The organism is Paenibacillus sp. Y301, assembly GCF_059445505.1.
The window spans coordinates 1-57,671 of record NZ_JCAIUL010000014.1 but is presented as its reverse complement, the minus strand read 5'-3'; the positions used below and the strand labels follow the sequence as shown (position 1 = coordinate 57,671).

Annotated in this window: 42 protein-coding genes, 1 rRNA gene and 2 pseudogenes (1 of these 45 running past the window's edge); 33 read left to right on the top strand and 12 right to left on the bottom strand. The window is 40.9% G+C overall.

Annotated features, from left to right (window positions below):
* The 5 genes from AC1D69_RS19990 to AC1D69_RS19970 form a co-directional block, all read left to right on the top strand.
* Nucleotides 1–580 carry the final stretch of an FAD-binding protein gene (locus AC1D69_RS19990; RefSeq protein ID WP_495457902.1) on the top strand. The gene continues 1,058 nt to the left of window position 1, outside the view, so the window shows 580 of its 1,638 coding nt (coding positions 1,059–1,638); its start codon lies beyond the left edge, outside the window; the stop codon is at nucleotides 578–580.
* Between the two features lie 35 nt (nucleotides 581–615).
* Entirely contained in the window at nucleotides 616–1,071 is a 456-nt protein-coding gene (locus AC1D69_RS19985; RefSeq protein ID WP_495457901.1) for an SRPBCC family protein, read from the top strand.
* Between the two features lie 312 nt (nucleotides 1,072–1,383).
* A complete protein-coding gene (locus AC1D69_RS19980) occupies nucleotides 1,384–3,795 on the top strand; it encodes a 5'-nucleotidase C-terminal domain-containing protein (protein ID WP_495457900.1) in 2,412 nt (803 codons plus the stop codon).
* Nucleotides 3,796–3,980: 185 nt separating this feature from the next.
* The gene (locus AC1D69_RS19975) at nucleotides 3,981–9,062 is read left to right on the top strand and encodes an AAA family ATPase (protein ID WP_495457899.1); all 5,082 of its coding nucleotides are present in this window, start codon (nucleotides 3,981–3,983) and stop codon (nucleotides 9,060–9,062) included.
* On the top strand, nucleotides 9,059–9,718 hold the full coding sequence (locus AC1D69_RS19970) for a response regulator (protein WP_495457898.1): 660 nt from the start codon (nucleotides 9,059–9,061) through the stop codon (nucleotides 9,716–9,718). Before AC1D69_RS19975 ends, AC1D69_RS19970 begins: the two co-directional genes overlap by 4 nt.
* A gap of 75 nt (nucleotides 9,719–9,793) precedes the next feature.
* On the opposite strand, the gene AC1D69_RS19965 is transcribed toward AC1D69_RS19970, so the two are convergent.
* Nucleotides 9,794–10,090, bottom strand: coding sequence for a putative quinol monooxygenase (locus AC1D69_RS19965; protein WP_495457897.1), 297 nt, complete (start codon nucleotides 10,088–10,090; stop codon nucleotides 9,794–9,796).
* A 152-nt stretch (nucleotides 10,091–10,242) separates the two neighbouring features.
* On the opposite strand from AC1D69_RS19965, the gene AC1D69_RS19960 reads away from it, so the two are divergent.
* The gene (locus tag AC1D69_RS19960) at nucleotides 10,243–10,872 is read left to right on the top strand and encodes a peptide-methionine (S)-S-oxide reductase MsrA (protein WP_495457896.1); all 630 of its coding nucleotides are present in this window, start codon (nucleotides 10,243–10,245) and stop codon (nucleotides 10,870–10,872) included.
* Between the two features lie 259 nt (nucleotides 10,873–11,131).
* On the opposite strand, the gene udk is transcribed toward AC1D69_RS19960, so the two are convergent.
* Complete coding sequence (gene udk / locus AC1D69_RS19955; protein WP_495457895.1) at nucleotides 11,132–11,770, bottom strand: uridine kinase; 639 nt, start codon at nucleotides 11,768–11,770, stop codon at nucleotides 11,132–11,134.
* A gap of 322 nt (nucleotides 11,771–12,092) precedes the next feature.
* Between udk and AC1D69_RS19950 the strand changes: the two genes are divergently transcribed.
* From AC1D69_RS19950 to AC1D69_RS19920, 7 genes are all read left to right on the top strand, one after another.
* On the top strand, nucleotides 12,093–12,326 hold the full coding sequence (locus tag AC1D69_RS19950) for an RNA polymerase sigma factor (RefSeq protein ID WP_495457894.1): 234 nt from the start codon (nucleotides 12,093–12,095) through the stop codon (nucleotides 12,324–12,326).
* A complete protein-coding gene (locus AC1D69_RS19945) occupies nucleotides 12,323–13,612 on the top strand; it encodes a DUF4179 domain-containing protein (protein WP_495457893.1) in 1,290 nt (429 codons plus the stop codon). Before AC1D69_RS19950 ends, AC1D69_RS19945 begins: the two co-directional genes overlap by 4 nt.
* 153 nt (nucleotides 13,613–13,765) lie before the next feature.
* The gene (locus AC1D69_RS19940; RefSeq protein ID WP_495457892.1) at nucleotides 13,766–14,101 is read left to right on the top strand and encodes a PadR family transcriptional regulator; all 336 of its coding nucleotides are present in this window, start codon (nucleotides 13,766–13,768) and stop codon (nucleotides 14,099–14,101) included.
* Entirely contained in the window at nucleotides 14,098–15,426 is a 1,329-nt protein-coding gene (locus AC1D69_RS19935; protein ID WP_495457891.1) for an FtsW/RodA/SpoVE family cell cycle protein, read from the top strand. The genes AC1D69_RS19940 and AC1D69_RS19935 overlap by 4 nt, the downstream gene beginning before the upstream one ends.
* A gap of 212 nt (nucleotides 15,427–15,638) precedes the next feature.
* Nucleotides 15,639–16,730, top strand: a complete 1,092-nt coding sequence (locus AC1D69_RS19930) for a threonine aldolase family protein (protein ID WP_495457890.1) — start codon at nucleotides 15,639–15,641, stop codon at nucleotides 16,728–16,730.
* Nucleotides 16,731–17,197: 467 nt separating this feature from the next.
* Nucleotides 17,198–17,743 carry a 50S ribosomal protein L25 gene (locus tag AC1D69_RS19925; protein ID WP_495457889.1) on the top strand — a complete coding sequence of 182 codons (546 nt, stop codon included), beginning with the start codon at nucleotides 17,198–17,200 and terminating at the stop codon, nucleotides 17,741–17,743.
* A gap of 163 nt (nucleotides 17,744–17,906) precedes the next feature.
* Nucleotides 17,907–18,743: a protein-glutamine gamma-glutamyltransferase gene (locus AC1D69_RS19920; protein ID WP_495457888.1), complete on the top strand. Its 837-nt coding sequence runs from the start codon at nucleotides 17,907–17,909 to the stop codon at nucleotides 18,741–18,743.
* Nucleotides 18,744–18,778: 35 nt separating this feature from the next.
* Here AC1D69_RS19920 and AC1D69_RS19915 read toward each other — a convergent pair whose 3' ends face one another.
* Nucleotides 18,779–19,633 (bottom strand): SDR family oxidoreductase, encoded by an 855-nt coding sequence (locus AC1D69_RS19915; RefSeq protein ID WP_495457887.1) that lies wholly within the window; start codon nucleotides 19,631–19,633, stop codon nucleotides 18,779–18,781.
* Nucleotides 19,634–19,854: 221 nt separating this feature from the next.
* Entirely contained in the window at nucleotides 19,855–20,814 is a 960-nt protein-coding gene (locus AC1D69_RS19910) for a hypothetical protein (protein ID WP_495457886.1), read from the bottom strand.
* A gap of 363 nt (nucleotides 20,815–21,177) precedes the next feature.
* On the opposite strand from AC1D69_RS19910, the gene AC1D69_RS19905 reads away from it, so the two are divergent.
* The 3 genes from AC1D69_RS19905 (at nucleotide 21,178) to kdgT (ending at nucleotide 25,840) form a co-directional block, all read left to right on the top strand.
* Nucleotides 21,178–23,493, top strand: a complete 2,316-nt coding sequence (locus AC1D69_RS19905; RefSeq protein WP_495457885.1) for a helix-turn-helix domain-containing protein — start codon at nucleotides 21,178–21,180, stop codon at nucleotides 23,491–23,493.
* Between the two features lie 225 nt (nucleotides 23,494–23,718).
* On the top strand, nucleotides 23,719–24,669 hold the full coding sequence (locus AC1D69_RS19900) for a tripartite tricarboxylate transporter substrate binding protein (RefSeq protein ID WP_495457964.1): 951 nt from the start codon (nucleotides 23,719–23,721) through the stop codon (nucleotides 24,667–24,669).
* Between the two features lie 178 nt (nucleotides 24,670–24,847).
* A complete protein-coding gene (kdgT, locus tag AC1D69_RS19895) occupies nucleotides 24,848–25,840 on the top strand; it encodes a 2-keto-3-deoxygluconate transporter (protein ID WP_495457884.1) in 993 nt (330 codons plus the stop codon).
* Nucleotides 25,841–25,941: 101 nt separating this feature from the next.
* Here the strand turns inward: kdgT and AC1D69_RS19890 are convergent, their stop codons facing one another.
* The gene (locus AC1D69_RS19890; RefSeq protein ID WP_495457883.1) at nucleotides 25,942–28,887 is read right to left on the bottom strand and encodes a DEAD/DEAH box helicase; all 2,946 of its coding nucleotides are present in this window, start codon (nucleotides 28,885–28,887) and stop codon (nucleotides 25,942–25,944) included.
* Entirely contained in the window at nucleotides 28,884–30,533 is a 1,650-nt protein-coding gene (locus tag AC1D69_RS19885; RefSeq protein ID WP_495457882.1) for an SWIM zinc finger family protein, read from the bottom strand. The genes AC1D69_RS19890 and AC1D69_RS19885 overlap by 4 nt, the downstream gene beginning before the upstream one ends.
* Before the next feature lie 236 nt (nucleotides 30,534–30,769).
* Between AC1D69_RS19885 and AC1D69_RS19880 the strand changes: the two genes are divergently transcribed.
* The 9 genes from AC1D69_RS19880 (at nucleotide 30,770) to AC1D69_RS19840 (ending at nucleotide 40,421) form a co-directional block, all read left to right on the top strand.
* Nucleotides 30,770–31,216: a V4R domain-containing protein gene (locus tag AC1D69_RS19880; protein WP_495457881.1), complete on the top strand. Its 447-nt coding sequence runs from the start codon at nucleotides 30,770–30,772 to the stop codon at nucleotides 31,214–31,216.
* A gap of 161 nt (nucleotides 31,217–31,377) precedes the next feature.
* Nucleotides 31,378–32,742 carry a transcriptional regulator gene (locus AC1D69_RS19875; protein WP_495457880.1) on the top strand — a complete coding sequence of 455 codons (1,365 nt, stop codon included), beginning with the start codon at nucleotides 31,378–31,380 and terminating at the stop codon, nucleotides 32,740–32,742.
* Nucleotide 32,743: 1 nt separating this feature from the next.
* Nucleotides 32,744–32,869 (top strand): hypothetical protein, encoded by a 126-nt coding sequence (locus tag AC1D69_RS19870; RefSeq protein WP_495457879.1) that lies wholly within the window; start codon nucleotides 32,744–32,746, stop codon nucleotides 32,867–32,869.
* Nucleotides 32,870–33,168: 299 nt separating this feature from the next.
* Nucleotides 33,169–34,521 carry an extracellular solute-binding protein gene (locus tag AC1D69_RS19865; RefSeq protein ID WP_495457878.1) on the top strand — a complete coding sequence of 451 codons (1,353 nt, stop codon included), beginning with the start codon at nucleotides 33,169–33,171 and terminating at the stop codon, nucleotides 34,519–34,521.
* A gap of 79 nt (nucleotides 34,522–34,600) precedes the next feature.
* On the top strand, nucleotides 34,601–35,491 hold the full coding sequence (locus AC1D69_RS19860) for a carbohydrate ABC transporter permease (RefSeq protein WP_495457877.1): 891 nt from the start codon (nucleotides 34,601–34,603) through the stop codon (nucleotides 35,489–35,491).
* 15 nt (nucleotides 35,492–35,506) lie between these two features.
* Complete coding sequence (locus AC1D69_RS19855) at nucleotides 35,507–36,388, top strand: carbohydrate ABC transporter permease (RefSeq protein ID WP_495457876.1); 882 nt, start codon at nucleotides 35,507–35,509, stop codon at nucleotides 36,386–36,388.
* Between the two features lie 61 nt (nucleotides 36,389–36,449).
* Nucleotides 36,450–38,264, top strand: a complete 1,815-nt coding sequence (locus tag AC1D69_RS19850; protein ID WP_495457875.1) for a sensor histidine kinase — start codon at nucleotides 36,450–36,452, stop codon at nucleotides 38,262–38,264.
* On the top strand, nucleotides 38,242–39,429 hold the full coding sequence (locus AC1D69_RS19845; protein WP_495457963.1) for a response regulator: 1,188 nt from the start codon (nucleotides 38,242–38,244) through the stop codon (nucleotides 39,427–39,429). The genes AC1D69_RS19850 and AC1D69_RS19845 overlap by 23 nt, the downstream gene beginning before the upstream one ends.
* Nucleotides 39,430–39,587: 158 nt before the next feature.
* Nucleotides 39,588–40,421 carry a hypothetical protein gene (locus AC1D69_RS19840; RefSeq protein ID WP_495457874.1) on the top strand — a complete coding sequence of 278 codons (834 nt, stop codon included), beginning with the start codon at nucleotides 39,588–39,590 and terminating at the stop codon, nucleotides 40,419–40,421.
* A gap of 228 nt (nucleotides 40,422–40,649) precedes the next feature.
* Here the strand turns inward: AC1D69_RS19840 and AC1D69_RS19835 are convergent, their stop codons facing one another.
* Nucleotides 40,650–41,660, bottom strand: coding sequence for a GtrA family protein (locus tag AC1D69_RS19835; protein ID WP_495457873.1), 1,011 nt, complete (start codon nucleotides 41,658–41,660; stop codon nucleotides 40,650–40,652).
* Nucleotide 41,661: 1 nt separating this feature from the next.
* Entirely contained in the window at nucleotides 41,662–42,606 is a 945-nt protein-coding gene (locus AC1D69_RS19830; protein WP_495457872.1) for a phosphodiester glycosidase family protein, read from the bottom strand.
* A gap of 263 nt (nucleotides 42,607–42,869) precedes the next feature.
* Here AC1D69_RS19830 and AC1D69_RS19825 point away from each other — a divergent pair.
* The 4 genes and pseudogenes from AC1D69_RS19825 to AC1D69_RS19810 form a co-directional block, all read left to right on the top strand.
* A pseudogene (locus AC1D69_RS19825) lies at nucleotides 42,870–43,652 on the top strand (class I SAM-dependent methyltransferase).
* Nucleotides 43,653–43,841: 189 nt separating this feature from the next.
* A complete protein-coding gene (locus AC1D69_RS19820; RefSeq protein ID WP_495457871.1) occupies nucleotides 43,842–44,624 on the top strand; it encodes an alpha/beta fold hydrolase in 783 nt (260 codons plus the stop codon).
* Nucleotides 44,625–44,778: 154 nt separating this feature from the next.
* Nucleotides 44,779–48,018: a DEAD/DEAH box helicase gene (locus AC1D69_RS19815; protein ID WP_495457870.1), complete on the top strand. Its 3,240-nt coding sequence runs from the start codon at nucleotides 44,779–44,781 to the stop codon at nucleotides 48,016–48,018.
* Nucleotides 48,019–48,267: 249 nt separating this feature from the next.
* A pseudogene (locus tag AC1D69_RS19810) lies at nucleotides 48,268–50,358 on the top strand (alpha-amylase family glycosyl hydrolase); the annotation flags it as partial.
* Between the two features lie 18 nt (nucleotides 50,359–50,376).
* On the opposite strand, the gene AC1D69_RS19805 reads toward AC1D69_RS19810, so the two are convergent.
* On the bottom strand, nucleotides 50,377–50,682 hold the full coding sequence (locus tag AC1D69_RS19805; RefSeq protein WP_495457869.1) for an MGMT family protein: 306 nt from the start codon (nucleotides 50,680–50,682) through the stop codon (nucleotides 50,377–50,379).
* A 240-nt stretch (nucleotides 50,683–50,922) separates the two neighbouring features.
* Between AC1D69_RS19805 and AC1D69_RS19800 the strand changes: the two genes are divergently transcribed.
* Nucleotides 50,923–52,515 carry an ATP-binding protein gene (locus AC1D69_RS19800; protein WP_495457868.1) on the top strand — a complete coding sequence of 531 codons (1,593 nt, stop codon included), beginning with the start codon at nucleotides 50,923–50,925 and terminating at the stop codon, nucleotides 52,513–52,515.
* Between the two features lie 105 nt (nucleotides 52,516–52,620).
* Here AC1D69_RS19800 and AC1D69_RS19795 read toward each other — a convergent pair whose 3' ends face one another.
* Nucleotides 52,621–53,313: a DUF421 domain-containing protein gene (locus AC1D69_RS19795; RefSeq protein ID WP_495457867.1), complete on the bottom strand. Its 693-nt coding sequence runs from the start codon at nucleotides 53,311–53,313 to the stop codon at nucleotides 52,621–52,623.
* A gap of 165 nt (nucleotides 53,314–53,478) precedes the next feature.
* On the opposite strand from AC1D69_RS19795, the gene rnhA reads away from it, so the two are divergent.
* Nucleotides 53,479–54,135 carry a ribonuclease H gene (gene rnhA, locus AC1D69_RS19790; protein WP_495457866.1) on the top strand — a complete coding sequence of 219 codons (657 nt, stop codon included), beginning with the start codon at nucleotides 53,479–53,481 and terminating at the stop codon, nucleotides 54,133–54,135.
* A 68-nt stretch (nucleotides 54,136–54,203) separates the two neighbouring features.
* On the opposite strand, the gene AC1D69_RS19785 is transcribed toward rnhA, so the two are convergent.
* Nucleotides 54,204–54,578: a hypothetical protein gene (locus tag AC1D69_RS19785; RefSeq protein ID WP_495457865.1), complete on the bottom strand. Its 375-nt coding sequence runs from the start codon at nucleotides 54,576–54,578 to the stop codon at nucleotides 54,204–54,206.
* 312 nt (nucleotides 54,579–54,890) lie between these two features.
* Between AC1D69_RS19785 and AC1D69_RS19780 the strand changes: the two genes are divergently transcribed.
* Complete coding sequence (locus AC1D69_RS19780) at nucleotides 54,891–55,880, top strand: copper amine oxidase N-terminal domain-containing protein (protein ID WP_495457864.1); 990 nt, start codon at nucleotides 54,891–54,893, stop codon at nucleotides 55,878–55,880.
* Between the two features lie 130 nt (nucleotides 55,881–56,010).
* Here the strand turns inward: AC1D69_RS19780 and AC1D69_RS19775 are convergent, their stop codons facing one another.
* Nucleotides 56,011–56,883, bottom strand: a complete 873-nt coding sequence (locus tag AC1D69_RS19775) for a cation diffusion facilitator family transporter (protein WP_495457962.1) — start codon at nucleotides 56,881–56,883, stop codon at nucleotides 56,011–56,013.
* A gap of 664 nt (nucleotides 56,884–57,547) precedes the next feature.
* On the opposite strand from AC1D69_RS19775, the gene AC1D69_RS19770 reads away from it, so the two are divergent.
* Nucleotides 57,548–57,671, top strand: a 16S ribosomal RNA gene (locus tag AC1D69_RS19770); the annotation flags it as partial.

The window sequence follows — 57,671 nt, the reverse complement described above, 5'->3', positions numbered from 1 at the left end:
AGCATTTTATCAATATGACCCTGTAGCGCTTGAGTGGCCGAATGAACCTCCAGTATGGATGATCTTTGACCAACAATTAAAGGATAGCACAATGATTATTACGATGATGCCAGGAGAAGATACGCCAGAGTGGGTCGATCAAGCTGATAACATTAGAGACTTGGCTGAGAAAATTGGTGTAGATGCTGATGGTCTTGAAGCAACGGTACAACGTTGGAATGAGAATTCCAAGAAGGGTATCGATCCCGATTTCCACCGTGGAGAAACCTTCTTTGAGAATCTAAATGGCGGAGGTGGAAATGCCGCTGCTAATATTGGACCAATCGAAAAGGGACCTTTCTACGCATTACCAATCTATTTCGGTGCACTTGGCACGAGCGGTGGACCTAGAATTAATGCGGATGGTCAAGTGATCAACCTTCGTGGCCAAACCATTTCTGGTCTGTATGCCGCTGGTAATGCAGCTATGGGAATCATGGGACAAACGTATGCTAGCGCGGGCGGAACGATTGGTCCAGCAATGACATTCGGTTATCTTGCAGGAATGGCAGTTGGTAAATTGGAGCCGAAAGACATCTAAGACAACTATAAAACAATAAAGGAAGAGTGACTAATATGCCGAACGGTTCACATCATGTGGAACTTCCAGTTCCTATTCAGAATATATGGAATTTCGTAAGTGACATGGATAAATGGGCTCCACTTGTACCAGGATATATCGAACATGAAATATTAAATGAACGCCAATCCACTTGGAGCTTCAAAGGCGATCTTGGTTTTATGAAAAAGACAGTTAAGCTGAAAATTGATATTACGAATTGGATTGAACCGACTAAGGTGACCTTTGACTTGAAAGGGCTTTCAGATAATTTCGTCGGGGACGGTTACTTCGAGGCGAAGGTCATTGACGATAACAACACTAGCATGACTGGATACCTTGATATCACAGCGAAAGGTGCTATGGGACCTATGATCAATACTATTTTAAAAAGCTTCGTACCAAAAACAGCTGAGGATCTTACAATAGCAATCTCTGATAAAATCATTGAAATTGAGAATGTCAGCGTATAACCTGAGTTCCGTACTAACGAGGACACCCTTCAGGGTGTCTTTTTTTCAATGAGTGTAATTAATTATAGTAATACTATTGGTGAAAATATGAAATAGGGACTATGAGTGGATAGAATTAGGACTAGATGAGGTTGTTTTTGCTACTTACATGACTTTACATGTTATTTCGGGTGTTATTTTGACATAATACCCTTTTATATGACATTAAACATAACATATATATTAATAATGACTATTTAAATCTAGTAATACTTAACTCTACTTGTATGATATACTATCATTGATCTTATAAATGATAGGGAGGATTAATACATGTCGAGTTGGAAGTTACAATGGAATAAGAGGGTCTCTTCTGTAGTAGTGGCTACTCTACTCTCTGTGCAAGTGTTGGGCGGAGTTGTTATGGGTTCAGTTTGGGGTGGGAACAAGGTAGAGGCTGCTAGCCTATCTGCCACAGATGTTGAGGTCCATTTAATTGGAATTAATGATTTCCATGGACAGTTGGATACGGTTTCTACCGTAACATACAACGCAACATCCATGCCTGTAGGAACAGCGGCGATTCTAGCTACTTATCTGAAAGAGGCTCGTGCAAAATATACCAATTCACTACTCTTCCATAATGGTGATTCTGTTGGGGCGTCGGCTCCTGTGTCTTCACTAGAGCGTGATGAACCAACACATGAGTGGATGAACCTGATGAAATTCGATGTGGGTTCGTTAGGAAACCATGAATTTGATCAAGGTGTAGAGGCATTAATGACACAACTTAACGGTGGAGTGGATCCTAAAAATAGTAGTGTTACCCACGCTGGCTCGGATTTCAAATATGTTAACGCCAATGCTGTAGATAGTACAACTGGCACTCCTATTATTGATCCTTATGTTATTAAAGAAGTGGGTGGCGTAAAGATTGGATTCATAGGTCTAGTAACCAAGTCCACGCCAGCTAAAGTAGCTCCTTCAGGTACGGTGGGTGTTCGTTTCCTATCTCCTGCGGAAGAAGTTCTAGCGGTTGAGGGTTATGCTAAGGAGCTTCAGGCTCAAGGCGTTGAAACAATCATAGTGCTTGCACATGATCCTGCGACGACCAAGACTGGTGTCACAACTGGAGAAGCGGCAGATCTAGCTAATGCACTTCCAGCAAATTCTCCTGTTGACGTTATCGTTGCTGGTGATAATCACGCGCTAGCTAATGGCGTTGTAAATGGTAAACTAATTGTACAAGCTTACTCATATGGTACGGCGTTCGAAGATATTAAACTGATTATCGACCCTATATCAGGTGATGTTAAGGAGAAGTCGGCGGAGGTTATTAATACTTTCCATGAGGGTGTAACACCTGACCCAGAGACCGTCGCTCTAGTCGATAAGTATTTGGCAAAACATCCGGAGTTGACTAAGCCTGTAGGTACGACAGATGGTACCGTTACTCGTACAGATACATACACCAAAGAGTCGTCTCTTGGTAACTTGATCGCTGATGCGATGCGTAGCGCAGACTTCGGTGATGGTGAAGGGGTTGCGGATTTTGCCTTTATGAACCCGGGTGGCATCCGCGCGGATCTTCCTACTGGTGATGTTACGTTCGGTGACTTAGCCAAAATTCAACCGTTTGGTAATACATTGGTGAAGCTGACACTTACGGGTGCACAGATTAAGGAACTCTTGCAGCAGCAATGGAATGTAAAAGCGGATGGAACAGTCGATGTTAAAACGCTACAAATCTCCGGTCTGAAGTATACAGCAAATATGTATCTTCCTGTAACGGAACGTATTGCTAGCCTTACATTAGCTGACGGTAAGCTAATTAATCCAAGTCAAAGTTATACGGCTGTTGTTAACAACTTCATGGCAGCGGGCGGAGATAATTACAAAGTTTTGATGGATGCTAGTACATCTGTTCCTGGACCTATCGATCTGGATGTGTTCTATGATTACATCGTGAAGACATTCAAGGGTGGCGCTATCACGGCTCCAATTGAAGGACGTATAATCAATAATCTGACGGCTCCGTCTACGACGAACCCTCCTGCAACTTCAGGACCTTCGCCATCGACGCCGTCGACATCTAGTCCTTCTACGACGCCGAGTCCAACACCAACACCAACACCAACACCAACACCAACACCAACACCAACTCCTGTGGTACCTGTACCTACAACGGAGCCTGTACCTCAGTTTAAAGATTTAGGTCAAGTTCCATGGGCTAAGGTAGAAATTGAGTCTTTGGCGGCAAAAGGGATTTTAAAGGGTATGGACTTGAACACATTCGCACCAACCAAAAGTGTGACTCGGGCAGAGTTCGTCACTATGTTGGTTCGTGCTCTGAAGCTGACAGACACTGGATCAGTAAAAACATTTAAGGATGTAAAAGAAAATGCCTGGTATTCAGACTCTATCGCAATTGCGGTTAACCTTGGCATTGTAAAAGGTTCTGGAAACGGGAATTTTGAACCAAATCGTGAAATTACCCGCGAAGAAATGGCCATTATAGTCGCAAATGCTTTGAGCAAAACGCTTAAAGCAACGGACAAGGATGTGGCGCTCAACAAGTTTACGGATAAGTCTAATATTGCCGAATACGCACAGGAAGCTGTAGCGCAGTTGGCTAGTGTAGGAATTATCACTAGTATAAATGGTAAGGAGTTTGCACCTAAGGCTATAGCAAACCGTTCCCAAGCGGCAGTTATTATCTTCCGTATGTTGGGGCAAGCGTCTTAATCATTAATAAGAACGCAAATTAAAGTTAAACAAAAAGGTAGTTGTCGCAGAGTATTCTCTGTGGGAGCTACCTTTTTTTATTTATCGTATCAAGTTTAAGTGTAGGTTTTACGGAAACAGATGTTATAATTGTTATTATTTGTCGATGCGTGTAGATACATATATGAAATTGGGAGTGCGGCGTCATGATCGAGTTATCAGGATATCAAACGGTAGATATCATAAGCAATAATGGAGAAATAGAGTTATACAGACTTTTACGTCAAGAAGATAACATAAGTATCATTGCAATGACGACGTGCGACGAATATCCTGGACCCGCTATAATTGATGCTTTTCGATACGAGTATGACATTCTTACGAGATTGAATGGTACAGGAACGCTAGAAGTGTATAGCCTGGAGATCATGCCGAAGCGGCCTATTCTACTTTTACTAGATATCGGGGGAGGAACTCTCGATTGGGTATTGCGTACACGTGCCAATAGGTTAGAGCTTTCGGAGCTACTCCGTATTGCTATAAATACTGTCGATAGTCTTATGCAATTACATCGTAAGAATATCATTCTAAATGAATTAACTCCTTTCCATTTCTTTGTCAATCCTGACACATTTGAAGTAAGGTTTATCGATATTCGCATGTGCACAACCGATTCTGAGAAGAGTCCACTACCACTGCCTAGTGACCGTCCGGATTGGGTATTACCTTACATATCACCAGAGCAGACAGGTAGAACGGAGATGACTCCGGATTATCGCTCCGATTTCTATTCGCTTGGAGTCATGTTATATGAGTGGTTCTCAGGGAGCCTTCCTTTTGAATTTAAAAATGCATTGGATATCGTATATCATCATCTTGCTAGTACGCCTGAATCTCTTGATCATCGATTCTTCAATATACCTAAATCGATCTCCGACATTATCGCAAAATCCATGGAGAAGATGCCTGAAGCGAGATATGAAAGCGCATTCGGGATGAAGTCGGACCTAGAGGAGTGTCTGGCCCGGTGTCAGGTCTCAGGGGAGATGGATTCCTTTGTACTCGCTAGCCACGATATTTCGGAGCGTTGGGTTGTACCCTCTCATATGTATGGACGACAAGCTGAGCAAGAAATATTGAGAGAAGCGTTACAGCGAGCGACAAATGGAACCACGGAGATGGTCTGGGTCAGCGGTAGAGATGGAGTAGGGAAAACGTTCTTCGTGAAGGAAACACTTCGAAAAACGGTTACCTTCGAAGGATTCCTCGCTATAAGCAAAATTGACTCTCATTATACTGCCTATCCTTACGATATATGGATTCAAGTGATAGATCAATTAGTTGGCCAACTGTTGATGGAAGACAATATACAAGTGGAAGTTTGGAAATTACGTATTATCAATGCGGTAGACAGTTATGGACAATTGCTAATCGAACTGGTTCCTAAGTTGGAATTACTCATTGGTCAACAGCCAGCTGTACTACCACTACCGCCAATTGAAGCACAGCGACGGTTACACATTCTTATGAACCGATTTATCCAGTTGTTTCTTCATCGTAATTATCCATTGGTACTGGTTATCGATGATCTTCAATGGGTAGATGAAGCTTCGCTTCAATACCTTTCGTATCTTGTGGAGGATCGGGAGACGAAACATTTACTCGTAACCTTGTTGTGTCGAGATGGAGAGATTACGCCTGAACATCCGCTAAGTCGTTGGAAGAAACATTTTGGAGATCGTGGCACCTCATGGAGTAATATTTATTTGAAGCCCCTTGAAGTTGCCGATCTACATAAGTTGCTAACTGAGGCGAAGCATGACGATGTAGAAGATATGGATATGCTGGCAACAGTGTTATTTCAAAAAACAGAAGGGATTCCTTTATTTCTCAACCGATTTATCCAGGATTTGATTGATAATAAACTAGTCACCTTCAATGAGTTAGATCGATGTTGGAAATGGAACTTACAGCTTATAAAGAAAATGAGTGTCCCTGATCATGCCGTTGATTACCTAACGGATAAATTGAAGCTTCTTCCGGACCAAATGATGGTTGCACTTAGTAGGGCTGCGGTTCTGGGTAGAAGCTTTGATCTAGACACGCTGTTCTTTATCACTGGAATTCGTCTGGAGCTACTATCAGAATTACTAAGTATGGCTGTACGAGAGCATTTACTTCAGCCCGTAAATAGTGGGAATGACAAGCAGTATAGATTTCAGCATGACCGTATTCAGCAATTTGCTTATTCTCTAGTTCCTGAGGAAGAGCGTCCCGACTTGCATTTGAAGATCGGTTCGCTTTTGGTCCATCGTTTGAACTGCAAAGAAGAGGTCAATATATTTGAAGCCGTTAATCATCTGAATCAGGCATGGGAACGTATAGACTATACGAAACAGAGGTTGGAAGTGGCTGTACTCAATCTACAGGTGGGACTAAAGGCGAAACAATCGACCGCATACGAGACGTCATTGAAATATTTACGCTATGCTACGGAACTCTTGGGAGAAAATTATTGGGATAGAAATTATACTTTGACATTCCGTTCTTTCCTAGAGCGAGCGGAGGTGGAGTATTTATGTTCCCATTTCGAACATGCTAATGAATTGTTTGATGTACTGATGAGTAAAGCGAAGACTAATTTAGATAAAGCACTTGTATGCAACGTTAAAATTAAATTGGAGTCAGCCCAAGATAACTATGAAGAAGTCATTTCCTTAGGTCGTAAGACGATGCAATTATTAAATGTTAGCCATAATTTCGATCCAAGTTCAGTTGCGTTAACTCAACAATGGGTGCGATTAAGTCGTAAAATTCGGAAGCATCCGATTGAGACGCTAAGTCATCTGCCGCCTATGACAGATGAAGCGCGTAAAGTTGCGATGTCCGCATTGGTTGAAACGGGCAATGCTTGTTTTTTTGTAAACGAGAAGGCTTGGCTTGCATTGACTTTCACAATGGTCGAAATGACACTGGACTACGGCATGACACCTGAGGCTTCTATCGGATTTGTAGGATATGCCATGTTTCTAAGTTTCCACTCTCGAAATGATAAAGAGGCATGTAAGTGGGGCACGCTTGCTTATAGTTTATCAAAACCGTATCCCAAGCTTCATGTGAAGACACTTAGTTCATTCTCTATGTGTTATGACAGTTGGCGGCAATATGACCCGCAGTTCATTGACACATTTACTGAGTATGCTGGCAAAGTAGGATTGGAATCAGGAGATCTGTGGCATGGCAATCAGAGTGTTCTGATCAATTGTGGGCTGCTCCTGCAATATGGATACCCACTAGGGAGGATCTATGATCGGTTAATTGCACATTCGGGAGATTTCCTTCGTCATAATAATAGTCTTCATTGGAAACAAGCAACAGTTACTGTGGCTCTTCTTGTCCGATTAACAGGATATCGTGCACCTGATGATCCATTTGATATTGATCATATAAGCAGCGAGGACTTCGCTGCATCGGTTCACGGGGACGAGTTCAATGTGATCCAAGAGCTCGTCTGCACGCTTCAGTATTTACCTGGTTATTTGTTTGGTCAATATCGAGAAGCGAATGAGGCTTTAAAGAAGGCTGCAGCTATTCTGGAATCGCGCAATAATGGCTTCGATAATTCTGTTCAGTATACATATGAATCACTAGTACGGGCACAGCTTTATGAAGAGGCTACTTATCAGGAGAAAAAGGAACTTAGGGTAAGTATGCATAAACGCTTGAAGCAATTAAAGCTATTGGCTGAACGTTGCCCGAACAACTATTTGCATAAATATTTGCTCATCAAAGCTGAATTTACCCGACTGGCGCAAAAGAATCGCCAAGCAGAAGAGCTTTACGAACAATCAATTGAGGCTGCACGTAAATATGGTCTTATTCACGATCTAGCTATTGCCGCTGAGTGCTACGGTAAATATGGTCTTAGTCAAGGTAAGCAGCAGCTTGCGAAGATCTATATGACGGAAGCATATGAATCTTATCTTCAATGGGGAGCAGCGGCGAAAGCGGACGATCTGGAACAAAGGTATGGTCATTTAATACATGCGAGACGAGAGTCAGGAATGGAGAACGTTGATTCTCTTTCCGTTATCATGTCAGCACAGGCCTTGTCGGGCGAAATGGAAATGAATCGTTTGTTGGGGACATTGATGCGTATTATGCTCCACAATGCCGGAGCAGAATACGGAGCAATCATTTTCGACAATGAAGGCAGGTGGACCGTCGAGGCTTACGGAACAGCGGAGGAGCAACACATCGAATCTGTTCCACTTCAGGCGGAGTCAGAATTGGTTCCAGCAGCTATTATTGGATACGCTGCGAGAACGCAAGAGGAAATCGTGCTACATAACGCGGTTAGCGAAGGAATGTTTATGTATATCCCGTATGTTAGGAACAATGGGTTGAAATCGGTCCTCTGCTTTCCGATCTTGTATCATAATAAGTTGGTATGTGTGCTTTATATGGAGAATAGGCTATCACCTGGTGTGTTCACACCACAGCGGCTTGATGTGATAAAACTGCTTGGTTCTCAGTGCGCGATCTCCATCGCCAATGCCAAGCTTTACTCAAGGGTTCAATATCTTAAGGATAACTTGGAGGATCAAGTTGAAGAAAGGACTCGTAGCCTCGAACGTTCGATGCGTGAGACGTCCGCTGCTCTAGCTGATGCTTCTGTTTATGAAGAGCGAAATCGTATTGCTCATGAAATTCATGATATTGTTGGGCATACACTCACATCGACACTTCTTCAAATAGAAGCGGGAAAGAGGTTGATTCACAGAGATACAGAAGGAGCCACTGAGCGCTTAAAAGAAGCTCAGGATCTTGTCCGACATAGCCTGAATGAAATCCGTGGATCCATCCATATGTTGAAAGAGGATAAATATGCTGATCTTGCACTCATATTGAATCAACTGATTCGAGATACGGAACGGAATATGGGCGTTGAAATACATGCTGTCTTTTACGATGTTCCTGAGTTGCCGATAGTCTATAAGAAGACAATTTATCATGCGCTACAGGAAGGATTGACGAATGGCATACGGCATGGAGAGAGTAAAGAGTTCCACTTCAGTCTGGAACTTGTAGGCTCGATTTTGCAATTTAGACTTGAAGATCGTGGCATAGGTAGTAGTCATATTGTAATGGGGTTTGGATTGAAGGCGATGAAAGATCGTGTAGAACAAACGGGTGGCAGCTTATCAATCGATTCACGGCTTAACCAAGGATGTCTACTGAGAATCGAATTGCCTTATCCAATGTTACGGATGGGGGATAGAGAATGAGGAAGATAACGGTTGTGATCGCAGATGATCAGATGCTGACACGAGAAGGACTTCGAACCATTCTAGATTTGGAGGATGATCTCGATGTGGTTGGTGTAGCTAAGAACGGAGTAGAGGCTTGTGAGATGGTAAAAGTGCTACATCCGGATCTGGTGTTGTTGGATATTCAAATGCCTCTTATGAACGGAATTAGTGCATTAAAGAGAATAAAACGGGATTTTCCACAAACATTTATCTTGATTCTAACTACTTTCATAGATGCAGACTACATCGTAGAAGGAATGGCGTATGGAGCAAGCGGCTATATGTTAAAGGATATGGATTCAGATAAAATGATCGCATCAATCCGGGATACGGTGTCTGGTCAATTCATTCTACCAGCTGCCGTCGCTGCTAAGATAGCAGAGCGGATTAGTCATTTTACGGAAGATTATGAACATAGGCAGAAGAGTTTGGATCGAATCATGCTGACAGAGCGGGAAGAGGAAGTGGCCAAGCTTATTATCCAAGGATTAAACAACCGTGAAATTGCCGATGCGCTTCACATAGCTGAAGGTACAACTCGTAATTATATCAGTAATCTCTATGGGAAATTACAGGTTGTTGACCGAGCGCAAGCCATAGTTCGCCTTCAAACATTAATCTATACCTTTTGAAAATATAGATAATCCCTACTTCAGCCGTTCCGCTGGGTAGGGATTATTTTGCCTATTATATTCAAAGATCTTATTCTACTTTTGTACCGGTTGGCCATTAAATAATTGTACATCTAATGGAGCTGTAAGGAAGTTCTCGGCTTTAGCAACGAAAGAAGTGAAGGGCTCACTTGCATTATGAATTTCAACAGCCTTTTCGTCGTTCCACACTTCAACCATTGTAAATAAATTCTCTTGTTCAGTATGTTTGTATAGATTGTAGGAAATGTTACCCTCTTCTAATCTAGAGGCAACGATTAAGGGTTGAATCTCTTGCACAAATGCTTGATGTTTTGCTGAATCTACAGTGAAATTAGCATGAATAATAATCATTTAAATACTCAGCTCCTTGTTTAGTGGTATAGAGAAACAGTTTATGTAACCATATTAGATAGGTCAACTATTATATCATTAATATATCCATAAAACCACAAAGGAAGTTAGTCTGAACGGATTTTAAATTTGTATTTGAGGAGTGATATAACGTGAATCAAGAATCGATAACACTTGGGATAGGCTGTTTTTGGAGTCCAGATGCCTTGTTTGGGCATTTGCCAGGCGTGATTAGAACGCGTGTAGGATATGCAGGGGGGACCACTAATAATCCTACCTATCGCCAGATGGGAGATCATACGGAAACGGTAGAAATGGATTTCGATCCGGACATTATATCTGTAGAAGACATCCTGAATGTGTTCTGGAACCATCATAATCCGGTGAATATTAATGATTATAGAGGACGGCAATACATGTCAATTCTACTGTATCATGATGCGAAGCAAAGAGAGCAAATGTATAAGGTGATCGAGAAGAGAAAGCGTGAGGATAATAAGGGAGAAACATTAACATTAATCGCACCTTATGAAGGATTACACCTTGCGGAAGATAACCATCAAAAATATTCTTTGAAGCGACACCCTGATGCGTTCGGAAAGCTTAATATACTCTATCCTGATCACAATGATCTAGTAAACTCTACATTAGCTGCCCGATTGAACGGACTGGCGAAAGGTTATACGAATCTAGAACGCATTACGAATGAAATTCAGCAATGGAGAACCAACGTAACGAATCAGAGAATCATGATAGATGGAATCCGCAACATGCGTTGGTAGGCATTAAATGGGTAATTTTGATGGGAAGGTGACATTATAACTATAACGGGAGCAGGAAATGGAATTGGGCAAGAGGTGGCTTCTTACTTCCATATAAAAAAATAAACTGTCGAGATTCCTCGACAGCCTTAGGTAGACCTATGGGGTCTGCCTATTTCATTGTACTTACGAGCATTCCGTTCCATATATTGCATCTCCGGAACTGCCTAACAATCATTCGAACGACAGGGACAACCTGAATGAGCAAATCTATTGCTATTTAAGAGTCCGCTAGCGCCCGATGATCACCTGTTAGGTATTTCTCAGTCAGAATGGAGAGCATTTGAATACCAACCTCATTGTGTCCGCCTTGAGGAATAATGAGGTCGGCATATTTTTTGGATGGTTCGATAAACGCCTCATGCATTGGTTTTACCGTGTTCAAATATTGATTATGGATTGAGCGAATCGTCCGACCCCGTTCTTCAATATCGCGAACTACGCGACGAAGGATACGCACATCTGGGTCGGTATCGACAAATACCTTGATATCCAGCTCATTTCTGAGGTTCTCATCGGACAATAGATGGAGGCCTTCGAGAATGGCAATATTGTTCGGTTTTAGTTCAACTGTGTCGACAACTGAACGAGCATGAACTGTGAAATCATATACGGGAGCTTGAGCGACTTGTCCTTTCTTTAGACAATTGAGGTGCTCAATGAGCAATTCGTTGTCAAAAGCGAGCGGATGATCATAATTAATCAATTCGCGTTCAGCCAAGCTTAGATGTGTATGGTCTTTGTAGTAGTTATCTTGAGATATGAACGTTACTTTATCTGATCCAAGACGGTCAATAACGGAACGAGCCACTGTTGTTTTTCCGGAGCCGGTGCCGCCGGCGATACCAATAATGAGCATGGCGTTAGAATAAACCTCCCTTAATAATTGCCTTTGCAATTCCAATATTGTAGCATAGCGGCAACATTTTTTCACCTGGGTTCGACAATTGAAGTACGGTAATGTTTAAAATTCGACAATATTAAGAATAAAGGTGACTTCTAGAGAAGGATTATCAGTGTAATGGAGAGTTTGGATGACTATTAAGAATATTTACATAGTATTTTATAAATGGTTATTAACTATGTAACATTTATGTAAAACTGTTTGGCATGTTATTGAGTCTAATAGTTATAGATGCAAAGTGGGCAGGGGAGGAATCGAATGAATAACGAAACGGTTATTGCTCGAATCGGTTGTTAATGAGCTAGATGTCAACTATCTGAAAGTAATTCAGCTTAAATATTATCACGATATGACGATTACTGAAATTGCGAGAACGTTAAAGAAGCCTGAAGGCACGATTAAAACATGGTTGCATAAAGCCCTCGGAGGGCTGCGGCAGCGCTTGAAGGTGAACAAGGTGGATGAGAAGTACCAATATAACGAGCGTGAATTGCCAGAGTTGGAGGGATGAAGGGACATATTGAGCAGCTTGTGGTCCCTGCCGGAATCAATGAGGCGGTTCGAAGCGGCATGTATCTCGGACGAAAACGCAGAAGGCACCACATGATGACGAGAATGGTTTCCTTCACTGCGTGTCTGTTATTTCTGGTAACGATAGCTTCAATCCGATTCTCCCCTGTAGTGGCCGTATATGTGAGCGATATACCCGGTCTTCGATCGTTCGTCCAGCTTATCAGTTACGATAAGGGTCTGCAGTTAGCGCTCGAAAGCGACTTCATGCAGCCGGTTGGACTGTCTGATGAGCATGATGGTATCCAGTTAACAGTGGATGGAATTCTCGCAGACGAATCGAGAATCGTCGTATTCTATACGTTAAATAATCTAGATGGGCGTAAGCGTGTCATAAATCTTGTAGATGTAAAATTGGTCGATAACAAGGATATATCCCTCTCGTATGGGTCTTTCAATTTCAACGAAGATTGGGAGAGCAAACAAGGAACGGTTGAACTGAATTTGCACGATGGGGTCGAGATCCCAAATACCCTGGATCTACGACTTAAGGTGGGGAAGGAGAAGATAGAGGACGGTCCAGTCTGGCAGATTGTAGTCCCTGTTGATAAAGAGAAATGTGAAGGTCTGAAGGAAACATATGATATTAATCAGACGGTCATCGTTGAAGGCCAGCGGATACATTTTGGAACAATGACCGTCTATCCAACTCGGATTGGGTTAGAGATCGATTATGATTCATCTAATACGAAGAAACTATTTTATTTTGATGATATCCGAATTGAAGATGAACAAGGCGAAACATTTGGTACAATCACCAATGGCATATCCGGTTCGACCATTGACGAGAATCGACAGGGGCTCTATTTCCAGAGCAACTATTTCCACAAGCCGAATCAACTCTATTTGCGGGCTAGTAGCATTCGAGCACTCGATAAAAGCAAACTGGAAGTGCTCGTGGACCTCGATAATATGCAACTGCTCTCTCGCCCGGTTAACATGCTCACACTCGATCCTGCGAGTGACAGTGAAGAAAAGAGCCGGAAAGCTCTCGTCCTTCACCTGAAGAGTGATGATCCGATGGATGAGAACCGTGGGTTCAGTTTGTTCGAGAACAAATACATGGATAGAACGGGTCAATTATTCGCATTCAACCGGACAGAGGGACATTCCTCCGGGGAGTTATACTATTATCTTGAGAAGGCGGACTATATAAGCCCGCTAAAACTCACAATCTCCGATTATCCATCCCGCATTCGGGGTGACATCAACCTTAGAATCAAATAAGCGACAACGAAAGGGCTAATCCGCTAATGGAGTAGCCCGTTCATTTTTTTTTGTGGCTTATAGACAAAACAGAACTATTCCTGTAATCTAATACCTATATTACATATGCATAGATATACTAGGTATTATGCGCGAGAGGAGTAAAAAATACTAATGAACAGTATTCCTAAGGAATTACTCAAAGGTAGCACAGGTACATTGGTACTTACCTTATTAGCTCGTCAAGATTTGTATGGGTATGAGCTGATTAAGGAGTTGGAACGTTGTTCCGACGGGGTGTTCCTACTGAAAGAAGGAACTTTATATCCGATTCTCCATGCGATGGAGACTGAACAATGGGTGGAGGCTTATTGGTCCCAAGTTGAAGGGCGGAAGCGTAAATATTACCGACTCACGGAATCAGGTAAAGGACAGCTAACGAAAAAAAAGCAAGAGTGGGCACAATTTCGGAATGCGGTCGATAACGTCCTCGGGGAGGGAAGTATATGATTCGGGATCACGAAGGAATTCAGCGTTACTTAGATGAAGTATGTTCCCGTGTCCGCTCAAAAGGATCACATCGTGATATTCGACATGAATTAGAGAGTCATCTGGAAGAGCTCGTATTGGAACGAGAATCGACAGGTGTGGAGCGAGACGATGCTGTACTCTGGGCTATTGACCAGATGGGCAATCCTATAGATGTGGGAGATGGGCTACATTCGGTACATCGTCCGAAGACGCATTGGGGTCTTTTAGCAGGAGTAATGATATTCGTCGTTTTCGGGATTCTAGCGATGGTTGCAGTAGAAGGATCCATTGGAACAGGAAATGATGATATGTATATACAGTTTGTGTATTCAAAAGCAATGGCCGTCATTATTGGTATGGTATTTATGGCTTTCTTTTATTTTTTCAATTATCAGAAGATAAGATCGTATTCCTTCGGATTATACGCAGTTATTATCATGGGCACGATAGTAACTTTACTCACCGGGGTTACAGTGAACGGATCAGGTCATTTCTTTCGTTTACCTTTTATCACGTTAGATTGGTTTGGCATTACCCCCTATTTGTTGATGATTGCAGCACCGGGCATGATCATGAGTTGGAAGAACCATAAATGGTTCTGGATGTTAACAACGATAGCTTTTCTAGTTGTCCCGACGCTTTTATTTTTTACATTTTCTACGATGAGTTATTTATTGCTCTATACAGTCGGGTACGTTCTGTTACTCATATTCATGACAAGAAGCTGGTGGGCAGTAGGGATACACGGAATAGTGATGGGTTTGGTTATATTGCTAGGTGTATTGCAAAGGGATTATCGATTAGAAAGAATAGCTTCGTTCTTCAATCCCGATAAAGATCCTCAAGGTGCAGGGTATATACATGGTGTGTTGGAATCAAGTATTCATTCCGCAGGTTGGTGGGGTCATGGGTTGAAGGGTGAAATGACGCAGCAAATTCCATATATATGGAGTGATAATATTGGTACCTTTTTGATCTATAGTTTTGGATGGTGGATCGGAATTGTCATTGTGATTAGCATCGTATTCTTTATTGGACGTCTCCTTCAATCTAATCGAGCTGTGAGGGAACCCTATGGGCGTGCTCTTGGGATGGGTCTAGCCGGAATGCTTAGCTTCCAAATGGTCTATAGTGTGCTCATGTCATTTGGTCTAGTGCCCACTATTGGAATACCCTTTCCATTCCTGAGTTATGGAGGTAGTCATGTTATGATTGAAATGGCTATATTGGGTCTGATCTTAGGCATCTACCGAAGAAAAGATGTGGTGGGAAGTAACGACGAATTATATGCTCAACGATTATAATATGAACTAACATAAGGGGAAGGAGATATGGATTTACAACGCATAGCTTATATTCCCTAACTATATCAGAAGACGGATATCAACCTTTAAGAGGACGGTATCCGTCTTTATTTGTGTCTGATTAGGAGAGGGTTAAATCTGATGAGACAGCCTATGGAGAAAGAGGTATACTTTTTATATGAAGAATTGAAACGACAAGGAGTGGACTCTATATGAACAATAAGAAGGCATTATCAGATGGATCTAACGAGAGAACTTATGACCTTGGAGGCCATAGCAAGCGAAACGTTCAGGTATTATTAGAAGCTCTGAAAGATATCGATGGAGATCAGATGAGTGATATATATGGAAAAGGTGCAGTAATCGAAGATTTCCAAGATAAGATGGCGCAATATTTGGGAAAGGAATCGGCAGTTTTTTTCCCGAGCGGAACGATGGCACAGCAAATTGCTTTAAGAATATGGTGTGATCAAAAAGGCGGGAAACGTGTTGCATATCACCCTTTATGTCATTTAGAGATTCATGAACAAGATGGTTTAAAAGAATTGCACCATATCGAACCGGTCTTACTTGCAGATAAGGATAGCTTAATTACGCTAGAAGACGTTCAGAATATGCCGAAGGATATTGCGTGTCTATTACTTGAATTACCTCAGCGGGAGATTGGGGGTCAATTGCCTGATTACGCAGAGCTTGAAGCTATTTCTGCTTATTGTCGAGAACAAGGGATTAAGCTACATCTGGATGGTGCCAGACTTTTTGAAATCTTACCGTATTATCAAAAATCAGCTGAAGAAGTTTGCGCACTCTTTGATAGTGTATATGTATCCTTTTACAAGGGGATTGGTGGGATCGCAGGAGCGATTCTCGCTGGCGGTAAAGATTTCACGAATGAATCTAAGGTATGGAAAAGACGTCATGGCGGAGATTTAATTAGCTTATATCCTTATATCATCAGCTCGGAGTATTATTTCAATCAGCGCGTGGATAAGATGGGACAATATTATCAGGAAGCCAAAGAAGTGGCTGCATTATTTAACCAGTGCCAGGGTGTTGCGACAATACCAGCTGTACCGGTATCAAATATGTTCCATGTTCATTTTGATATGCCGAAAGATCAACTTGAGCCGATCATGAGTCGAGTTTATGAGGTAACAGGTGTGAGCTTATTGCCTTATTTCCGTGATGCTAGTGAACTAACCTGCTACAGCGAAATAAGTATTGGAGATCGTTATGCTGAAATACCGAAGGATAAGGTAACGGAAGCATTTCAACGGTTGGATGAAGAGATGCGAGAATCGTAATATTATTTCGATATAGAATTGCTAAGCTACGGCGCATACTGTTATTAGAAGAACCTGCTATATAGCGGGTTCTTTGAGATGTCAAAGTTAAATTACAGAATAGAGAGAGGATCATATGTCACCTATTACACGCTTCGAAGTCGATTCTTTTTATAAAAATCGCCAGTCGGTTAGGCTTGTCTTATCTGAGCTAGATTACCATCACTAATTCGTCTAACTCTGAAAGACCTGTTCGACAAGGGTATGTTTCTATGATATGGTATGAGGAACCTATGGGCATTCCACTCTTTCGAGTGGGGTGCCTTAGTGTATATCTATAGGTTTTTTACATTAAATGTCTTTAGGGCATAATTGAAAATACTTGGAGGTAGTGATGCTATGTTTCTCTCTGTATCCCTAGTCGGGGAAAGATCCAGCGACTAATAATAGAGCGCAAAGATCATATATTGAAGAGGAGCGAATAGATCATGACAACATTATTTCAAGCAGAGGAACGCACACATCTGAATACATCGGGGCTTAGGAATCTACGCCAAGAGGGACGTCTTCCTGGCATCGTTTTCGGTCGAAATACGAAGAATGAGATGATCCATATTTCAACAATAGAATTTCAGAAATGGTTAAAGCGTGGTGCAGTTGGTTTTATTGAGTTGCAGCTTGAAGGAAAAGAGTCTTTATCCGTATTAATGGAGGAACTACAGCGTGATCCAGTAACACGGGATTTGCTGCATGTTGATTTCCAGCAAGTACAAACAAACGTGATCATACGCACAAAATTAGCATTGAAGATCACGGGTACACCAATCGGTACAAAGCAAGGAGGAGTTGTACAAATTCAGAGTGAGTTCGTTGAAGTAGAAGCCTTACCTAGACATTTACCGAATGTAATAGAGTGTGATATTGGTGGTATGAATATCGGGGAATCATTGCTTGTAAGTGACTTGGATTTGCCAACAGAAGTGACAGTTATTTCTGGAGGAAATGAGCTTCTCCTATCCGTCGTAAAACCTTAATTCAATACTTGTGAGCCATTATAACTAAACTTTTAATACGCTTAGAAAAGTACCGTAGCTGCAATCACTTGCAACTACGGTATTTTATTGTTCTGCACAAACATCCAATCTGACACGTACAATAACCTATACTCCGAAAAATACGGCATGGGGGGGAACTAGGATGATCGTGATCTCAGGTCTGAATGAAGAACTAATCGATACGTTACCGTTAACTGACTTAGAGAAGAAAATTGTGAATCAAAAGAGAAATAGTCCAACTGTCTATCGATATGACTCTCTGGAGGCTTTGCAATTCGAGTTAAAGATGAGAACGAATATTGTGGAGGCGGCTAAAGCTCTAGAAACTAGTGATGCAAGTTTTGCAACGTTCGATAATTCCAGATGTAATAAAGAATTGTGGACACGGACAAATAATGGCGGGTTTAGACTGAATAGCGGCATTCTGCCTTCGGATGGGATCAATGATATTTATAGAAATGGGCATTTGTATGCGTTTGAGTGTGCAACCGCTATGGTCATTACTCTGTACAAGGCGACACTCGATGTACTAGGTAAGGAAGTATTTGATCGATATTTTCAAGATTTGTACTTAAGGGATTGGAATTATGACAGTGACTTACAGTTGAAAATCATAGAACACAAGGGCGACGCTTACGCAGGCGACATCGTATATTTTAAAAATCCAGACCATAATCCTATATCGCCGGAGTGGCAGGGTGAGAATGCTGTCGTATTAGGAAGAGACTTATATTATGGCCATGGCATAGGGATAAGATCGGCAGAGGAAATCATAGCATCCCTTAATAGAAGAAGAATACCTGGTAGTAAGATATCTGCGTATATGTCTGATGAGGTTGTTCATCCGGATTTTGAATATCTGCGTAAATTATCGATAAGATTAACTCAGACTCATCGAGCGAGAGCAAATCAACATCATAGAGGTGACATTGTTGCAAGGGTAGGATCACACATCTATACTCTCCATAATAAAAGGTAAGAGATTTCCGATTTCCTAATTAAATTAGTTAGCTGCTATTTGCCTTGGCGAGTTTTCTCAGCGAGAACATTCCATTGTTCTTCAGTAATCTCAAGAAGATCGTTGAATTCGCCTGCTCCTTGAAGCCACTCTCCTCCATCGATCGTAACGACCTCTCCATTAATATAACCGGCATAGTCTGAGATTAGATAAGCTGCTAAATGAGCAAGTTCTTCTTGATTACCTACACGGCGTAGAGGAATCCGATTAATCATCTTTTCTTCTATGTCAGGCGTGGGCATGAGTCTAGACGTTGCACCATCCGTTGGAAACGGGCCTGGGGCAATAGCAACTTGGCGTATTCCGTGACGTGCCCACTCCACGGCAAGGGAGCGGGTTAGTGCTAATACGCCCGCTTTAGCCGCAGCGGAGGGTACAACAAAGGCTGATCCTGTAGAAGCATAGGTGGTCACAATGTTCAGCATGGTACCCGGATGACGTTGTTCAATCCACCTTTTACCGACTTCCAACGTCGTATACATGGTTCCATGTAATACAATATTTAAGATTGCATCTACCGCTCGGGGAGAGAGGCGTTCAGTTGGACTTATAAAGTTACCAGCGGCATTATTAACCAACACATCGATTCGCCCAAATTGCTGTTCGACGGCCTCCACAAGGTCATGAATTTGGACAGGATCTCGCACATCGGTGACTTTGTAGAATACGTTATTCCCGTTTACACTTAATTCTTCTGCTGTTTTTTTTAATGTTTCTTCGCGTCGACTTGCAATGGCTAGTTTGGCTCCAAGATTCAGGAATTGTGTACCCATGGCTCGTCCTAATCCAGTAGCTCCACCTGTGATGAGAACGACCTTGTCTTTTAATAAATCTTTTGAAAAAGGTCCCATAATTCACTCTCCTTTGACTCTGATCATCGTTATTGGTCGTGTCAATTAGATTATGCTGTAAGGATAGCGAAGATGCTATAGAAAAGATAAGATGAACGGAACATATTTTTTCTGGGAGTCGTTAAGTGTGGGATAACTCTTGGTGTTAAAATGTAGAGTTTTGGCTTCACCTATTCGTTAGAACAGGCTACCGATCATTGGTAGCCTGTTTATTTATAATGTTATTTAGATTCCTTTAATTCCTCTAGTTGTTCCTTAGATTCCTTTAGTTCCTTATCTTTGCCACCTAATTTAATACCAATCTGACCGTCATGGCTGCCTACATGCCCACCAATTCCGAGTTCGACACCTTGACCTCCACCTAACTGTCCCTTCGCATGGGCGCCTAATCCACTCTGACCTCCAAGCTGAGCACCAGTAGTAAAGCCAATGCCTTGGTTAATTCCCATGTGACCATCTGCATGAGCACCTAGTCCACTCTGACCACCGAGTTGAGCACCAGTAGTAAACCCTGCACCTTGTTTGAGTCCTAGGTGTCCCTTGGCTTGAGCACCAAGCCCATGTTGACCACCGAGTTGAGCACCGGTTGTAAACCCTAGCCCTTGACCACCGCCTACTTGGCCTTGCGCTTGAGCACCAAGCCCGTATTTGCCGCCTACCTGTGCTTCCGTATTAAATCCTACTCCTTGGCTCTTTCCGAGATGACCGGTGGCTTGAGCATCGATAATATGTTTGTCTCCGACCTGACCACCTGTTGTGACTTGGAGACCTTCGTTAGTACTTAGGTCAGCTCCGCCATGTACGTTAATCCCGTATGGCTCTCCGAGATGGCCGCTCGCATGCGTACCGATACTATGGCTAGTTAAATGCCCATCAGCTGTAAATCCAACGCCGTGCTTACCACCTATTTCCCCAGCGGTATCAATACTAATTCCCTTACCCTTACCTACAGATCCGATAATATGGCCATTTACGCTCTCTTGTCTATCCGCATCACTGTCAGATTGATTCTCAATAGGCCCTATGCGTGAGGAGGAGAAATGATAGTAATGTGAGTAAGGAAAGGGCTGAGACCGGAAGGAATGATCAGGACGTTGAGCATTCGCAAATGTTGGCTGGGATTGATAGGAATAGAATGATTGGGGATCATAGTTGTTCTGATCTCCATTTCTAATGTTCATTTAGAAAACCTCCAATAGGAATATGATGATATAGCCTATTCACACAGCGTTTGAAATGTCACCCATATACAGAGGATGGTTGAATATTGTTGTGTATTTACGATGAATTTGTAACTCGTTCTATGTGAAAAGTCCTTGCAGTTCATGTAACAAACATAATATGATCAAAAGAAAGCGGATACAAGTAATCTCTTTTAAAAGTAATAAGAGAAGGTATCTACTGAATAGAAGGTGAAGGTAATATCTTATATTTACAATTTAAGATATTTATTACATTAAACAAAAGCCATTTTAAAATTAGGTAGATTCTCATCTGATCTAACGATGTTAGGACATAAGAGATGGAAGGATGATGATACTCCCATGCTACGATACAAATTGAAATACGTGTTACAAAACAAACAAACGAGACTGATTATGATGCTTACGATCGTTATTTCGTTGTTAATTACGAGCATTGGTCTGTTTTCTTATCATGAATATAGAGAGGCACTCGATACAGAGCTGAACACACCGAATGTGGAGCTACTGCAGATTAATCAGGATGTAACGAACCGGGTATTCAGCGAATCTGATAATAAGGCAGTAGATTTGTCTTTCCACCCTGCAACCATCCAATTCATCGAGGGAGCCCCCGATAGTGCAGCAATGACGGACGAACTGATCCAATATATGAGAACCCTGGCAACAGGGTCAAATATCCATTCGATTAGTGTGATCCAATTCAAAGACCATTCTGTCCTATCGAGTGAATATGGATACGAGTCTGTGTGGCAGAATGCTCCAGATGATGCATGGAGTTCATGGATTTATGAAATTAAGGAGAAACCTCTACTTATTAAGAGAAGGTTGTATAGCGGTAATAACGCGAAACTAGAAGGTACCGAATTACTATCTTTAGCACGGCCTGTTGTTCTCAAGGGAGAGATTGTTGGTGCAGTCCTAGTTGATCTTGATTATGATTGGCTGTTCTCCCAGATGTACACGCATTTGTCGAGTTATCAATTTGTGTACAACCTGGATGGGGAGTTAATTTATCCGAAATTAAACGTACCCTTTTCACCGCCAGAAATGAAGAAAGTCCTGTCTCAAATCGACGTAAGTCCGTTTGCTCATGTGAATATAGAGGGCCAGGATTATATGGCTAATCAGACTTTTTCTAATGTGACGGGTTGGAGGATGCTTTCATTTGTTCCTATGGAGGAATTGCTAAGGAATGTAAAGATTGCACGTAATATGATGCTTTTGTTGTCGTTTATTTCTATTTTTGTAGGTTGCTCTGCGATCTACTATTATAATTTTGCAGCTTTTCGACCATTAAAGAGGATTAATAAGCTGTTAAGTTCTGAACAGACACCTGTTGGTCAGGGTAATTTATATGATTTGGAACCTGTGATTGGAAAGCTTGTTGGTGATTTCCACAGCAAATCCCTTGTAGCTGAATGGAGCTTACCTGAGCTGCGTTCTAAATTTGTGCAGGATTTAATTACACGGAGTATGGGAACCCAAGAGACACATACGAAGTGGGAGCATTATTATCAGGGTTGGGAAGAAGGACCCTTTGAAGTAATGATGGTCTCCATCGATCGATATTGGCCATGGGCCTCTTCCTATAAGGAAGAGGATCAAATGTTGCTTAAGTTCGCTATGAATAACATTATTATTGAGCATTTGGAACCCATGTGGCGAACGGTAACGACGGTACACAAGAAAGATAGTGTCATTGTTCTGTTACAACCTAAGGGATTAGGAGAGAAGTATCTGAGAGATGATGCGGATAAACTTATAGAGATGCTACATGATCTGTTAAAAATATCAGTATCCGTTGGTTTAGGTTCTACAGCATCAGATATTCTACATGTGGCAAGGTCTTATACAGAAGCCAAGCTTGCATTATCCTACCGTCTTTATGATGGATATGGACATGTTCGGGACTATTCATCTATTGAAGCTAAACATGATGAGGGTGCCCAAGTTGTGGATGATACTTGGAGTGTGGAAGTGATTCAATCTCTGAAATCATCGGATAGTCATACATCAATCCAATGGATAAGAAAATGGACAGCAGAGGTTCGGAAAAAAGCGATTCAGCCACAGAAGGTTTATCGTATGGTGGATGACCTAATCGATGAAATCCTAGCTATTGCCATTATGGGAGGACACTCCTTTCCTGCTGAGCTTGCAGATTACACGTGGCAACAAGTGGAGACGATGAATTTATCTGAAATTGAAGAGATATTATGCGGTGTAGTCATTCATCTGTCTAATGAACTCGGACAACACAGACAATCGAAGGAGTACCAACTTGTTCAGGCGATGATTCAATACATGGAGAATCAACTGCACCTTAATATTGGATTACAGGATATTGCCTCCCATGTAAATATGGGGGTGTCTTCTGTCAGTAATATTTTTAAGGAAGAGACAGGTACGACCGTATACGATTATTTAACGAATTTGAGAGTAGATAAAGCTTGCGAACTATTAAAGGATAGTAGTATGAAAATTGCCAATATTGCTCAACTTGTTGGATATCAGAATGAGAACAGCTTTATCCGTGTATTTCGGAAGAACAAATCGATTACACCAGGTAAATTTCGAGAGGCCATCAAATATGCCAAGGCATATGCAGATCAGCCAAAACCGCACCAAATCAGCGTTTCTGAAGACTCAGAGTAAGATTAAATGATTGTTGAGAATCCTCCATGTGCGGTATATTTTGTTTGAGAAATAAATCACAAAATAATGAATAGACACTTGGAGGTGTAGCAAAAGGTGAGGATAGGAGGAGGAATTATTCTCCAATTATATGCCTAACAATCGATAACTCAGGGAAGAGGGATCTCATTGAAATGGATAACTAGAAGAGGGGTTTGGATACCATCTGGATTAGCTATTGTACTCATAATTTGGATCGGATATCAGTATTCTAACAATTTCAATTCAGGCGATGCAGATGTGGACTTTCCTATAAAGCCCATTACTCTGATTGTCCCTTATGCAGCTGGAGGGGGTACAGATATAACAGCGCGGGCTATAGCCGCAGCGGCAGAAAAACACCTCAGCCAGCCGATCGTGGTTGTGAACCGCACAGGCGGTGGGGGATCTGTGGGATTGATGGAAGGTGCCAATGCCAAGGGTGATGGGTACACACTTACCTATCTACCGGTAGAATTGACAACCTTACCCCATATGGGATTGCTACCGATTACCTATGAAGCGTTCAAACCGATCGCGCAAACCAATTTTGATCCTTCCGCCATTACCGTAAGAGCCGAAGCGCCATGGCAAACCGTGAATGAATTTCTTGATTTTGCTAAAACGCATCCCGGTGAAGTGAAAATGGGGAATGCAGGAACGGGTAGTATTTGGCATTTAGCAGCCGTAACACTGGAACGGGAAACAGGTGTGGCGTTTGAACATATACCTTTTGAAGGTGGAGGGCCTGCCGTTTCTGCACTAATGAGTGGATTTGTTGATGCAGTACCTGTAAGTCCTGCCGAAGTAAAGAAGTATGTGGAGGAAGGAAAGCTACGAACGCTTGCGATTACAGCGGATCAACCTTCGGAGGCGTTGCCTGGTGTTCCTACGTTAGAGGAACAGACGGGTCTTCACGTAAACTTTACAGGAACATGGAGAGGGCTTGCTGTGCCTAAAGAAACCCCCGATGAGATTGCAGAACAGCTTGCCATTGCCTTTATTAAAGGAACTGAAGATGTAGAGTTTAGACAATACATGAAGTTAAATGGACTTGGGTTACTTGTCAAAGACGGCGCAGGTTTTACTCAACAAATGAAAGAAAGTCATGATTTATTCGGGAAGATCATTCCGGAGCTAGGTTTGAGTCGTCATTGAGTTGATCTCGCAAGTGAAATGAAAGCGCACACATAATATGATTTCTTAGGAGAATCCATTCTATTTTTTAAAATGACATCTTCTGAGGTTAGTTCAGTGCGCCCTTATTTAGGAAGAATATTGAATATTTGATTAAAAAAACAATATTTCAACTTCACAAGAAGGGTATGAAAATAATATGAAAATTAAAAAAGTAATAGATAAGATTCCTGGAGGCATGATGTTGGTTCCTTTGTTCTTAGGAGCCTTAATTCACACTTTCACACCTAATGCAGGCACCTATTTCGGTGGATTTACAAACGGGCTAATGACGGGTACTGTACCGATTCTAGCTGTCTGGTTCTTCTGCATGGGAGCTGCTATTGATGTAAGAGCTACAGGAAGCGTACTGCGTAAATCGGGTACTCTGGTATTAACCAAAATTGCTGTAGCTTGGGTCGTAGCGATGATCGCGATACAGTTCCTACCGGAAGGTGGAGTTCAGACTGGTTTCTTTGCCGGATTATCTGTTCTTGCCATCGTTTCCGCAATGGATATGACTAACGGTGGATTGTATGCCTCCATTATGCAGCAGTATGGTACAAAAGAAGAGTCAGGTGCCTTTGTTCTAATGTCGCTTGAATCGGGTCCACTAGTGACTATGTTAATCTTAGGAAGTACGGGTTTAGCTGTGTTTGAACCACATACATTCGTAGGAGCAGTGCTTCCTTTCTTAGTTGGTTTTATTCTAGGTAACTTGGATCATGACCTTCGTTCTTATTTTGGAAAGGCTACACAGGCACTCATTCCATTCTTTGGTTTTGCACTAGGTTGTTCTATTGATTTAGGTGTTATTCTAGATACTGGATTGCTAGGAATCTTATTGGGCTTAGTAGTTATCGTTATTACAGGTATTCCGTTGATTCTGGCTGATAAGTTCGTCGGTGGTGGAAATGGTACGGCTGGTATTGCCGCATCGAGTACGGCTGGAGCAGCCGTGGCCAATCCTATGTTGATTGCAAACATGAAGCCGGAATTCTTACCCGCTGCTGAAGCAGCTACCGCATTAGTGGCTGCATCTATTATCGTAACCTCGATTCTGGTTCCGATACTGACAGCATATTATTCGGGGTATATGAAGAAAAGGAAAGCAGCCAGTGAGGTTCATCCCGTACAGGAAGTTACGTTATAATCCTTAGAATGATTTAAAAAATAGACAAAAGGGACACCGATGTAGGGTGTCCCCTTTTGTTGATATATGACGATCCGAGGAAGGCGAGTCAACTACAAGGTTTAACTCGTCCAGTCCCGTCGTAAGGTAAAGAGATCTTGTAACTCGTCTGTCGATAACTCGGTAATCCAACCTTCGGTACTTGAAATCACGTTATCGCTAAGTTGCTGTTTGTTCTCTAGCATTTCATCGATACGTTCTTCTAATGTGCCCAGGGAGATGAACTTGTGTACCTGTACATCTTTGGTCTGACCCATACGGTAAGCTCGATCTGTAGCCTGATTCTCAACCGCAGGATTCCACCAGCGGTCGAAGTGAAAGACATGATTGGCGGCTGTAAGGTTGAGACCTACCCCCCCTGCCTTGATCGAAAGAATGAATACAGAGGGTTGTTCCGCAGGTGATAGGGTATGTGATTGAAATTGGTCAATCATACGGTCACGTGCGGTTTTGGACGTACTGCCATTCAAGTAAAGTACAGGCTCCTGAAGTTCTTGTTCGAGTACCCTTTGCAGGATTTGACCCATGCCAATGTACTGCGTAAAAATAAGGCATCTCTCGCCATCTTCTCTTAGTTCCTTCACCATAGCAAGAAGCCGCTCCAATTTTGCGGATCTGTTGATCCATGTGTCGCTATCCGTTACGCCATCAATACTTGTAGATGCCTCTGGAATAGCTTCCTTCGTTAGAAGCATCGGATGGTCACAGAGCTGTTTAAGATGAGTTAACGTAGCTAGAATAGCTCCTTTACGCTCAATACCCTCAAGCTTCTGCATGCGTTCCATGAGGTTAGTGACGGTATGATCATAAAGGGCACCTTGCTCAGCCGTAAGATGAATATATGTTTTTATCTCGTTCTTATCAGGTAAATCAAGCTGAATAGCGGGATCCTTCTTTTTACGGCGAAGCATAAAGGGCTTAACTAGCTTCTGTAAATCGATCGTACGTTGTTCATTATGCTCCTTCTCAATGGCATTAATGAACCGATTATTAAAGGCACGCGAACTACCTAAATATCCCGGGTTAATGAAATCGTAGAGAGACCAAAGTTCAGAGAGGCGATTCTCAATAGGTGTTCCAGTTAGTGCAATTCGATGTCTGGCCGGGAAACTCCGGACCGCAGTGGATTGCTTCGTCTGGGCATTCTTAATATTCTGTGCTTCGTCTAAACAAATAGATGCCCAAGTGAATTCTTTAAGCAGCTCTTGATCAAGAGTTGCCGTAGCATAGGATGTTAGAATGATATCTGCTTGAAGAGCCTCTTTCAGAAAGGACTCACTATTATAACGGTTTGATCCATAATGGAGCATAACTTTCAAAGTTGGAGCAAAGCGAGCCAATTCTTTCTGCCAGTTGCCAAGAACCGAAGTAGGGCAAATCAAGAGAGAAGGGAACCACGGATCTGTATTCACAGTAGTTTCTTTCAGATGTAATAGATAGGCAATGAATTGCACTGTTTTACCTAGTCCCATGTCATCTGCTAGACAAGCTCCGAGTCCACAACGTCTCAAAAAGGCTAACCAAGCAAATCCATCTTGTTGGTAGGAACGTAAGTCTGCTTGAAGATCCTTGGGTACAGCAAGTGTTGGCCATTCTGTCTGTTGTCTAAGTTGACTCATGATCTTCATGAGATGTTCATTCAGCTCAACTTCCAACTCAATACGCTCTGAACCCTTCTGTTGTTGATCCGCTGAGTCGGTATCAGGTTCATCACTGTTACCCAATAGATGAAGTTGAAGGATATCTTGAAATGTCAGTCCTTGCTCTTTGTCCACACCTGCCATTGCTTGGCGAATCTGTGCTAGTAACGCTGGATCAAGTGGAATCCATTGTCCTCTAAATCGGACTAGTCGTTCATTGCGGGCAACTAGCTCAGCAAATTCACTCTCCGTGAGATGAGACTCGCCAATCGCAATACGCCAATCGAAGTTAACAAGAGAGTCCAGTCCAAATAGTGAGCCACCGGTACTACCTTCACTGGAGCGTACCTTAGCTCGGAGCTTCGGTTTCTTTCGACTCGCTGCTTCCCACCAAGCGGGAAGCAGTACTTGCCAGCCAGCTTCAAGCAGACGGTGACTGTCTGACGTCAAGAATTCCCAAGCAGCGGAATCCGTCAAAGGACTGCTTAATATATCTTCATTACTGTGGGTGAATCGCTCCTTAGGAAGTGTTGCGCGTAAACGTTCTAACCAGCTAGCAGACCGCTCACGTATATGATTCGACCATGCCTCTGGCCATAATCCAGAGGTATAGCCATCGTCGGAAAGCTTAATAGGTATAAGTACCGTTGGATCAAGCTTATCTTGCAGAACAAGTTGAATGTGCCAAGTTGGTTCATCATCCATAGGTTCTAGTAGTTGGAGAAGCGGTCGAAATGGAGCCGTGTCTGCTTTCCAGCCGAGAGTAATAAGCCATGATTGCTCATCTAGACCCGTTGCAGTCATTCCGTTGTTCGTAAAGAGTATTGGATATTCCCTTCTTAGATCTGATGCTGACGCTTCAGTTCCGTAGTAACGTTGGAATACCGTAGCTGAGAAGGCAGAACGTAAACCCTCAATAAGATCGGAATCGAACCCTATTTGTTCTATAAGTTCTCTATCTTGCGAATCCAATACGACTTGATCCCAGCTCCATTTCAATTTACCGGCTTGGAAAGCTGAGTAACTAGGGATAAATTTCTTCTCATCTATATAAGTGGCCAATCTAGGCACGAGTTGAATCCATTGTGCGACATCTTCACTCCATGCCCATTCAATATGTGCAAGAAACTTTTGCTCTGCAAAGAATGGAATGACTTGCTCAGAAGGTAGAACTACAAGTTCGATATCTTGAACCATTTGAACCTCTAATTCCGTACCATAAAAGGACTCTTCATGCCACGCGAATAAACGGTGTTTCAAGTGTTGCCCTGATACGTAATTATACGTATTGGTAGAGCCATAGATAAGGGCATCGCCATAAGCGGTTAAGGTGATGTGAAGAGTGACGGTCTCTGTATATTGACTCATGGGATCAGCTTTCCTTTCCTAAGCTCCTCTTGGAGTGCGCGTAGTCGGCTATAGCGATTGCTAAATGAGGTTATAAATACTTCCCAGCGCGCCTCTTGCTTCAATTTCTTATATAGCTTCGACAGGCGTTTTAGTAATTTTACTGCTTGTTTATAGCTATCTCTATTTTTCTGAACAATATATCTCTCGACAGACTGATGATAGAAGGGGAGCATTAATTCAGGAGCATTCTTCTCAATGGGCTGAAATACGCTCACACGATAGTCCATAGGTTCTTTACCTGTACTTAATTGATAGTCCATCCATTGCTGCCACTTACCGTGGATCAGTAACTTTTCCTCATAGATCTTCTCGGAATAAGGTAGCATGCGAACAAGCGTTGACCACATGGATGTCTCAGCTTCGGGAAGTTGTTGAATCGTCTTCTCCCAGTAGATCCAATAATCGTTCAGGTTATTATTCCGGTGGGTGCTGAATAGGGGGCCAATTTCAATCAACCAATCCTGCAATCGTGACCATTGTTCCGTTCTATATAGATAATTTAAGAAAGGAAGCACATGATCGGGGTGAACGATGAATGCCGTATCTGCCGCTTTTAACTGGCTCCATGCCTGCTGATCTTCGGAGAGATAGAAGTGCATCCAACTCTGAGATAACATCCATGGAAGTCGTGAAAGTGAGCTCCCGAGTTCCTTCTCTGCTAATTGTAATTGTTGTAATTCTTCCAAGTACATCTCTTGGTCGTTAAGGTTGGGAACAATCCAATTCAACCAGAACTGAATATAGACATCTAGGAAATAATTCAGATTCTTAGGCTCTGTCAGCATGATGGTACGTAAATGTGTTAACGTCTCAGCAATATGGTGCCGTTGTTCAGGCTCGGTATGCAGCGGGAATTCTTTTGTAAAACTACACATAACTGCTTGTTGAATATCATCGGCCGCAACTTGTGTCTGAAAACCCATATAGAAATTAGTGTGTTGCCCATGTTGTGATGGCTTCACTATTTTTGTGAGTACAAATAGATGAGCATGAAATGTAAATAGTAGCTCTAATATCGGTGAAAGCTGAGGACGCATGCTATTAATAGATGCCAAAGCACTCTGAGCGTATTGAGCATTGGGAATGTTCTTTCCTAATGGTGCAATACATTGTTCAAATAAATCATACCATTCGGGTATGGGCAATGTAGATAGAAGACGTGCTTGTCCCTTTAATTTAGCGGAGGCTTCCGCTTGTCTTTCTGCTGTCTGAACGGCTGAGCGATTAGACGTGCTATGTGGAGACGCATGCTTTGCAACTTGATTGAACATAGCTGCTGAATGTGCATTCACGAGTGAATGAACGGATCGCTCATGTAGGTTGGCATATTCAAGCAGAGTAGCAATCATGTGCTTACAGTTAGCTGGAACGGGGCAATTGCAATGGTTCCCCGAAAAGGAATCTAGATTGATGTGAACGGAGTAATTCTCAGTACCTTTGACAACGGCCTCAATCTGTCCGGTTACAGGTATCGTTAACTGATGTACACGGCCCTGTTTGAAATACTGGAATCCGCGTTTTATGGTAAGGTCATTGAAATATTCTGCGACATTCTGAATAAGCATATGCCATTGCATATCATCCATAATATAGGTTGGTTTCATGATATATGAGTCTCCTGAGAGAGTATAGTCTTGAGTATAATCTAATCAATCATATCACTTAATTGAAATCATTTGTTGTAGGGGATTCCTTTTGATCAAGTCTAGACATAAGGAATTGTTTAAATGATATAGTATTTCATGTGACTAAAATCACAAGTCGGATTATGTGCGAGCTTATAATCAACATATCGAGAATCCATCATAAGACGGTTGAATTACAACAGGGGGCGAGTTCATTGGATCATTTTACATTTTCAGATATGAAGCAAATAAAGCGAGAGAAATTAGGAGACGTAGTACCGTTAGAGTTATTCAGAACGATCAGATTAATTGGTTTATATCAGGGGTTACCTATGAATGGTAAAAGCACGACGTTAACCATAGGAAGAAAGATTGGGGAAGAGTTAGGTGTTACTACCGTAGATGAACTATTTGAGTTATTTGAACATTTAAAAATAGGGATTCCTAAGATAATAAGGGAAGATGAGAAGTCGATGACTGTAGTCGTATATGATTGCTTCTGTGAAGGGTTACCGATCATGGAAGGCAAAATGGTATGTGATATGGAAGGAGCAATTATGGAAGGGGCTCTTTCTCAAATTCGGGGTAAACGCGTCTCCGTTCGGGAAGTAAAGTGTAATGTTCATGGGGATGAGTATTGTGAATATGAAGTAAGGTATTGATTGTTAAATATTATAGGACAAGACAGTGAGCTGTGGTTATGACCATGGGTTGCTGTTTTTTTTCAAAAGTTTTGTTTATTGACCATCGTATGAATTACATATATAATTCAATAATAGAAATTTATGGATTTTAATATGCGACATATGATGGGGTGATCTAGTTGATATCAACCACCACGATCCGTTCAGAAATAGAAGATTACATAAGAAGAAATGAAATGAATTTACAAGGGTTATCATTTGCAGCTGGTATGAACAAGGGAATATTAAGTGCCATTATCAATCGTAATCCACCTAAGCCTATTGCTGTAAAACAACTGGATCTTATTACAGCGGGAATGGAGCTTCCAGAGGGAGCGTTATATGATCTATATGTGGATGAGTGTTTCGTTACGAATGCACCTAATTGGAGAAGGTTAAGACCTTTCTTGCAACGATGTGCAGAACTCAAAAAGTACGATTGTATGGAGAGCATCTTAAATCGTCTTACGGAAGACCTCTCATATCTTCCAGGCATATTTGACACAGCAGAATTACTCTATCATCAAGGTTTACATAAAGCAGCAGTCTTGTTGTATCAATGTGTTGCTGAAGGGGAGAGGTTACAACATTCCGAGAGGTTAGCTCTTTGTCACTTTCGATTGTTTTCTCTTTCTATTGGAGAAGATCAACAAGAGAATCTTCGCGCAGTGGTTCGATTTGAGCCTTTCATAGACCGTCTTCCAGAAGAGATTCAGCTGGATGCTTTACTTGAACTTAGTAATGTTTACTTCTCTTTAGATTATATGGACAAGGTCATTGGAATTTCCGACAAACTATTGTTTAGAGCAGATTGCCAACATACTATGAATAAGCGGAAGGTAGATCGAACGCAGAGAAAGACAAAGTATCCTGTTCTGGCATATGCAGCCTATGGACATTTGATGACGGCCGGTGCATATTGCAGATTTAAAAACTATGAAGTAGCGAATAAGTACACTTTATTATATATCAATATGGATTGGTCAGAAGAACGTGAAGAAGATGCGGTTAAGTATAGGGTTAAGTTTCAGAAGTGGGGCGAAGCGAACACATGCATTTATAGAATAAGGCAAGGAGAATGGGATGCATTGCCTCAATATGTATCATATATGAGTGAGAACGAAGAGGAGATTCTGCCAGGGCTTCTTATGATCACTGAAGCAGCGAATATATATGGTATGGATGTAGATGAGATGCTTATTCAATTTGAAGATCATATTTCCTTCTATGGTGAATCGAATCGGTTAGCTGGTGAGTACTCTCAACCATTAAGTATGGATCGTTGTCTTAAGTTTCTCATAGAATTAGCTATTTATCATCTACGCAGGCAACGGTATGAAATTGGATTAAAGTGGATATTACAAAGTTTGGAAACCTCCATTAGAATACATAGTGACACATGCTTTACTAGATGTGTTAAAGTATTCGAGCAATTCAGACATTTAGCATCAGGAGATACACAGATAGAGTATACAAATATAATATTGAAAGAAGGAGAAATGTAAAATGAAAAAGGGAATATTCGGTCTGTTAATTGTATTTATGATTGTTATTGGACTCACTCATCCAGTAGGTCCTGGAGCTGGAGGTCAGATTACACCTCTTTCCGAGCATGGTGTAGGAGGACTGTAATATTTGCACCTCAATTTACGATTTGAAATGATGGGACAAGAAGTCATTCAGATCAACACCTAGATTCGGTTAATTAGATAGGTTTAAAGAAAACACCATTTAACCAGTGAACTGCATTAGCTGGTTACACGGTGTTTTTTTACATAAGGGCTAGATTGAATGTATCGATTCTATTCTGCAGTGGTGAGGGTTAATCCAATGTATCTGTAAAAAGCAACCCTATATCCTAAATTTAACACCTCCTCAAATGTGGAAATTATCCCCATAATAAAAATATACACTTATAAGGGGTGAATAAAATGGCAAATGTATCAAAAGTATGTAGTCTGGTTCTTGCAGCAACAATGGTATTTGGTTTAGCTGCTTGTGGAAACGGTTCCAAAGACAATAAAGGTAATACTGCAAGTAATGAGACGGATAAGACACCGGAGAAGGTCGTTGAAAAGGTTGTAGAAAAGGATATCAAGATTACATTCCAGAACATCTACCCGGATACGACTGATCCTAAGAATCAACTGATGAAGAAGCTCGTGACGCAATACGAAACAGAACATCCAAACATCAAGATCGAACTTGATTCACTTAATACAGATCAACAGAAATTGAAATTAAAGACACAGGCAGCATCGAAAGAGGTTCCTGACATTACGATCGTGAACCCTGCTGCTCAAATGCAACCTTTTGTTGATGCCGGTTTATTTGCACCATTGAATGATATGTTGGATCAAAATGGCTTGAAGGATACGTTCCAAGAAGGACTTTTAGATTGGTATAGCTTTGATAACAACATATATGCTCTTCCAGATGGTAATAACATCGGTGTCGTCTACTATAATAGAGAACTTTTTGATAAAGCTGGCGTAGAAGTGCCAACGACGTTTGAAGATATGTTAAAAGTCGTAGCAACGCTCAAAGAAAAAGGAATTACACCGATCGCTATCGGTGAAAAAGATTCTTGGACAGGGTCCTTTTTGTTCATGAATATGTTGCTTCGCACAAACGGACCAGGATTCTTACAAGATGTTGTAGATAAGAAGAAGACCTTCGATGATCCCGCATTTAAAGAAGCAGTCGATTCATTCGAGAGTTTAGTTGCAGCTGGCGCATTCCAGGATGGTGCAACTTCCTTTGATTATAATGCTGGGGAGAACCTATTTAAAACAGGTAAATCAGCAATGTACTACATGGGAACATGGGCAACAGGTGGTATTGAAACATCCTCTGTGAATGGAAAAGTAGGTGTATTCAAATTCCCTACAATCGCTGGTAAAGGTGATCCGAATGAGTTCATGTTAGCACCGGGTAGTGCATTTGCAATTTCTGCGGATAGCGAGCACTTGCAAGAAACAAAAGATTTCTTGAATTGGTTCATGTTGAACTTCCCTAAAGAAGCATTTATAGCTAAGGGAGCAGTTGGGATTGGTCAGATCGTAGATGGAGACTTTAAGGCGGCTGGTTATTCCGATATGGCGATGGAAGTACTGAGTCTATTTAAAGAAGTAAAAGGTGGAGACTTGGCGTTTGATAACACCATGAATCCAGGTACAGCACAAGTTCATTTAAATAGTATTCAAAACTTGTTTGTGCAGAAAGTAGATTCGGCTGCAGTAGCGAAAGAACACCAAGCAGCGTTTGAAGCTAATAATAAATAGTTAAACTAACTCATTTATGAAGGGAACACTTGCTGTTCCCTTTATATCTATCTTAATAGTCAGAAGGAGGGAATACGGTGTGAACGTTCTCAAGGTATCTCGTCTTACCATTACAGCGTTTGTATTACCTTGCTTGCTTATATATTTCGGAATTGTATTCATCCCTATTGTCGTATCGTTATATAGTGGCTTATTAGATTGGAACGGGATAGGGGAATCAACATTTATAGGATTGGACAATTTTAAAAATTTATTTTTCCATGATCCTATTTTTTGGCCGTCTGTAAAGAGGACATTTATGTTTTCTGTTTTTTCAATGGCAGAGATTCCACTTGCATTGTTTATAGCGATCTTGCTTCGAAGATTTGTTCGTAAACCGAATTTTTTAGTTTCAAGTTACTTTTTACCTGTTATTCTATCTGTGGTTATCATCGGGCAGTTATGGAAAACCATATACAACCCTGCATCTATGGGGGGGATGTTGAATCAGGTTTTGATCACTGTTGGGTTGGAATCCTGGTCAAGATCTTGGTTAACCGAACCCGCAGTAGCAATGTATTCTTTATACTTTGTGGCTTTGTGGCAGTACTTGGGCTATCATACACTCATTCAATTTACAGGGATATCGAATGTTCCAACTGAAATTTACGAAGCAGCCCGAATCGACGGGGCCGAAGGATTTAAGGCTGATCGTTACATTACATTTCCTATGATTATCCCCATTTTTAAAATTTCCATTGTGTTAGCATTTATTGGGTCACTGCAGGCCTTCGATATGGTCATGGTCATGACGGGCGGAGGCCCTGCTAATACAACGGATGTGATTTCTACACACATGTATAATATGTCGTTCAAGTCTATGCAGTATGGCTATGGTAGCTCGATTGCTTCATTTCTAGTTGCTGTGTGTCTAATTGCCACGGTCGTTATTAATGTTATTTTTAATAAAATAGAGAAACGATTCACGTAAAGGAGGAAAATCGATATGAATACATCACAGGTCACGACTTTACGACATGTAAAGACCGAACCCAAGCGCAGACGATTTTCTTTGACGAAGGGAATCGTTCTTCTGTTCTTGTCTGTGTTAGTTGTGACACAAGTCTATCCTTTGTTGTGGTTATTCTTGTACTCATTCAAAACAAATGAGGAGATACTCTCTGGGAGCTTCTTCTCACTACCGCAATCTCCGCAATGGAGCAATTACGTCTCTGCATTTTCAGGCGGGGATTACTTTCGGTATTTATGGAACAGTGTCTTTGTTACAACGTTAACGATGACGTGTGTCATTATATTGAGCTCTCTAACTGCTTTTGCGATAAGCCGTTTCCGCTGGCGGTATGGGCAATTGGTGCTATTACTATTTCTTATCGGAATGATGATTCCAATGCAAGCGACGTTATTACCATTAATGATTATCTTTAAGAATATGCACATTTTGAATACACATCTATCTATTATTTTTCCGTATATCGCATTCTCCATGCCGATTGCTATATTTATTCTTAATGGGTTTATGAAGTCAATTCCGGGCGAGATTGAAGAGTCGGCAATCATGGACGGGGCTAGTATAATTCGTGTATATTGGAATATTATGTTACCCATTTCGATTCCACCTATTATGACAGTGTGTATTCTAACGTTTATTAACATTTGGAATGAATATATTATGGCATCCATATTTATTTCTTCAAATAGCTTGAAGACACTACCTTTTGGTGTAAATAGTTTTGTCGGACAGTATTCCGTGAATTATGGAGCTATTGGGGCATTTTTAGTATTAGGTGCACTTCCCGTGATCATTATCTATTTCTTATTAGCAGACAAGATTACACAGGGTATGGTAGCTGGAGCTGTTAAAGGTTAATCATGATAAAGTCGGTATTATGATAAAATGAGAAGAAATCGGGTGAAGGGGGACAACAGGTTTGGCTCGAGGATTCCGTTCTATTCATAACCGTCTTTTTCTACTTTTTTTGACTTGTATGACCGGTATTCTTATCCTCGTCAGTTTCCTTTACTATACACGTACGTTAGATATTATCCATTCAAAAATAAGTGATATTGCTGAGAAGAACATTTCTCAAACAGCGGGTCTATTTAATTTGATGCTTGAGGGGTATAACAGTGTCACAAAGTCTTTAAATGGTAATTATGAATTAACTCGATTACTCCAAGAGACTTCTAGTAATCCCGTGGTCTCAGTCACCAATGAGCGCACGATAACGAATATTATTGGTGCAGCGTACTATTCCCGTAAGGAGATTGTAGGGATTCATATCATTACGGACGCGGGTAAGGTATATAGTTATGAAAGACAGTTCGCGGGTGTCATTGACATTAATTATGCTCAAATGGACTGGTATAGCAAATTGAAAGCGTCTTCGGGTGATATGGTCTGGCTTGGATTCTATGCTAGATCTCCTATTAATACGATGCAACAAGATTCGGTATTTGTATTTGGTAGGAAATTGTACGATCTAACTAATTATAAGTCCATAGGAATGATTATCATTGAGACGGATCCCTCTCCTATTAAAGAAGCATTATCGAATGTCAGTATTAGTCCTGGCACGAAAGTGTTTATTACGGAAAAAGATGACCAAGTTATCGCAAGCAAGGAACAGCAAGAGGACGAATGGCCCGTATTTACCAATCTTCCTAAGCCCTCTCCAGATCATGAGATTCTCGTTGATGATGACTCTGATCAATTAATTGTAGCTGCGAAGACCTCCATTGCAGATTGGACGATTTACGGCATGACACCGAAGAGTGATCTAAATGCTGAGATTAATCAGACTCGATTGTATTTAGGAATTGTGCTTCTTGCTCTGATCGCTGTATCTACAGCCTTGGCTTCGCTCGTGTCTAGAACGATTGCTTCGCCATTGAAGTTACTGATTCGAGAGATGAAGAAAGTTGAATTGGGGAATTTCAGTGGATCTGTTAACGTGAATTCATTTGAGGAAATCAATAGTCTCGTCTCTTCCTTTAACCGGATGGTACATCGGATGGATGAACTTATTGAGCGGATCAAGATTTCCTCGGTCAGCGAGAAGAATGCTCAGTTGCAGGCCCTTCAATCACAGGTGAACCCCCATTTTTTATATAATACATTAGATATGATTTACTGGATGTTAGATGAGAAGGGAAATGAAAAGTTAAGTCGCGTGATCTTGTCTCTTTCACATATGTTTCGATATAGCAGTGACTGGGAGGAAGCTTCGCAAACAACGCTCCGCCAAGAGTTGGAACACATTCGTCATTATCTAACCATTATTAAGAGTCGTCTAGATGATCGGGTTCAGACGGAGATCAACGTGAATGAACAATGGCTCGATGTTATTTTACCGAAGGTAACCCTTCAGCCAATCATTGAGAATGCTATAAAATACGGCTTGGAACCGCTAGGTACTCCTTGTAAGTTACAGGTATCTACAGTACAACATAGTCATGAACTCCATATTAGAATTACAGATCATGGGTTAGGCATGGAGGAAGAACTGTTATGCCAGATTAGAGCATCTCTTAAAATAAATCCGAATGTCCTTATTGTGGAATCGGCTAACCGACTGAGGAGGGGGATCGGACTACATAATGTTCATGCCAGAATCAATATGCTATTTGGAGCAGCTTATGGCCTCCGTGTGGAGAGTCAAAAAGGGGAGGGAACGACCGTTATCATTGTGATACCGATTCCGTTACAAGGAGGTCATGAAGATAAATATTCTCATCGTGGATGATGAATCCGCCATCCGGGAAGGCATTAAACGGACGATTGACAAGGAATATCCACAATACAACGTATATCTGGCTGCGAATCCAGAGGAGGCCGTACAACTGCTCCGAAGTCTTCCTATTGAGATTGTATTGACAGACATCCTTATGCCGGGTATGACGGGTCTAGAATTAATGCAGTTCTCTAAAGCAAGTTACCCACATATCAAATGGGTGATTATTTCCGCATACTCTGAATTTGCATATGCTAAGGAAGCAATCCGTCTAGGCGCGGTGGAGTATCTGCTTAAGCCGATAGGGAAAGAAATGTTGCTTGAGATGATCGGTAAACTTGAGCGTAGCATTGGATTTGAAGTAGAGATGGTCAAGGAATCCAAATTGCTGAAGACAAACTTGAAATTTCTGCGTGCTGCAGTATTTCAGCGTTGGGCTTCAGGTCTGGACATCGGGGGCATGGATATGGCTTCGGTCATCGTGGATCACCCACATTTTCAACTCATCATGGTGAAGATGGAAAGTGACAGAGTGGTACACCTAGAGCATTTTATCATTGATAATGTACTCACTGAATTGATTAATCATCATGGTAAAGGGTTTGCTACAAGTTTTGATGCTAAAAGTCTGTTAGGACTTATTACAATGAATGAAACGATAAGCATGAAGGGCATGTTGGAAGAGCTCCGTATTCATTTGAAAAAGTATTTAAGAGTACCTTTTCAAATTCTGCATACCGAAGTCATGTGCGACTTCAGTGTCATTCCTACAGAAGTACAACGGATGCATCAAGATTCGATTTCTCATGAATTCGAGTATTATGCAACGGGAGGTAGCCAAGTCATTGAGGTAGCTCTGCAATATATTAAAACCTATTATAATTCTGACTTGTCGTTGGAGAGGGTTGCTTCGATTGTTTATTTGAATCCCGTGTATTTTAGCCAATTGTTCAAACAGAAGACAGGGTCCGGGTTTAAAGAATATGTGATTCATTTACGCATGGAGCAAGCCAAGCAATTATTACTCCATCCCCAGCTTAAGTTAGCGGATATTTCGGAACGGGTAGGATATCAGGATGTGAAGCATTTTACACAGCTATTTCGTAAAAAGTTCAACGTCACCCCGACAGAGTATCGTCTAGAACATCGAGCGGAAGGACGAACCGTCTGTCCATGATACAAATGAAGTATTGAATATATATTGGTAATTGCAATTGCCGCAAAAAGTAGTCACTCAACAGATTCTTGATAAAATGTTCATATTTGTATGGAAAATATCCGATAATATAATAGTAAAGAAAAATTTACCATTTTATTATAGGGAGAAGTGTTTAAATGGCACAAATTTCAAGTACCTCAAGTACTTCAAGTAGATCGCAGTCTACACCACCTGTAAAGTCTAGAGCGAATATTATGTCACCCATTGACCGGGAGATTGAACAGCTAATTAATCAAAAAGGAATTATTAATGAAAAAATCGCTACTGTTAGATCAGATGAAAAAATGAACTCTGAACAAAAAGATGAAAGAATTAAATTATTAACCATGGATATGCAGTTACTTGAATCTCAAATTATGCAGAAAAGAATGGAGAAGACTGAGGCTAGTAAAACTGACAAGAGTGATTCTTCTCAAAAGGAGGATTCTAGTAAAAAAATCGAAATGGATACAAGTAAGCAAGATATCTCAGGTATTTCTATGGAAAAGATTTTACAAGCTAACAATCTACATGACCAATTGAGCAAAATGGCAAGTGTACGTAGATCACTGAAAGTGGAAACTGACACTCTTAATCATGAAGTAAGAAAAGGAAGAGATCTTCTTGGAGGTGAGAATGAACCCGGTGACCCAGGCAAATCGGAAATGAGAAAAAATCTCGAATTGACAGTCAATAAATCGAAAACCGAACAAGCACTGGACATAGATAAGAAGATTGCTGAATTGGATCGTAAAATAAGTGAAAAGATTGAATCCACACAAGATAGTATCCAGAACGATGACAAGAAAGTCGTCACTGAAGAGGTTGAAGATCAGAAGGAGCTATCTGTATCCGATGAACCTTTGAACGCTGATAATACAAATAAGAAGAATCAGGATAATGACAAGAACAAAAGTAATGACATACAAGCACAAAAAAACCTTCAACCTATTATCGACATTCGCGTGTAGAAATGGGCTCTACTTTACTATACAGAATAAACATTACATAAGTATTTATTTTGATAGAGAAACAAATTTGAATTTTTACGTTATCCAGTAAGAAAGATTATAGTAATGTAGTCATGACCAAATATGCTAAAAATTAAAAATGTAAACGAATCATTGCGTGGCATAATCTATCTATTAATCAAAGAAAGGGTTCTTCGTTAAAATCGAAGAACCCTTTCTTTGATTTTTTTAATATACATATCTTCGTTGAGCCCAATAGCTGAAGATGAAGATGGTAGCTTCGGTTAACAGTTTGGCTAGGATTAGAGGAATACCTATTTGTTCATGATACACATATAAAACCCCATAATTTAATAGAAGTACTAGTATGGCAAGCGCAAAGTATTTGGTCAGTGCGGTTGAAAGTGTGGAACTTATATTTTTAGTAAAAACAACCCTTCTATTCATCGTAAAGTTGAAGATGGAGCTACAGACTCTAGCCAACAGTACCGATAGGAATAGATTAGTCGTGAAATACTGGAGCAGAAGAAGTAGAACGAAATCTAGAATCCCAGATAGGAGGGATGAGGCACTGAATAGAAGTATAGGGAGATATACTCTGATGGAGTCGGCTAGTGGTCGGAAATGAGAGGACTTATTATCCTCTAAGTAGATGGTATCAATAAAGATTTCATCAATGGCGTATCCTTCTTTATGAGCTCCTAACAACATGTTCATCTCATATTCAAAACGTTCTCCTGAAATCCGACACAACCAGTCCAGCATATGTGCAGGAAATCCACGAAGTCCGGTCTGTGTATCGTGAACCTTAATGCCTGTGGTGAAAGCATACACCTTCCGAGTAAGCGTGTTTCCAAAACGGCTACGAAGGGGAACGTTACCACTGAAAGATCGACTTCCAAGCACCAGCTGACAGCCAGGTTCGTCAAGCGCTTGAGAAATTCTCATAATATCTTGAGGATGATGTTGCCCATCACTATCCGCACAGATCACGTTACCTTGCTCCCCAATATCTTTTAAATACTGAAAGCCTGTTTTGAGTGCACGGCCTTTGCCTTGATTGGTCTGATGATGCAAGACCGTACAACCAGATGATTCTATCAATTTAAAAATGTCTTGGTAGAGCTCTCCGCTACCATCATCAACAATGAGTATGTCTACATCTGTCTGAACCTTTAGTTGAATTATTAGCAATAGTAATCTTTCATCCGGTTCATAAGAGGGTATAAGGATAGTCATGTTAGTTGACCTCTCTTATGTAAAGGATGTCGCTAACACCGCGTTCTTTCCCTTTGCCTAAGGGATTGTTCACGACATCGCCCATGAAGTACATCGTCGATGAACCACCACCGTCTAGATTGTAGGCTTCGGTACAACCTAGATCTGCGAATACCTGAGCGAACCCAGTCAGCCTCATGCCTTTGCTGTAACCTTCCTTACGTCCGTCAACGACGATAAATATATAATGATTAGGACCAATCATACCGATTCCTGTTCTTGGATTCGAATTCTGAATGGAACGGTTTCCGAAGTTGGTGTCGATTTTGAGATTGTCAAAGTTATCAATCATTACACCGTCTTTAATCAGCGTGGGTCCAAAAGAAAGAGTGTTGGTCACTCCCCGTTCGAGTAAGGAAGTAGACGTTAGTTCCTCTTCATCAAAGGATTGCATCGTACCGTCGTTGAATAATGCTAGGGCAGTTCTTACCGGGCTATCACGGTATATAGTGCCGTTTCGGATAATCACACCGTCATCTCTGAAACCGTAATAATCGCCGTTTATCGCAAATATCGCATGGTTGTCATCAGCTATGGTAGAGGTCTTCTCTATAATGTTGCGCCCGAATTGGTTATCGGCAAAAGCCGAGAGTAGGTTACTTGAGTCTTTAAGAACGACATCCGCGACATAATAAGTAATTTGATCGGATCCAGAACCCGTCTGCATTTGATTAATCTTGATCTCGATATTGTCACTGGTATAACTATGGTCATCAACCTTAGCATGGACATTACTCGCAGCAACAGAAGCTGGTTTACTGTCTGTAGACTCTTCATTCTGAACGACAACTTCTACATGTTCTATTAAATAACGGTCAGCAAGTTTGTATACTATGGCTCCTATGACAACAAGGAGTACAATCATTGCAATGAATAGCTTTCGTTTTTTAATGGTTCTAATTTTCATGGGTGTTACACTCCTTCAATATCTTCAAATGTTTGCACTACCCGTATGTAATATCTATTAGTCATGATAAGGGTATTAACTGAATTGAAACTGAAGATCCGTTGAAGGTTTGATTAAAGAGTTTACTAAAAACGACCGATACCAATAAAGATATCTATTTCTTTTCAATCAATCCTATTTTGTTTCGAGAAAAGTAATAGAGTAGCCTTAAAAAAAGAACCTATTAAATGTGTAACGAGTAAATACTAGAAATGGAGATGGATATGAAGAAAAGAAGGCTGTTAGATAACCTAGAGGAATACGATAATCCTATTCAGTACGATATAGAGAATGACTCATATATAGGGGAGGTTCCGTTCCTATCTGAGTGGGCTACCAAGAAATCTGCCGGCCTTATTATTGATCTGGCTTGTGGAACAGGATGAGTTACAATGCCATTAGCAAGTAAAGGATACAAGTTGATGGGCATTGATATACATAGCGGGATGTTAGAACATGCGCACAAGAAGGCATCTCAGCTGAACTTACCCATTCAATGGGTAGAGCAAGATTGCACTAATCTTCACTTAAATATAACAAGTTCAATGATTTATATGGTCGGCAACTCTTTTCAACACTTTCATACAAACGAATCTCAAGACCAGCTGTTGACCTCGGTATGTAACCACTTAGAAAGTGAAGGAATCTTTATATTTGGAACCAGGTTTCCAAGTGCAGAAGAATTACTACAACCGAATACAGAAGAGTATTGGAGAACCTATAGAGATCGGGAGAAGCAGCAGGAAGTTGACCTATACACGATTAGTCATTATGACTCCCTTCAGCAGATTCAACATTACACAACGATAAGAAGATACAAGAATGAAGATGGTGAAGTAGTAGATGAGAATAGAACAAACATCAGCTTGAGATATGTATATCCGAAGGAAATGGAACGGGTATTATCTAGTCATGGATTTGAGATTGTGCATGTATATAAGGATTGGAATAAAACAGCGATCACCAATGACAGTTATGAAATGATTTACGTGTGCCAGAAGAAATAGCTCTAAACTATAATCAATACTTGGGGAAAACGAAGGAGTACGTAGCAGCAACTTACGAGAATGTTTGTTGAAAACGATATGCCTCACCCCGTTTAGAGAGATCTCACATTTGAGCGTAGGTATTCACCTATACTTCCTAAAGTGAATAGCCTATAAGAATTGAGAAATTCGCTAAACGGAGGAATGGGCATGGGCTATTTTGTAACGGTAGAACAAGGTGTGAAATATTATGTTGAAGATGTAAATTCGGGCGGAAAGAAGACGATACTATTTATACATGGTTGGCCTTTGAGTCACAAGCAGTTTGAGTATCAATTCGATGTTCTTCCTGCTATGGGCTATCGGTGTATTGGCATTGACTGGAGAGGGTTCGGTAAATCAGATAAACCGATAGATGGGTACAACTTTGACCGATTGGCAGACGATCTTCGAGCAGTTATTGGGGCATTACAATTACAGAACATTACGATTGCGGGTCATTCGACAGGGGGAGCTATTGCGATTCGTTATATGTCCCGGTATCAAGGCTTCGGCGTATCGAAACTTGTCCTAATCGATGCAGCAGCACCCACGGGATTTACCAAAGAAACCGCTAATACATTGCTGACCAAAACGTATAATGATCGTCCTAATATGATTGAGGAAGTAACAAACACCTTTTTCTTTCAATATATAACACACCGATTCTCCGATTGGTTCTTTCAAATGGGATTAGAAGCAGCAGGGTGGTCTACAGCGGCGATCATAGTCACACTGAGAGATGAGAATCTATTCAATGATCTTGATAAAATACACGTTCCTACGTTAATCATTCATGGTATTCATGACAAAGTAATCCCATTTGCACAGGCACAAGAGGTAAATAAAGCTATTAGGAATTCACAGCTTGTCCCCTTTCAATATAGTGGGCATGGTGCTTTTTGGGAAGAACGTGAGAAGTTTAACCAATTGTTAATGCAATTTGTTGGATAACCCAACCCTTACGATGATCTATAAGCTGTGATTCCGGTTCTCTTTGTGGGACCGGTTTTTTCTGGGATCCAAGAGCATACGCAGAAAGAGGCAGTGGATTTCTGTTATCATAGATAAGAATACAATTCCCTTTTCGTCAGGAGGAGCAAGATAAATGACTATGCAGTTGACCCCAAGCAGTATAAGGCTGTGGTGCGGTAAGAGCTCCTATGATAAAGGGGAAGCTTACTACCAAACAGGAAAAGTGACGTTTACATATACAGATTCTGAGACTGGATTGTATACAGCGATTGTTAAAGGAAAAAGCACCGAGCAGGTTACGGTTAGAACTAATGCTGCCGGTGATGTGTTTGCAGAATGTACGTGTCCTACATTATCTTCGTATGATCTATATTGCCAACATATCGCTGCGGTGCTATTAAATATTCATGATATAGAGCATCAGAGTGAGAAGGAAGATGGGTTATTAGAGGAAGGATCTGAGGGAGAAACACAACTGACCAACTTTATGTTGGAGTTATTTACGGAGAAGAGCATTCGTCCAAGCTATAAGCGCAAATACTTCGATTCAAGAATCCCACTTGATATAGAATTCACCTGTAAATCGATATATAACGGATACCGGAAGTACATGTTCGGGTTAGAAATGAAGATTGGACCTGCACGATTGTATGTCGTGAAGAACGTAAGGGAATTGCTTGACCGAATTGAACGCGAGGAGACGCATATGTTCTCCAATCATTTCACGTATGATCCGGAAATTCACTGCTTTTCTAAAGAGAATGATGACATCATTCGCCATCTAATTGCTATTAATAACAGTGAAGAGATATACCAAGAGCTTGCCATTATGGAAGCGAATCAGAGGAACCGGTTATTGATGATTCCACCGATCTACTGGGATGATCTACTTCTACTTCTATTGAAGGCACCAACGGTTAAGTTAGCGCAAGGGCATTTTGTTAAAGATGGAATTTCAGTATCGGATGAGACGATCCCAATTCAGTTCGAACTAAATCATACAGCTGGAAAAGGTTATTATATGGACATTGAAGGCTTAGACAAGATTACCATTATGGAATCATATGACGTCGTCTTATTTGATGGAAGGTTAGTGAAATTACCTAATGAAGAAATCAAACGTCTTGCGGAGTTGAAACATATGCTTGAGATATCCCATCAACAGCAGATACCCATCGCACAGGAGCAACTAGACTTATTTATGGAAAAAGTTATCCCGGGTTTGATGAAGATCGGTAGTGTTCATATCGCAAAGGCAGTGTCTGAACGTATGGTTCGCACACCTTTGAAAGCTAAGTTGTACTTAGATCGAGTCAAAGGTCGACTGCTAGCTTCGATGGAGTTCCAATATGGAGGTCTCATCCTTAATCCTCTGGAGGAGGAGAACAATCAGCACGAAGGAGACGACCGTATTCTTATACGTGATGGCGATCGGGAAACGGAAATTCTGGATCTCATGGACCAAAGTGCCTTCACAAAGACGGACATGGGGTATTTCTTAGCGGATGAAGATGCAGAGTATGAATTCTTGTATCACATTGTTCCCCAACTACAAAAGCGTGTTGAGATCTTTGCTACCTCTGCTGTTAAAGCGCAGATGCATCCTGGCCTTACGACTCCGAAGGTCACAGTAGATATGGATTCAAGACATGATTGGCTAGAATTTAAGTTCGATATCGATGGCATTCCTGAACAAGAAATCCGTCATCTATTGAAGTCTCTGGAGGAGAAAAGTAAATATCACCGACTACCCAATGGTGCATTTGTACCCCTAGAAGGTGAGAAATTTCAGGAAATGTTACGTTTTATGAACGAAGCGGGCATTGGTACAGGCAAAATGACTGGACCTGAGCTCAGACTTCCCATCATTCATGGACTTCAGTTGGTAGACTACCAAGATACAGGGAAGACAGTCCAACTGGGTAAATCATTTCGTCGGCTTCTTGAGAACATGCGCAATCCCGATCTGATGGACTATCCTCTACCTGAGAAGTTGGGTACAGTCCTTCGAGATTATCAGCAATACGGTTATCAATGGATGAAGACGCTCGCTAAGTACCGATTCGGGGGAGTACTAGCAGATGATATGGGACTTGGCAAAACCATTCAAAGCATTGCATTCATCGTCTCCGTCTTACCCGAGATTAGAAGTGAGAAGTTACCTACTCTCATCGTTGCTCCAGCATCTCTTGTATACAATTGGCGCAATGAGTTGAAGAGATTTGCACCCGAAGTGAGCGTAATGATTCTGGATGGTACCCAAGAAGAACGCCGTAGAGAGATAACTAGAAATTCAGGGGTGGATGTTCTCATCACCTCCTATCCGCTACTACGTAGGGATTTCGAATATTATGTGGGATTAACATTTCATACGTTGATTTTGGATGAGGCACAGATGTTTAAGAATCATGCCACTCAGACCGCACAGACCGTTCGAAGAATACAAGCTAGACATCGATTTGCACTCACAGGAACGCCTGTAGAGAATTCGATTGATGAGTTATGGTCTGTTTTTGACGTAGTATTTCCAGAGTTATTTACGAGCAGGAAGGTCTTTGCGAACCTTTCACGTGACCATGTAGCTAAGAGAATACGTCCATTCTTGCTTCGGCGTCTAAAGGGTGATGTGTTGAAGGAACTACCTGACAAGATTGAGTCCATACAGGTATCTGAATTGCTCCCCGATCAGAAGAAAGTATATGTGGCATATCTTGCTGAACTGAAACATGAGACGGTGAAACATCTGAAAGAGAAGAGCTTTCAGAAGAATCGAATCAAGATTCTAGCGGGTTTAACGAGACTACGTCAATTGTGTTGTCATCCGGTGTTATTCGTTCAAGGGTATACGGGAAGCTCAGCCAAGTTCGAGCAGCTTTTGGAACTCATTGAGGAATGTCGGAGCGCGGGTAAGCGTATGCTAGTATTCTCACAATTCACAGAGATGCTCGGCTTAATCCGAAGAGAAATGGGGAAACAGGGAGTACCCTATTTCTATTTGGATGGGCAAACACCTGCCTCTGAGCGTGTGGAGTTATGTGATCGATTTAATGAAGGAGAACATGACTTGTTCCTCATCTCCTTAAAAGCAGGGGGGACCGGACTGAACCTGACCGGAGCGGACACGGTTATTCTGTATGATCTATGGTGGAACCCTGCTGTGGAAGAACAAGCAGCTGACCGTGCACACCGCATCGGACAAAAGAAAGTCGTCCAAGTAATTCGCCTCGTTGCACAAGGGACTGTGGAAGAGAAGATGTACGAGCTACAGCAGAAGAAGAAAAATTTAATCGATGAAGTGATTCAACCGGGTCAACAAGCATTGTCCGTTCTGACGGAGCAGGAGATTCGGGAAATTCTGATGATTGAAGAATAGCTGAATGAAGTATATCTTTCTCATAAATTGAGGATGCTTGCTAGTTATAAACCTATGATCGGTGGAATGGAGTGACAGACTTTGAAGAATGAATTTCAAAAGCCAAGTAGTCATAGAAAGTCAACCCGAACGGACAATGCAAGATTAACAAGTAACTCGAGGGATGCAGTGAAGACGAATGCTGCTAAAGGTAATATAGATTCTGTAAAGGTTAATGATTGTTCCGACAAGGTAAACGTATCTAGTGTAAGTTCTACAGATTGGAGAATACTCGATCAATTGTACTCTTATGAGGGAAATGACCTTGGAGCAACGTATGGAAAAGATGGGGTAACATTCAAAATTTGGGCGCCTGTTGCAAGTCAGGTTAGGGCTAATCTATATGACAAAGATGATGCGACACAGCTTATTGGCAGTGTTAACTTAACGATGGGAGCGAAAGGTGTATGGTCTGTAAATATTAAGCCTATGGATCTAGGCGTTACAGATCTTCGAGGATACTTTTATCAATATGAAGTAACAAATAACGGTCAGACTCGACAAGTCCTTGATCCTTATGCGAAATCAATGGCTATATGTAGGATAGATACAACAGGTAAGCCAGGTCCTGATGGAGATCGAATAGGTAAGGCTGCAATCGTCGATTTGAGTGATACGAATCCTGAACAGTTCAATTTCGCGAGTATTGAGGGGTATAAGACGCGATGTGATGCGATTATCTGGGAAGTGCATATCCGGGACTTTACTGCTGATCCTTCCATTGAGGGTGAATTGAATGCCAGATGGGGTTCCTTTAATGCTTTTAAAGATAAGCTTGATTATATCCAATCCCTAGGGGTTACACATGTTCAATTGCTTCCTGTCATGGCCTGGTATTATGGGAATGAGGCGGCGATGGGCAATAGAGAACTAGATTACTCAGCTGTAGACAATGAGTACAATTGGGGATACGATCCACATCATTATTTCTCACCAGATGGTGCATATTCCGAAGACCCAACCGATCCTGAGCTTAGAGTGAAAGAGCTGAAGGCATTAATTCATGCCATTCATGAAGCGGGCATGGGTGTCATCCTAGATGTGATATACACACATATGGCTCTAGCGGACTTCCTGAATCATATTGTTCCGAACTATTATGCATGGCAGGATGCAGAGGGCAAGTTTATCGGTGGGTTTGGCAATAATCTTGCTACGAATCGGAAGATGGCGAAGAAACTGATGGTTGATTCCGTGAAGTATTGGTTTAATGAATATAAAATTGATGGTATGCGCTGGGATATGATGGGGGATGCAACTTATGAGGCTGTGCAGGAAGCCTACGATGCCGCCGCAGAGATTAATGCGAACGCCTTATTCATTGGTGAAGGATGGAGAACTTTTCAAGGACATTTGTCGGAACCTACACTTGCTGGGAAAGGTGCTACTCAAGACTGGATGGACCAAACAGATAGCGTAGGCGTATTCTCCGATGAGGTTAGAAATGAATTGAAATCAGGCTATGGTCTTGAAGGTGAACCCAGATTTCTTACAGGTGGGCCGAGAGAAATTGCTGTTATATTCAATAACATTAAGGCACAACCATCTAATATCCCTACAGATAGTCCAGTGGACATCGTGCAATATATTGAGGCGCATGACAACCTTACGTTGTATGATGTGATTGCACAATCCATTAAGAAAGATCCAAGTGTATCGGCTAACGATTTAGAGATACACAGACGCATAAGACTTGGAAATACGCTAATCTTAACTTCTCAAGGGACTGCTTTTCTCCATGCCGGACAAGAATATGGTCGAACGAAACAATGGAAGGCATTTGGTGTGCCAGAACAGAAATATAATGCTTTTGAGGATGAAAAAGGTCAGATATTCGGGTATTTCGTTCATGATTCATTCGATTCATCGGATGCCATCAATATGTTTGATTGGGCTAAGGCGTTGGATGCTGATCAGTATCCAGTGAATCATACAACAAGGAAATATACATCAGGCCTGATTGCACTAAGAAAGTCTACGAATGCGTTTAGACTGGGTACGCAGCAATTGATCAACGCTAACGTTACATCAATTAAGTCACCCGAAATTAAGAAATGTGATCTAGTAATTGGATATAAAAATCAGGCTACAGATGGAACAGGCACCTATTACGTATTTGTGAATGCAGACAGTAGAACGAGAAGACTCACACTGCAGGAGGATTTAACGACAGGACAGATCTTAGTTGATCAGGATGAAGCGGGAATAGTGGAGATATCTAAGAAATCAGGCTTTCAACTTACCAATTACTCCATTACAATTGAACCTTTAACGGCTGTCATCATTTATATGAAGGATTAATAGCCGTAACAGAGAGACCTAGCCATGATAGCGATATATGGTTAGGTCTATTTTTCCTGCTACATTCGGAATAATTCCCTCTTCTTCAAGTAACATTTGTTGAAGGAAACGTGACTCATCATCCGAGATAACGATTTCTCCTTTGGCGTTGATCACTCTATGCCAGGGTAAATCATACTTCTCACCCATCGTGTGTAGAATTCGAACAACTTGTCTTGCGCCACGTGGACTTCCAGCAGATGCGGCAATCTGCCCATAGGTCATGACCTTACCTTTTGGTATAGCTTGTATAATATCAATAACTTGTTGTGTAAATGGCTGCATTCGATTCTCCTATTGTTCATATTCACCCTAAGATTACAATGTAATGTGTATTAGTATGGGTGTCAAATAACCCAGGATTAACCTGTATAATCACTCCATTTTCTAATTAAATCGTATGAATATACCCTTCACCCAATATTTATATAGAGAAAGTACTACTAGCGAGTTAAAATAAAGGAAAGAAATCTAGAAAGATCTAGAAGGATCTGAAGGATTTAGAAGGATTAGGAATAGCATAGAATGAAGGTTGATATAATGAATGTTGACTCGATAATTCAGGAATCGAAACAAAAATGCATGGCCTTAGGGCTTGTCCCAGATCAACCACCTATATTTAAGAACCGATTCTCTAATGAGGAACTAGAAACACAGCTATATATGTATAGCGAAATATTGGAGGTTATCAATTATTTTGTTGATAAATTCCTTTCCTCTACGTCGGGGAACCCTTACTTGATCGCAATTACGGATCGTGAGGGTTATATTCTTGACTTCAAAGGTGACGCGAGTATCATAGACATTGCCAATCAGATTGGTATTCAAGAAGGTGTACAATTTAGTGAAGAAGTGGGAACGAATGCGATAGCGTTAAGTATTCGTCATAGAGAACCGATTGAGATATATGGTGAGCAACATTATCATACCGTATTACAGTGCATGTCTTGTTGTACCGCACCGATTCGCAGTGATGAAGGAAAACGAATTGTAGGAACTTTATCATTAATGGCGGGACTTGATTTTGCTCATCCCAATTTGCTTGCTTTGATAAGTACCTTAGCGGATTCGATTGAGCGTGAGATTCTCTTACGCAGGCAGAATACTGAACATCATATATTGAACCAAGTATTATTAGAGACGAACTATTATGGTGTGATTGTGACAGATGCCCTCGGAAGAATTGTAGAAGTAAACGAAAACATCCTAAGGATGCTAGATTGGGATAATTACGATAAAGATAAATATATACATAGCTCCGTATTTGATATAATTCTTATAGGGGATTTCTTTCAGGATGTGATTGATCAAGGAGAGGCATGTGTTGGGGTAGAGTTAGCCTTACAGGTCAAAGGGTCCATTCGTTACTATATGTTAGATGTGGTTCCCATTTATGATCAACAGGTATTAATTCGTATTGTGGGTACTTTGCGTAATATTAGCGAGATGAAAAGAACAGAAGCATTGTTACGTAATACAGAAAAGCTAGTCTTTGCAGGTGAAGTTGCTGTGAGTATTGCTCATGAGATTCGTAACCCGCTTACAACCGTTAAGGGTATAATTCAAATATCCGGGAAAGATTCAAAGCTACTTCATTACGATCTGATCATGTCTGAACTTGAGAGAATGAACTTAATCGTAAGTGATTTTTTGATTCTGGGTAAACCAAAAGCAGCACAGTTCACGAAAGAGTATACTAGTACGATTCTAAAAGAAGTATTAAGTATGTTCCAACTTCAAGCGAATTTAAATCATATCACGATTGTAAATGAGACGATTCAAGAGATGATGGTCCGATGCGATCGGAACCAGATTAAGCAAGTCTTTTTGAATATTCTTAGGAACGCACTGGAGGTTTTACCTTCAGGAGGACAGATTCATATCTCTATTGACATGGAAGATTCCTTTCAATGCATAAACTTCCGTGATGATGGAGAAGGAATGAACCCCGAAGTGTTACAAAGAATAGGGGAACCTTTTTACACGACAAAAGATGATGGTAACGGTCTTGGTATGATGATCGTGCATAACATTATCGCCTCCCATGGAGGACGAATAGATATTACTAGTGAGGTAGGAATCGGGACATCTGTTTCTATATTTCTACCGCTGAAGTAATGAATATATATATCCCCGTAAGAAAACGAGGGTAAGAGATATAACATACTTTATGACATGACTTTTACCTCAAAAAAGGGAGCCGAACCCATGTGTTGCTAGGGTTTAGTTCCTTTTATTTGGGCTGATATGGACGCCCTTACCTTCCCACCATTCGGCAAAGAATATCTCCTTCGCATGGGTATATCCTTGAGCGCTTAATTGATTGGATAGCCATTCTTGATCGAACCCACAAGCGTGCAAATTGCCCCATAAAACTTCACCATCTATGATCAGAGAGGTAGGAAGATATACTGGATTCTCTGGAAGAGAGAGATCTTGTTTATTAGGTTGCTGATACTGTGATACTAATAATGTACTGATCTGACCATTGGGTTCTAATATGCCGTATTTGATTTCACGTATTGAAAAAACGTTCGCTTGTCGTAGGATGCTCAGAACTTGGTTTACACCTAATTTGTTCTTCTTAATGAGTTTACGATCCAACACACCGTCGCGGATAATAATCGCTGGATTACCGACTAATAGGAAGCGTGCGGATTCCCTTTTTAAAGTAATGAATTCGATGATTAACATGAGTAATGCCCATAGAAACAATGCATACAGAAAGTGAAATAATTTCACCTTATTATCGTATATCGTAGTTGCAAATAAATCGCCCAAACCTAATACGAAGATAAAGTGAAAAGGTGTTAATTGATTAATCGAGCTCCTTCCCGTCAATTTAACAATCCCAAATAACGCGAAAAAGCCAACGATGACTTTTACCGTTAATAAACCTAGATGAACTTCTTCCATTGACTCGCACCTCATTAGTTTCTCTACTTGTATTACTATATTTATGGACGAGTCGATCTATGGTTATACATATAAGGTTATCTATCATTGTTCGATCTATCACTTAAGACGCTTGCCGTTTATAATTAGGTAGGGTTTGAACGGACCAAGAAGGGACGAGTAGTCGTGGCGAAACAAAAGTATTATGTCGTATGGGTGGGAAACACACCGGGAATCTACACAAACTGGCCTGAATGCCAATCACAAGTAGCTCAATTTAAAGATGCCAAATATAAGTCATATGACTCTAAGACAGAAGCGGAACAAGCTTATCGAGATGGATGGAAGCAACATTGGGGTAAGAAGAAGGTAGAAGGTCATGTGCAACCGAAGAAGAGTCTGACTAGTAAGGCCGAATCCGAGAAGTCATCAGAAGAGATTGATTATAATAGTATTTCAGTTGACGTAGGCACAAGGGGGAACCCAGGTCCTATTGAATATAGGGGTGTCGATACACAGACAGGTGAAGTTATATTCGCTAAAGGCCCAATTCCTAACGGTACGAATAATCTGGGGGAGTTCTTAGCGATAGTACATTCCTTAGCTCATTTGAAAAAAGAGGGAAGCAACAAGACAGTCTACAGCGACTCTAGAACAGCATTGAAATGGGTGAGAGAGAAGCAAGTTGCCACAACCTTGAAACGAGATGAATCAACGAAGGAAGTATGGGGGTTAGTGGATCGAGCTCTACATTGGCTACAGATGAATCAATATGATAATAAGGTACGCAAGTGGGAGACGAAAGAGTGGGGAGAGATTAAAGCCGATTACGGACGAAAATAGAGCATATATGTAGGGAGACGTAAGGCACTGCCGATTGTGGCAGTGCCTTTTTACTATATAAGTGTTGTCTATAGACCGTATACACTTTTTGTAATAATATCTCTTACCTCTGCCTTCTGTTCTTCATATTGTTGAGGAGTGAGATTACCACTAGCATAACGTAGATCAAACTGGGCCGTTAATTCAGCAACTTGTAAGTTAACGATCTTCTGAACATCAACATTACGATCATGTGCAACCTCAGCCAGCGTATTACCTTCATATAATGCATTATATAATTCTTCGTCGGAAGAAAGATTTAGAACGTGTAGTAAGTCTTCTTTAACTGGAACAGTAGTAATAAGGGGTAGTGTAATAGGGCTTGCGCTTACATGTGTATTCCAAGAAACTCCACTAACAGTTATAGCAAAAACCATCGTTCCGACCAGTACGATCTTCTTCATAAATACCTCTTTTCTAAAAATGAAAATGCTGAAATGGTTATCTTTTAGATAGAGTAGTCATTTCTTTTTACATCATCGTGTTATCGCTAGTATAACGGAACAACCTTAGTAGCACCTTAAATTCCGTATAAGATACGTTAAAATAATAAACCAATCATGATGTAACCTATAGTTAGTTAACCAACAAGTGGAGGTTTCAAACACGAATATAACCTATTATAAAAAAAAGTGGCATCATGTATTAAGATTTGAAGAAAAGTAACCGAAATATATATATAAGCTAGATATTTACAGAGGAGGCGTGTTTACATCATGAAAAAGTATTGGATGATTATGTTGTCGTGTATAGTGGCAACAACCCTTATGTCAGGATCGGTGCTTGCGAAACCGAATAACGGAGGGAAGGATTCAGGCAAGCACTCACATGCAGCGAGTAGTAATAAGTCTGAATCTAAAGAGAAAGAGAAGAAAGAGAAAGAAGCGAAAGAGAAGAAAGAGAAAGAGAAGAAGGACAAGGAAGCGAAAGAGAAGAAGGACAAGGAAGTAAAGGATAAGGGAAAAGGGAATAAAAATAAAAATAAACCTACAGTAGGTGAAGATACTTATAAAGATAAGCCTCATACGGTGATTGATGTGACTTATAAAAATCATCATCATAAAGGATATAAGGGACTTCTGACAGCCATGAGTAATGTGAAGGACAAGCCAGCTGGTAAAGTTCTTGCAGATCTTCTTAGAACTGAATACAATATTCATCTTACAGATGAATTTGTAGCTGAACTTGAGAAAGTGAAAGACAAAGACGTGGCTCTATCTATGGTTGCAGAATTGCTAGCAAAGAATGTAAGTGTAACAGATGCTGTGTATATGGAGAAAGAAGCTATTCTAGCCAATATTAAAAACATGGATTCTTACAAGAGACTTAGCAAATATTATGAATCAATCGGGAAAAAAGGGATTAAACTTTATGTGAATGGAGAAGAACCTTCCTTTCAAGTGGCGCCATTTATTAAAGATGGTGGTACATGGGTACCCTTTAGAGCTATAACAGAGGCGTTAAATGCTGATGTGAAATGGGATAGTAAGAAGCGCTCTGTTACCGTTATTCGTAATGAAATTACATTGGTATTGAACATTAATAGTAATATTGCATACGTTAATGGTGAGCAAGTGAAACTTGATGTACCTACAACTATTGTAGAAGGTAGTACAGTAGTACCTATTAGTTTTGTGAGTGAACGCTTGAATGCGACCGTTAAATGGGATGCTGAGACACAGTCGATCGTCATTTACGAAGAATAATACCTATGTAAAATAGGATTTTTAAAAAGAGTGTCTCCTAGCCATCGTAATGGTAAGGGACACTCTTTTTTTATGGTGAATTAGTAGACAATAGTAATTTCAGATAAGCCGTTAATAAAAATAAGGTTTACTATGATTGTTCCATAGGTTCGATATGAACATGGACGTGGGAAATATTATGCTCAAGATTCATACGGTCTTCGACTTTTTCAGATATTGCATGACTTTCTACTACATTTAGTGATCCGTCCACCTGAATCGTTACATCGACCATGATGTTATTTCCAAGCACGCGTGCTTTAATATCTTTTATGGATTCAACACCTGGGGTGTCGGCGACAGTTAGTTTTATTTTATTAAGTTCATGTTCGTCGAACCCATCGGTTAAGGCGTGAGAAGCATCTTTGAATATATCCCAAGCCGTTTTACAAATAATCAATCCAACGAGGGTAGCCGCAAGTGGATCTAACCAAGGTAAACCGAACTGTGAACCAACAATCCCTATAAAGGCACCTATGCTGACGATGGCATCGGATCGATTATCTTGAGCTGCGGCTTTAATAGCATGACTGTTTATTCTTTTAGCTAGGCGAATATTGTACCTATAGACAAACATCATAACAACAGCACAGAATAAGGCGACCCATGCTGCAATCATATTGGGATTATCTATGGATGGTTCAAAAAATTTCTGTATCGCTTGATATAATACCTGAGCTCCGACAACAATCATTATGAATGATGCTAATAATGCAGCTACTGTCTCTGCACGGAAATGTCCGTATTTATGATCATGATCAGGTGGTCTACGAGAAATCTTTAGACCAATAAGAACAGCGAATGAGGCAATAATATCGGTTGTATTGTTCAGACCGTCAGCAAATAGAGCTTCTGATCCTGCTGTGAACCCAATACTTAATTTAAGAGCAGAAAGACACAGATAGGCAATAATACTAACCCAAGCGCCCTTTTCTCCTTCTTTAATCTCGTTGTAAGCATCCAATTTAGCGTGACCTCCGGATTTTTGTGGTCTATTGATCATACTGGAGACAATGTGTGTGGGTCTAGAGAAACAGTCTTGCCCTTGTCCTTAAAATTAGTACATCAACAACATATTTAGTCCAGGAGAAATTCACTATTATGAAGAAATAGTTCAGTGGAGGTTACTAATAAAGTAATACTAGTAAGGAAATATGATTGGATAGGTGAACTATAAGAGCGTTTATATTACATAGATGATCATTAATAATTCACATCCGATACAACTGTAAATTATTACAACTTGTTATGATAGGTATGAACATGGTATATTCTTATTCCGGCCAATAAATAATACATTTATTGAATCGGCAAGCCAAACTCAAATGAAACGTAAACGAAAATAAAGCTTGCATAAACGAACCGGACATGATATGATATAGAAGTTGTCGCCGAGAACAACTGGTAACAACAAAATGAACAAATTGGTCTTTGAAAACTGAACAACGAGTGAGTAGATTTCACGAAAGTGAAATTAAAACAAATGAGAAATCATTTGATAGAGAAAGTAATTTCTCGTCAGTTTGTTTTAAATGAGCATAATCGCTCTTTTCATAAGCGTCATTAATTCATCTTCTCCGCAAGGAGATGGACGAATTAATGACGGTCGATCAAACGAAGTTTGATCTAATTTGGAGAGTTTGATCCTGGCTCAGGACGAACGCTGGCGGCGTGCCTAATACATGCAAGTCGAGCGGAGTCATTTTGGAAGCTTGCTTCCAAAATGACTTAGCGGCGGACGGGTGAGTAACA

Coding starts and splice junctions, on each gene's coding strand:
- AC1D69_RS19925 (WP_495457889.1), top strand. CDS start 17,198: ATGACAACATTATTTCAAGCAGAGGAACGCACACATCTGAATACATCG.
- AC1D69_RS19935 (WP_495457891.1), top strand. CDS start 14,098: ATGATTCGGGATCACGAAGGAATTCAGCGTTACTTAGATGAAGTATGT.
- AC1D69_RS19815 (WP_495457870.1), top strand. CDS start 44,779: ATGACTATGCAGTTGACCCCAAGCAGTATAAGGCTGTGGTGCGGTAAG.
- udk (WP_495457895.1), bottom strand. CDS start 11,770: ATGCTCATTATTGGTATCGCCGGCGGCACCGGCTCCGGAAAAACAACA.
- AC1D69_RS19910 (WP_495457886.1), bottom strand. CDS start 20,814: ATGAACATTAGAAATGGAGATCAGAACAACTATGATCCCCAATCATTC.
- kdgT (WP_495457884.1), top strand. CDS start 24,848: ATGAAAATTAAAAAAGTAATAGATAAGATTCCTGGAGGCATGATGTTG.
- AC1D69_RS19945 (WP_495457893.1), top strand. CDS start 12,323: ATGAAGGGACATATTGAGCAGCTTGTGGTCCCTGCCGGAATCAATGAG.
- AC1D69_RS19800 (WP_495457868.1), top strand. CDS start 50,923: ATGAAGGTTGATATAATGAATGTTGACTCGATAATTCAGGAATCGAAA.
- AC1D69_RS19985 (WP_495457901.1), top strand. CDS start 616: ATGCCGAACGGTTCACATCATGTGGAACTTCCAGTTCCTATTCAGAAT.
- AC1D69_RS19805 (WP_495457869.1), bottom strand. CDS start 50,682: ATGCAGCCATTTACACAACAAGTTATTGATATTATACAAGCTATACCA.
- AC1D69_RS19940 (WP_495457892.1), top strand. CDS start 13,766: ATGAACAGTATTCCTAAGGAATTACTCAAAGGTAGCACAGGTACATTG.
- AC1D69_RS19920 (WP_495457888.1), top strand. CDS start 17,907: ATGATCGTGATCTCAGGTCTGAATGAAGAACTAATCGATACGTTACCG.
- AC1D69_RS19865 (WP_495457878.1), top strand. CDS start 33,169: ATGGCAAATGTATCAAAAGTATGTAGTCTGGTTCTTGCAGCAACAATG.
- AC1D69_RS19835 (WP_495457873.1), bottom strand. CDS start 41,660: ATGACTATCCTTATACCCTCTTATGAACCGGATGAAAGATTACTATTG.
- AC1D69_RS19930 (WP_495457890.1), top strand. CDS start 15,639: ATGAACAATAAGAAGGCATTATCAGATGGATCTAACGAGAGAACTTAT.
- AC1D69_RS19975 (WP_495457899.1), top strand. CDS start 3,981: ATGATCGAGTTATCAGGATATCAAACGGTAGATATCATAAGCAATAAT.
- AC1D69_RS19855 (WP_495457876.1), top strand. CDS start 35,507: ATGAATACATCACAGGTCACGACTTTACGACATGTAAAGACCGAACCC.
- AC1D69_RS19840 (WP_495457874.1), top strand. CDS start 39,588: ATGGCACAAATTTCAAGTACCTCAAGTACTTCAAGTAGATCGCAGTCT.
- AC1D69_RS19890 (WP_495457883.1), bottom strand. CDS start 28,887: ATGAGTCAATATACAGAGACCGTCACTCTTCACATCACCTTAACCGCT.
- AC1D69_RS19915 (WP_495457887.1), bottom strand. CDS start 19,633: ATGGGACCTTTTTCAAAAGATTTATTAAAAGACAAGGTCGTTCTCATC.
- AC1D69_RS19785 (WP_495457865.1), bottom strand. CDS start 54,578: ATGAAGAAGATCGTACTGGTCGGAACGATGGTTTTTGCTATAACTGTT.
- AC1D69_RS19870 (WP_495457879.1), top strand. CDS start 32,744: ATGAAAAAGGGAATATTCGGTCTGTTAATTGTATTTATGATTGTTATT.
- AC1D69_RS19820 (WP_495457871.1), top strand. CDS start 43,842: ATGGGCTATTTTGTAACGGTAGAACAAGGTGTGAAATATTATGTTGAA.
- AC1D69_RS19970 (WP_495457898.1), top strand. CDS start 9,059: ATGAGGAAGATAACGGTTGTGATCGCAGATGATCAGATGCTGACACGA.
- AC1D69_RS19905 (WP_495457885.1), top strand. CDS start 21,178: ATGCTACGATACAAATTGAAATACGTGTTACAAAACAAACAAACGAGA.
- AC1D69_RS19885 (WP_495457882.1), bottom strand. CDS start 30,533: ATGAAACCAACCTATATTATGGATGATATGCAATGGCATATGCTTATT.
- AC1D69_RS19830 (WP_495457872.1), bottom strand. CDS start 42,606: ATGAAAATTAGAACCATTAAAAAACGAAAGCTATTCATTGCAATGATT.
- AC1D69_RS19965 (WP_495457897.1), bottom strand. CDS start 10,090: ATGATTATTATTCATGCTAATTTCACTGTAGATTCAGCAAAACATCAA.
- AC1D69_RS19980 (WP_495457900.1), top strand. CDS start 1,384: ATGTCGAGTTGGAAGTTACAATGGAATAAGAGGGTCTCTTCTGTAGTA.
- AC1D69_RS19780 (WP_495457864.1), top strand. CDS start 54,891: ATGAAAAAGTATTGGATGATTATGTTGTCGTGTATAGTGGCAACAACC.
- AC1D69_RS19795 (WP_495457867.1), bottom strand. CDS start 53,313: ATGGAAGAAGTTCATCTAGGTTTATTAACGGTAAAAGTCATCGTTGGC.